This is a genomic window from Pedobacter glucosidilyticus (genome assembly GCF_002483235.1).
Lineage (GTDB): Bacteria > Bacteroidota > Bacteroidia > Sphingobacteriales > Sphingobacteriaceae > Pseudopedobacter > Pseudopedobacter glucosidilyticum_B.
The window spans coordinates 1-57,671 of the sequence record NZ_DLHN01000022.1; the positions used below are offsets into that span (position 1 = coordinate 1).

Below are 57,671 nucleotides of genomic sequence, written 5' to 3' on the forward strand. Positions count from 1 at the left end.
AAATAAATCTTTTGCAAAAACTTTCATTATGCACTGGCGAGAAACAATCCGACGGGTGTTGTAGTAGCTTTCAATATTCAAAACCCTTCACACCACTCAGGATTGTGGATAAAGATTTATTTAGACGAAATGACAAATATTCATCAGCCTTGATTTTTGTTTCTTTTCATCAAGGAAAAGAAAGAAGCCACTACCCGGCTAGGGTAAGAAAGTCTTTTGTAAAAGGCCAATACAAAGAAAAGAAAGAAGCAGATACCCAGCTAAGAAAGTTTTGTGAGTAAAGGCTTAATATATGACAGCTTTGAAAGATATTAAAAAAACAATGCCTTTACTTTTTTAACATCACATTTATCAAAGAAGAAACACTAGCCTTTACCAATAAACCAGCTTTACTTTTATGATCTACTGCAAAAGCTTCCTCTGTTTGCTGTTGTTTCAATCCTAATGAAAGTCCTAAAATTAAAATTACTGGAACTATTAACATGATAAATGGCGATATAGTGGTTGATATTTTTTTCATCTTATGTTGTTTTATCGTTTTGTTGAAACAAATATTCACCATCTTTTTAGCTTCCTAAAAACTATTATACTAAGCCCCTATATTTAAAGACGAATAGCCATTTTAGCAGATAAACCCATTTTTAAAGACCATTACCCGTTGGTAGATAAAATAAGGGCGTTGGTAGAAAAAAGCTCCTCTAAAAACAAAAAATGCTAATTTTAGCAAATAAGACAACATGAACTGGAGAAAGAAAATAATGCTACACGCTATGGTATGGGCTTTTTTAATTGCCCTATTTACCTTGGTAGCTTCTGGCGGATTTAACTCTAGCAAGGGTTTTTATATCCATTTCATCAATATGTCTATCCTTAACGTGATTATTTTTTACGTTAACCTCTATATCATTATCCCGGCAACGCTAAACAAAAGAAAGTTCTTTTTATGGTTTTTCTCTTGCTCTGCTGTGGTGATATTTTTCACCTTGATAAAATATGCCGAAAGCTTCTACATGTTTAAGCTAAGCAATTTAGACATCACCATAGAGGGTAAAAAAATAGCCGACAATGAGTTTTGGGCCAATATCATTTCTTTCTTTCTCACCAATGGCTTCTTTATATTCTTAAGTACGGTTTATAAATTTACAGTCGATTGGTTTTTTAACGAGAAAGAAAAGAGCGATTTAGAAAAGCAAAGTTTATCTGCCGAGCTGGCCTTTTTAAAATCGCAAATTAACCCACACTTTTTATTTAACTCGCTTAATAATATTTATTCTTTAGCCTATCAAAAATCTGATGCTACACCAAATGCCATACTTAAACTATCAGAAATTATGCGCTATATGCTTTACGAGAGTAATGATAGCAGGGTAAATTTAGCAAAAGAGATTAATTATCTGCAAAGTTATATAGAGCTTCAAAAATTAAGATTTAGGGAGGGTGCACACGTAATTTTAGAGGTAGAGGGCGAAGTTAAAGACCAAGTTATTGTACCCTTAATTTTAATATCTTTTGTAGAAAACGCTTTTAAACACGGTGTAGCTACTGATGAACGTAATCCTATATACATCAATATATCGCTTTTTGAGAATACCCTCCTTTTTACTTTGCGTAACCTAAAAAACAGGCAAAACAAAGATCAAACAGGGGGTATAGGCATGGTAAATGTGAAAAGAAGGTTAGACCTCACCTACCCACAACAATATAAACTTACCGTAGAAGATGGCGAAGAGCATTATTTCTGCGAATTATATTTAAATTTATAGCCATGATACGCTGCCTTGTTGTAGATGACGAGCCTTTGGCTATTGATATAATCTCTGATTATATCGAGAAAATACCTTTTCTTACCCTAGTTAAAAGCTATCAAAACCCTATTGAAGCTTTAATGGCCGTACAAAATGGCGAAGCCGATTTGGTTTTCCTTGATGTACAAATGCCAGAACTTACAGGCATTCAGTTTTTAAAAATCGCTAACGGAAAGTGTAAGGTTATTTTAACTACCGCTTACCAAGAGTATGCTTTAGAAGGATACGAGCTTAATGTGGTTGATTATCTATTGAAGCCAGTAGCTTTTGAACGTTTTTACCAAGCAGCACAAAAAGCACAACAATTATTGTGTAACGTAGCCGCTCCGCTTCCTGTAGAAACTACAAGTTCTGCACCAACACCCATCAACAATTTTATTTTTGTTAAAACAGAACATAAAATCCAAAAAATATACTTGAATGATATTTTGTTTATAGAAGGCTTGAAAGATTACATCTCCATCTATACCAAAACAGAACGTATCATTACCTTACAAAGCATGAAAAAAATGGAAGATGTTTTACCAGAGCATCAATTCATCAGGGTACATAAATCTTATATTCTTGCTTTAGATAAAATTGAAAGTATAGAGCGTAGCCGCATCAGTATTGGAGATAAAATTATCCCGATAGGAGATACCTACCGAGATGGATTTTTTAAAGCTATCGAGAGCAGAAATGTTTAATCCTCAAAAGTAATCACAATCTTACCAAACTGATCTGATTGATCCATTAAACGCATAGCTTGTTCTGCATCTTCGCAAGGAAAAACGCTTTCTACCACGGGTTTAATTTCATGTTTGGTCATAAATTGTAACATATCCTCAAATTCCTGAGCAGTGCCCATCGTTGTACCCATAATTTGTAGCTGTTTCCAGAAGATGATACGGGCATTAAGAGGTGGTAAATCTCCGGCAGTAGCACCAAAGAAAACCAAACGAGCACCAGGTTTTACATGGTTTAAGTGTTTAGCAAAACCTTCGCCAATAGCGCTATCTATAATCACATCAAAACCATCAGCTAAGGCTTGCAAATCTGCATCATAGCTTGGGCTTTTATAATTTACACCACCTTTTGCACCCAAACCGATTGCTTTGGCTATTTTATCATCAGAACCAGAGGTTACATAAACCTCAGCACCTGCATAAACAGCCCAAAGTAAAGCAAAAGTTGCTACACCACCACCTACACCTACAATCAACACTTTTTCGTCTTTTTTGAGCTGAGCTTTGGTAAATAAAGCCCGGTATGCGGTTAATCCAGCTAAGGGGAAAGCTGCCGCTTCTATATCATTTAGATATTTTGGCTTTTCATAAACTTGTGCTAAAGGAACCTTAACATAAGCTGCAAAAGTACCATCATCTGGCAAACCTAATATTTTAAAATCTTTCCCTTGATAATTTGGAGCATCGCCCCAGTTAAAAGAAGGGTTGATAACTACTTCTTTGCCTATCCAGTGTTGGTTGGCATCGTCATAAACTTCTGCCACAACACCACAGCCATCAGAACCTAAAGTAATAGGGAACTTTAAGCCTGCATATTTGCCTTGTTGTATCCAGTAATCTCTACGATTAAAAGCTGCTGCTTTAATCTTTACCAATACCTCGCCAGTATTGAGCGTAGGTTTGCTAACTTCTTCTAATTTAAGGGGTTCTTTTATGCCCTGAAGCACTAAAGCTTTCATCATCTTTTAAATTTGTTGTATATAAAAAATATGATTGCCAATACAATCACCACAACAAATATACCTACATAATAACCAGCTTTAAAAATAGTACCTATAGCCTCGCAACTACTTAAAAAAGTTACCAGTAAAAGCAAACCGGGAATGGATAATTTTTTCATAAACATAAAAAAAGCGGAGAGATGAATTTCCCTCCGCTTTTATAAGCATTAAAATAATGCCAAATTATTTTGCAGCTGCAAAACGCTCTGCAACAGCATCCCAGTTTACTACATTCCAAAATGCAGCAATATAATCAGGACGTTTGTTTTGATATTTTAGGTAGTAAGCATGCTCCCATACATCCATACCTAAGATTGGTGTACCTTTAACCTCAGCAATATCCATTAAAGGGTTGTCTTGGTTTGGAGTTGAAGTTACTGCTAATTTACCATCAGCCACAATTAACCACGCCCAACCAGAACCAAAACGGGTAGCACCTGCTTCAGCAAATTTAGTTTTGAAATCTTCAAAAGAACCAAAAGCGGCATTGATAGCATCAGCCAACTCGCCACTTGGTGTACCACCAGCATTTGGTCCCATTACAGACCAAAATAAAGAGTGATTATAATGACCACCACCATTGTTTCTTACAGCAGCAGGGTAAGCAGAAATATTTTGGCAAATTTCTTCAATAGAAGAACCGTCTTCTTTACCTTCTAAAGCTTTGTTTAAATTGGTAACATAAGCAGCATGGTGTTTACCATGGTGGATTTCCATTGTTGTAGCATCAATATGTGGTTCTAATGCGTTTGTTGCGTATGGTAACGCTGGTAATTCAAAAGCCATAATTTATTTATTTTAAGATTTAACAATAGTATTAATAGTTACAAAGATAAAGTACTACAGGTATTTTTTGTTTTATTAATGTTAAGATTTCTTTCTCTTTTCCTGAAAGAATCTACGCACTACATCTCCACACTGTTCTTGTAAAATACCTCCTACAAAAACAGTTTTCGGATGTAAGATTGTAGGGCTTACCCTACTAAAACCTCTTTGAGCATCGTAAGCACCAAAAACAATCCTACTTACTTGTGTCCAATAAGAAGCTCCTGCACACATCACACAAGGCTCTATCGTTACATATAAAGTACAATCTTTTAGATATTTGCCACCCATAGCATTACTTGCGGCTGTAAAAGCTTGCATTTCTGCATGGGCAGTAACATCATTTAAGCGCTCGGTAAGGTTATGCCCTCTACCAATAATTCTACCGTTAGCAGCTACAACAATTGCACCAATGGGTACCTCATCCGCATCCAGAGCTAACAAAGCTTCTTTGTAAGCTTCTTTCATGTAAAACTCATCAGGAGAAATTTCAGGCTCTTCGCCAAAAGTATAACGCATATTTAAATCAATTTTGCTCCATTAGGTACTTTACGTTCTGTAGTTGTGAGTACAATAGCACCATTTTCATCAGGGAAACCGGTAACTAAAAACTCAGACATAAACTTACCTATTTGTTTTTTAGGGAAATTTATAACACCTATAATTTGTTTACCTATTAAGTCTTCTTCTTGATAATGTATAGTAATTTGTGCGCTAGACCATTTAATACCCAGCTCGCCAAAATCTACTTTCACCTTCCAAGCGGGTTTCTTAGCTTCCGGAAAAGGCATCACTTCTACGATGGTGCCGGCCCTTAGCTCAACTTTTTCAAAATCTGCCCAGTTGATAACCTCCATAACCTTTTACTTTTTAGTAGCAGCGTAACCAAATACTTTTTGCAATAAAGGCGTAGACCTTGCCGATACCTGCTGTCTTATTTTTAACTCTTCTTGAGCTATTTCTACAAATAGGCCGGCTATAGCTTTATCGGTAACATAACCTGTTAAATCTGTTTGTATAGGTTTTACCAAAGGTATTTTATTGTATCGGGTAGTAACATCAGTCCAGTAACGGGTAGCACCTACTTTATTGATGCTACTTTCTATTACTGGTCTAAATTTTTGCGCTAATAAACTACTGGTTGTTCTTTTAAAATAATTGGTAGCAGCATCTTGCTGACCTAATAAAATATTGCTTACATCCTGAAAAGTCATTTGCTTGATAGCAGCCACAAAAATAGGTTTTGCTTCTTTTGCAGCATCCTCAGCAGCCCGGTTTAAGCTTAAAATAACATTATCACAAAGCTGGTTTAAACCTAAAGAACGCAAAGTGTTTTCTACTTTTTTGGCTTCATCAGGAAATAAAATTTTAACAGCCATATTGCCTAAGAAACCATCTTTGGCAGATAATCTATCGGCACTGTAATTAGTACCAAATTCTAAGGCTTGTTTTAAACCCATACTCATTTCTGTTTGTGTTGGCGTAACTACTTGGTTAAGCACACCTCCATAAGCACCTGCATACTGGTTTAAAGTTTCGCAACTGCTTAGTAAAAAAGTAGTTGTAATAGCTGCTACTAAAGCAATTTTTTTCATATTTTATTCTTTTGATGATTTTATTAAACGAGCATTCTCTATCAGTTGTATAAACTCAGCTCGGTATCCTTCCTTATCTTCTCCTTTACCTGCTTTTGCTAAAGTAAGTAAGTCGGTATAATTAAAATCCTGTAAATATTCAGAATTTCTTAAATACATTCCAAATGTAGCTATAGCAGCCGCAAATTTTAAATCTGTTGATGCTTTTTCCAGAGAAGTATCATCAGCTATGAAAGGATGACTCAATAAAATACTTTCCTCGTTTCCCGGATTTTTATAACGCACATTAACCGTCAATAACTCAGCCGAATTTTTGATGCTACCTGCTTGCTGGTATTTTAAATCGTCATCCTTTTTCACAAATTTGCTTTGCACACCTACCGGGATAACTTCATACAAGGCTGTAACCGAATGGCCAGCACCCATATCACCAGCATCTTTAGTATCATCAGCAAAATCTTCTTTATTTAATAACCTGTTTTCGTAACCTATTAAACGGTAAGCCTTAACTTTTGATGGATTAAACTCTACCTGTAATTTAACATCCTTGGCTATGGTAAACAGGGTAGAACCAAACTCGTTAACCAACACTTTCTTAGCCTCGTTCATGTTATCAATATAAGCGTAATTGCCGTTTCCTTTATCGGCCAAAGCCTCCATCTTGCTATCTTTTAAATTACCCATCCCAAAACCTAAAACGGTTAAAAACACACCATCATTTCTGTTTTCCTCAATCAAACGTTGCATCTCAGCATCGCTAGAAGCACCTACGTTAAAATCACCATCGGTAGCTAAAATAACTCGGTTATTGCCGCCTTTAATAAATTGAGAGCGGGCAATTTCATAAGCCTTTTTAATACCTGCACCTCCGGCAGTAGAGCCACCGGCTTCTAATCGCTCTAAAGCAGCTTTAATTTTAGTTTTATTGTCGCCAGAAGTAGCAGGCAATACTACCCCTGCCGCACCTGCATAAACCACTATAGAAACTTTATCTTGCTCACGAAGTTGGTCTGTTAATAATTTAAATGCCGTTTTTAACAAACCTAATCGGCTAGGACCTTGCATAGATCCAGAAACATCTATCAAAAAAACCAAATTGGCAGCAGGTAAGTTATCTGTTGCTATTGGTTTGGCTTTTAAGCCGATTTTAACCAGTTGGTGTTTTTTGTTCCAAGGTGCTGTGGTAATTTCTGTTTGGATATGTATAGGATGTTTTCCCTTTGGCACCTCGTAAGGATATTGGAAATAATTAATCAGCTCTTCTATGCGTACGGCATCTTTAGGAGGTAATTGTCCGTTTTGAATAAAGCGCCTCATATTGCTATAAGAAGCAGCATCAACATCTATAGAAAAAGTTGAAAGTGGATTGGAGAGGGAAGTTTTAAAGCCATTCTCTGAAATAGCCGAGTAAGACTCTGTGTTAAAATCTTGTGGAGCATGATGACTCATCCTATAATGCTGCGGAGCCATACCAGCAGCTTTTCCGGAAATAGCTACTGCGCCTGTAAGATCCCTTTTCATTTGTGTACCATAGCCTACCACCACAACCTCATCTAGCGTATGGGTATCTTCATCCAAATAAACCTTTATAGAAGTTTGCTTTCTGATGGTAACCTCACGCTTTTTAAATCCTAAAAAACTAAACTCTAATATTTTATCGTTAGAAGATAGCGTTATTTTAAAATATCCGCTTGCATTGGTTAGGGTTTTCTGGTTCGGATGATCTTTAACCTGAACCTGAACTCCCGGTAATGGCGTTTTATCAGAACTTTGATAAACATAACCGCTTATAGTTTTGATGTTGTTTTGGCCGCAAACCCATACCGGGAAAAAGACCATCAGAAATAATGTAAGTGTTTTCATATTTTTAGTTTTTTGGATGAGATGTTATAAAACCTAAAATTCCATAAGAGAAAATAATTTTTATTATAATTGATTAAAATCTAATACTCCTATTAAACTTGGATACAGCAACAGACCATAAACTGATGGTACAGTATAAGAAATCTGGCGACTTAAATGTCTTAGGAGAGCTGTATAAACCTTATATGCCGCTGGTTTATGGTGTAGCCTTAAAATATTTCAAGGATGAGGAGCGTAGTAAAGATGCCGTTATCCAAATATTTGAAGAACTGATACAAAAAGTAAAAACACATGAAATAAGCTATTTTAAAAGCTGGCTTTATATGGTTTGCCGAAACTTTTGTTTGATGGCTTTACGCAAAGAGCAAAAGCATATAACCATTTCTTTTGATGATGTGCTTATGGAAAATGAACCTTTTTTGCATCATGAAGATAGTCAAGAGAAAGAGCAAAAGTTAAAAGCAATGGAACGCTGTTTAGAAAGTCTTAACCATGAGCAAAAATTAAGTGTAGATTTATTCTATCTACAACAAAAGTGTTATGCAGAGGTTGCTGCTTTAACAGGTTATGAGTTACAGAAGGTAAAAAGCTATATCCAAAACGGTAAAAGAAATTTAAAAATTTGTATAGAAAAGAACGGTGAATAAGCAGCTAACAGATATAGAACTTATACAAAAATACCATCGTAATGAGTTGGATAGCCGCTCTATGCAACAATTAGAGCAAAGAGCACTGGACGACCCTTTTCTGGCGGATGCTTTGGATGCTTTTCAAGACCATCAACTTCAAGCAACAGAAATAACTGATTTAAATCAACGTTTAGCGCAAAGCATTCATAAAAATCAGCGTAAGCAAAAATTAGTTGGAGGCTATGCAAGCTGGGCTATTGCGGCTTCTGTGGTGGTACTTATTGGCTTAATAAGCATTTACCTGAACCAACCCGCAGAAAATACTTCTATCCGGATGAAAGATGTGCCCGAGATAACCAAAGTACCACAGGGCGAGAAAGAAGAAGAAAATATCCTTAACAGCGATGCTCAAACGCTAAAAGAGGATGAGAATTTTAAAATCATAGAAGAAAGTCCTACGGTGGTTACCACCATAAAAAAACCAAGAAGTAAATTTTCTGAGCAGGGTTTAGCAGATCCTATTCCGCTAGAAGCAACACAAAAGAAAGATACTTTAGATTTAGATGAAGTAATAGTTATAGGCTATGGCACACAAAAGAAGGCTGAAATTTCTGGTGCAGTAGCTACTTTATCTGGAAGGGTTGCCGGCGTAGCTGTACAAGAATCAGAAAACATTGCTTTAAGTAAAACAGCCTCTTTAGCTAAAATTTCGGGTAAGGTAGTTGATAAAAATGGCTTGCCTTTACCAGGCGTACAAATTACCAACCAGCAAACCAAAGAAGTAGCATTAAGCAATGCTGAGGGCGAGTTTTCTATTGCTGCCACACAAGGGCAAACGCTTAACAGTTCTTATTTAGGTTTTTTAAATGAGGAGGTAAAAATTGCCAACCAAAACAAGTTAAATGTTACGCTAAAAGAGGATGAAAAATCATTATCAGAAGTAGTTGTAGTGGGGTACGGAACTAAAATTAATAAAATTGCTGGTCCGGTTAAAGGCTGGGTTGATTTTAGAAAATATATCAAAGCCAATAATAAATTAGCAGGTTCCAGAGGTGCTGTTGCAGTACAGTTTACCATTATGCCTAATGGCGAACTTAAAGATTTTAACATCCTTAAAAGTTTAAATAAGCAAGCTGATGCCAAGGCTGTTGAATTGATTAAAAATTATTCATCGTGGCAAGGCTCATCCAACGGAAAGCCAGAAACTTTTAAAGTAAGCATCAGGTTTAACTGATTAAGACTGTAAGATTTTAAGATAGCTTTCTCTGTCAATCATTCTGGCTCCCATACTTTCTAGGTGTGCAGTATGAACCTGACAATCAATAAGTTTAAGTTCTAGATTTTGGCAAAGCCATATCAAGGCCATTTTAGAAGCATTACTTACACGAGCAAACATAGACTCGCCGCAGAAAACACCGTTGATGAGGACTCCATATAAGCCGCCTACTAGTTTCTCATCTTTCCAAACCTCGACGGCATGTGCATAACCTTTTTCATGAAGTTTGATATAAGCTGCTTGCATGTCTGTGGTAATCCAAGTGCCGTCTTGTCCATCACGGTTTATGGTTGCACAGGTGGTAATAACATCAGCGAAAGCTTTATTTAGAGATATTTGAAACTCTTGGCGTTTTAAAACTTGTTTCATGCTTTTGCTGATTTTAATTTCATCAGGAAATAATACAAAACGTTCATGAGGGGTATACCAAAGAATAGGCGTATCATCATTAAACCATGGGAATATACCGTGGCTATAAGCCAGCAATAAACGCTCAACAGATAAATCTCCGCCTACGGCAAGTAAACCATCTTCCTCAGCATGAGCCGGATTAGGAAATACTAAATCTTCACTGAGCTCAAATATCATCTTTGTTACAAAAATATTTTTATGGGTGTTAAACTTAAGCCTTGTTTAGGCTGTCCAAAAATTGGTTTTAATTATCATAAGCATCTTTTCATTAGATAATTTTTTGATTTATTTGGTTAATCTGTTCCTGTGGTTGGGGACAGATTTTTTTATTTATGATAATTTCTGTGTATCTGTACAGCATAATAAAGCCTCAACAACTCGCCAAAAACAATCAAAGGCATCAACATATTGGTAATGATTGGCCAGTTGACGATATAGGTGAGTAAAGAGATAAACCCGAAAGAGAAAATAAAAAAGATAAGCCTTAGCGGGAGCTGTGCGTAATACAACCAAAGTCCTGCTTTTTTAGGAATAGCCAATAAAATTGCCGAAAAAATTAAGGAAAACCAACCCAATAAAAATAGCGTTCTCGAAAAAAATTCTAAACTGGTTAAAACCTCATTAGATAATAATGATTGGTATTGGGTATAAGCCTGCTCTGCTAATAAAACTAAACAAATAACATCTAGCAAGGCAAAAAAACGTTGTGTCCAAAGCATAACACGAATATACACTTAAAGGTGGGGGATAAGAAAGAGGGGGGATGAAATTGCCTGAATTCAACTCCATAATTGGTTATATTTTGGAAAATAACATCCTTTCTTTTTCTATTATTTTGATTGCTATTTCAAACAAAAGCAAATAGAATGATTGAAATAACAATCATTTTAGTAAAATACTTGGAAAATACTGTGGGGGTTTTAAAACCTTGAGATGGCATCAATTATTCTAAAGCTTGCTATTTGGGTGTTGCCTAAGGCCGGGCTTTCCGCTGTATCTTTTTTTCCCTTTCATTATTGTAATACATCTATTTCTATTAAACTCATGAGGCACAAGTCCCTCACTAGCGCAAGTCTTAGCGGGCTAGACAAAGTAAAAGCCTGACTTGTGCTTTCTCTATTGTAATACATCTATTTCTATTAAACCTTTACCTTCTTGATAATCCTTTGCACTACTATAAACATAATCCCCTCTCTAGCGCAAGTCTTAGTGCCAAAGCCTATGTATCTGCCTGACTTGTGCTTTATTCTAATTCTTAATCATTATCATAGCCTAAAACTATGCTCAGTCACAAGTCTCCTTATGCTCTTTGCCAACCCTCGGAAGACTTGCGCCAGTGAAGGCGGGTTTATTCATTATCAAACTGTGTCAAAGAAACATCATTTGAATTGTTCCATTTAAGAACACTTATTATCATATTACATTTCTCCGATTTTAACTTAAAAAATAATTGACTATAATCACTATTTATATTATAGCCTAAAAAATCAAATTCGTATTGGTTCTTGAATTGAAAATATATTTTTTTATTTGCTAATTTTATATAAAGTATATCAGATTTATTATTCTTTTTTGAAATAAATACTACTTCATTTTTTAGTAAATATTTTTCCTCAACTAATGAGTGATTTAAATCATTAGCAAATACTTTCAGGTTTTTACTAAAGTTGATTTTCTGATCTTTCCGAATATCCTTTATTGCGAATAAATAGTCTACAGAAAATTTATAATTACTATAGGTTATTAAATCTTTTAAATCACAATTATTCAAAACCTTCATAGAACCAATAGGAATCTGACTAAAACAATTACAATATAAGAAGCATAAAAGCACAAATATCAAATTATATCTTATCATTTTTTATTTACAGTTTTAACTTTATTATAATCTCTCTTTTGAAGCTCAACCCCCCACTAGCGCAAGTCTTAGCGGGCTAGACAAAGCAAAAGCCTGACTTGTGCTTGTATCACTGTAATACATCTATTTCTATTAAACCTTTACCTTCTTGATAATCCTTTGCACTACTGTACACATAATCCGCTGCATGCTCTACTATGCCTGCCTCTACTGGATTGTTATGTAAGTAATCCAACCTTTGTTCAAACATATTACTATGAAAATCTAATTCTATTGGATGATTATCTTGCCCCCCACTAGCGCAAGTCTTAGCAGGCAGATTGTGCCAAAGCCTGACTTGTGCTTTTTCTATTGTAATACATCTATTTCTATTAAACCTTTACCTTCTTGATAATCTCTCTCTGGGTTGTTAAACTTATATTTTGTACTCATTACTAAATTTAGTGCTTTTAATCATAAGGCACAAGTCAGGCTCTCCCGCTTTACCTACTCGCTAAGACTTGCGCCAGTGAGGGGATGATTGAAACCATGCTCACCAAAAAGAAGTTCAAGGATTTCTTTAACAATAATATTGCTGCCCTGTAAAAGCAAAAGCCCCGTTAAGGGGCTTTTGAGTTATTGTTTAATCTTCTTTATCCTACTCCACAAGAACCATATCAGTCCAATATGAACGAGTATTAAAGCTGCGAACCCAAGGTCCGTTTTGATAGGGATATTATGTCCGCTGGCGTGACCAAGTAACCACGTAAAGCACCAAAACAGTAACGATAAAGAGAACAATATCAAAAGAATATATAATGCCACTTTCATTACTGTTCCTCCTCTCTCTTTTTAAGTGTATAAAACCCTTTATTCTTTCCAGCATTTAAATCATATCCTGCCTTATTAAACAATCCTGTTACGGTACCTAACTGCTTCTTAGACATTCCGGAAAAATCCATACGCATCCCATTTGATAAACCTTCTGTATTACCGCTAAATAAACCTACTACTGTAACAGCAGATTGTGAAATTAAATCAGCTTTGGAAGTGTTACCATACAAATCGTTCCAAAACATTCCTACCATTGATGTATTTAAGCCTAAATGCTCATTTGTACTTGCTCCTTCATGTGCATATGCATCTTGCAATGCATGCAAACCTTGTCCTAACTTGCCAATATCTTCTCCTCACTAGCGCAAGTCTTAGCGGGCTAGATAGAGCAAAAGCCTGACTTGTGCTTTCATTATTGTAATACATCTATTTCTATTAAACCTTTACCTTCTTGATAATCTCTCTCTGGGTTGTTAAACTTATATTTTGTACTCATTGCTAAATTTAGTGCTTTTAATCATAAGGCACAGGTCAGGCTCTCCCGCTTTACCTACTCTCGCTAAGACTTGCGCCAGTGAGGGATACTTGTGCCCGGCTTGCCAAATCATCATACCCATTTTTCACTTTCTTAGACTTCTTAACATCCATTACATGAAAATAAAGAATTTATTAGCTTATACATAATATAAAGTCTCTGTTTTTATTTGGCATAAGAAGCCTTTGGCCGTTTGGTTTTGTCATGATTCTCATATTAGCCATACATCTGATTAATAACACTAAACAGCACAAGGCGAAATAACTGTAAAGTGATGGCAGGAATTAAAAAATAGTGTAAAGCCAGAACAGTATTAACCAAATTAACTGTAAAGCTTTTTCAGGACAAGACACAGGACAAGACAAGGACAAGACAGGGGTCTCCTCCCAGACAGGTTCGAGACTTCTTCGGGAAAACACCCCTATTTCCCGAACAAGTCTCGAAGAGGTCTCGAACAAGTGTGCAAAAAGACTGGCAAAAGCCGGCAAATGGCGGCAACTGACGGCAAAAGCCGGCAAAATAGCCTCTTGCTATTGACATACATTTTGCAAAACACCACCTTTAGCGCAAACAAAAGACAGGTAGCACTACAAAAAAAAATTTGACACCATGGTTAAACCCTTAAAAATAAAGGATATATGATAAGAGCATATTTACAGCTCGTATTTGATAAATTTATCAGGAAATACAAAGCCTCCGTTTTTTTATTTGGCAAAGGAAGCTTTTGCGTGGGCTACAAGCCTTCTCATGGTTAGCTGATGCTACACATCAAGACTTATAAACTGAAAGATTAGACAATTTCAATTTGATACTGATGGAGCAAGCCGCTAAGATGGTGCATAGAAAATTTAGCCTTTTTTAGCAAATTAGCCTCCGGGTGGATGCTAAAGTTGTAAGCTGTACTAAAATCTGCTTTCTGCAAATTGGTATTACTAAATGTGGCTTTTAATAAATTACAATCGGTAAAATCTGCATTACTTAAATCGGTATCAGTAAAATCTACCTCTTGCAGGCTACAATTGATAAATTTTGTGCCTTTAATTTTTAAACTATAAAAGGACGAATGGTTGAGGTTACAAGCTGTAAAAGAGAAGGCTAAACCAAAAGTATGACAATCTTCAAACTTTAAACCCAAGAGTTTGCAGGCATCAAAATGGATATTTCTGAAAGCTGTTTTAGAAAGCTTTGCCATGCTAAGATTACAGTCTTTAAAAGTGCAATCTAAAAAACTATAATTAAACAGATGAAGGCTTTCAAAATTACAATTGAGAAATTTACAATTCTCATAAGATGCTTTTTCCAGCATGGATGTTGTAAAGTCAATCTGTTCAAAGGTTTTTTCTTCAATAAAAAATGTTGCCATCACTTTATGTATTATTCTTAAAAAAAGATGGACGATGTGCTATGCCATCGTCCATCTTTAATCATGAGGTTAACATAACTATTTCTTTTCAGGTAGTAAAATCATCCTTACAAAATTATTTTGGTTAAAGTACTTTGCAGCGCTAGCTTTGCTACTGCTTGTGGTTACCTGTTTTAAGGTATCTAAGTAACTAAGCACCTTTTTAGGGTCTTCTCCACTTGCATAAGCATTTTGTAAGTATCCCAACCAAAAACTATTATCTCTTAACTGAATTTCTAACTGTCTTCTTTCTTCTGCATTAAACTTTTGGATATCTTCTGCTGTGGCTCCGCTTTGTTTGAGTTTATTAACCTCATCAATGGCAGCAGCAATAAGTTTATCTACATTAGCAGTAGCGCAGCTAAAATTAATACTGATGGTGTATTTTTCTTTAGGCTCATCGTTATAGCTAATTCCAACCCTTGGGCTATACACGCCACTTTCTTTTTCTCTTAAACGCTCTGTTATTTTAATATCTAAAATAGCTTTTAATGCGTCTAATTGAAGGTTTTCTTCGTCAGAATAGTTATAATCTCCATGGTAAATTAAAGCTACAGTTGCTTTATCCTCTAAGCCTTTATAAACTTTTTTAGTGATATCACCTTTAAGGGGTTCTAAACCTAAATCTTTAAAATTCTCTTTGTTATTGTTAGCAGGTAAACTACCTAAGTATTGCGCTAGCAGGGGCTTAACCTCCTCAACGTTAAAGTTCCCTACAAAAGTAAAGGTAAAATCGCCGGCATTTGCAAAGCGCTCTTTGTAGAAATTTAAAGCTTTATCAGCAGTAATCTGGTCTAGCTCGTTAATTTTGATAGCTTGTGCTCTTTTCTTGTAAGAATTCATTACCGCACTTAAAGTATCCTGATAAACAGCACTAGGTTGCGATTCGCGGTTTGCTAAAACCGCTTTCATTTCTTCTAACTGTGTTTTTAAAACTTTTTCGTCTTTTCTTGGAGCCGTAAAGTATAAATGGGTTAACTGTAAAGCTGTTTCAAAATCTTTTGGTGATGATGAGCCGCTTAAGCCTTCTCTGTAAGTACTAATAGACGGACTAACGCCAACTACTTTTCCAGTTAATAATTTACCTAATTGACTTTCATCAAACTCGGCAATACCAGATGCGTTTACCAATTGGTCTGCCATTTCTGCCGAGCGGAAAATATCATCGCTGGCTAAAGATGTACCTCCTTTACTGGTTGCAGCAAAAATGATTTGGTCGTTCTTAAAATCTGTAGGTTTTAAAACAACTTTAACCCCGTTAGATAAGGTTAGCTCAGTTACATTTAGCTCAGCTATTTTCTTTTCAGAAGTAATGGTACCAGCCTTAGGTTTTTGAGCCATCAACGGTTTTGTAACCACTTGGTCTACATAAGGCTGTACATCTGCTCCGGCAGTTTTAATCCAATTAATATATTCGGTTTCAGATGGTAAATTGGCTTTTTCTTTTTCAGGAGCTTGTAAAATGGCAATTAAATTTTCTTCGGTAAAGAAAGTAGCCGCCAGTTTATTTACATCCTCTAGGGTAATTTTATCCAGATTTTTCTTGTAGAAATTATAAGTATAATCTACAGATGGTATAGCCTGCCCTTTTAAAAAGTTTTGAACGTAAAGCTGCACAAAGTTGGTAGATTTGGTTTTGTCTTTCTCTTTAAACTGTTTTTCTACCCCTGTCATGATATTGGTTTTCACCCTATCTAACTCTGTTTGGGTAAAACCAAATTTTTTCATTCTTACGTTTTCTGCTATTACGGCTTGTACCGCTGCTTTTAAGCCTGCTGCATCTTTAGAAACAGCAACGCTATTAAATGCGTCCAGATTTACCAAACCACCTTGGAAAGCACTATAACTACTTTGTGCAAAAATAAAAGGTGCATTTCCTTTCTGTACTATCTCTGTTAAACGATTACCAAGCATGCTATTAATCATACTGGTTTTAATTTTGGTGATGAGTTGATCTTCTGTTGTTTCTACCACCTCGGGGTGTTTTACCGTAATAGCTGCAACGTTATAAGGAAACTCAGGATCGGTAATGATTTTTACTAAAGGTTCTTTGTTATCAGGAATGCTAAACGCTTCTCTCTTTCTTTCATTCTCCGGATTTTTTAGCTCAGAGAAATTATCGATAATCAATTTTTCAACCTCGGCAACATCAAAATCTCCTACAGCGATGATAGCCTGTAAGTTTGGACGATACCAATCTTTATAAAAAGCTTTAAGGGTTTCATACTTGAAAGATTGTAATACATCAATTTTACCTATGGGCAGGCGCTCAGCATATTTAGAATTCGCTAAGAGAACAGGTAACAATTGCTTGCTCATTCTTTCCTGAGCATTTTTACCACGCTGGCGATCTTCCTCAATAATTACCCCACGTTCCTGGTCTATTTCTTTATCCTCAAAAGTTACATGCCCTGCCCAGTTGGCTAAAATATCAAAGCCTTTTTTAAATACTTCTACGCTATCTGTTGGTAGCGGCAATTGATACACCGTTTGGTTAAAGCCTGTATAAGCATTTAAGTCTGCTCCAAACCTAACACCAGCTTTCTGCAAATAACTGATTAACTCGTTTTTAGGAAAGTCTCTGGTGCCATTAAAGGCCATGTGTTCTGTAAAATGCGCTAAGCCCAGTTGATCGTCGTTTTCTAAGATAGAACCTACTTTATTAACCAAATAAAGCTCTGCCCTATTTTTAGGCTCCACATTTTTTCTGATGTAATAAGTTAAGCCATTTGGTAATGTTTTAATGATGACATTACTGTCTGCCGGAATTGTTGCAGCAGCTGCAGCAGTGTCCTGCTTATGGTTGTCTCCTGCAACTTTAGGGCTACAGGCATAAACGGCCATACCCAAAGTTAGCGCAATAGCATAGTGGTTAAATTTCATACTTGTTAGTGTTGTTTTAAAGCTTTTGACTGCTAAATATAAGTTTTGTTACGCTTAATTGATGTAAACTTTTTGATGATTATAAATAAGGTGTATATTTGCACCATCATTAGGGGTGCCTTGTATTGCTAAAATGATAAGCAAACACAAATACAGGCTGAGATTATACCCATTAGATTGGCAAAAAGGCATGCACCTTTAACCTTTCTAAGCACCTGATCCGGATAATGCCGGCGTAGGGAATAGGTAAAACAATAATTTTTTTTGAGTAGTGTAGCCCCTAGCTGCTTTTGTTTAATTTTTTAATTCTATAACATTGAGAAAATTTACATTAACAGTGCTTATGGCACTTGCTGCTCCGTTATGGTTGCTGGCACAAAACACCATTTTAAAAGGTAAAATAACTGATGCCGCTACAAAAGAAGCTATGGCCGGTGCTACCGTTACTTTGTTAGATTACAATTTACAAACGCAAACAGATGCCACAGGGCGTTTTTATTTCAACAAGTTAAGAAACGGTAATTACCAAATTCAAATCACTTTTTTAGGTTTCAAACCTTTGGTTAAAAACATCAGTATCAATGGAGAAACACAAGTTGATTTAGCTTTAGAAAAAGCTTTGTTTTTGGCTGATGAGGTTATTGTAAGTGCTACCAGAGCATCGGCAAACTCGGCAACTACGTACAAAAATTTAAGTAAAGCCGATATCGAGAAAAATAATTTAGGGCAAGATTTACCTTTCTTGCTAAACCAAACACCATCGGTAGTAGTTACTTCTGATGCAGGTGCCGGTATTGGTTACACAGGTATCCGTATTCGTGGTTCTGATGCTACACGTATCAATGTAACCATCAACGGTATTCCTTATAATGATACCGAAAGTCAGGGTACTTTTTGGGTTAACCTACCAGATTTTGCTTCATCGGTTGATAATATCCAAATACAAAGAGGTGTAGGAACATCTACCAACGGAGCAGGTGCTTTTGGAGCAAGCTTAAACATCCAAACTTCTACCCGTAATGATTCGGCTTTTGCTGAGGTTAACAACTCAATAGGTTCTTTTGGGACCATTAAAAATACATTAAAAATAGGAACAGGCCTTATCAATGGTAAGTTTAGTATTGATGGCAGATTATCCAGAATCAAATCTGATGGGTTTATAGACAGGGCATTTTCTAATTTAAAATCTTTCTATGTATCTGGTGCTTATTATGGTAAATCAAGCATTTTAAGAGCCAATGTGTTTTCTGGTGCCGAGCAAACTTATCAATCCTGGACGGGAGTACCCGAGGCTAAATTGAGGGGAAGCCAGGCAGACTTATTAACGCATTATTTTAATAATTTAGGTTCTGCTTATTTTACCCAACAAGATTCTTTAAACCTTTTCAATTCAAATCCACGCAAGTATAATAGCTATTTATACGACAATCAGACTGATAATTATCAGCAAGACCATTATCAATTGCTATATGCCAAAGAAATAAATAGCCAGTTATCTTTTAATGGCGCTTTACATTATACCCGTGGCAGAGGCTATTACGAAGAGTATAAAAATCAAGAAGATTTTGAAGATTATGGCTTCGCACCTTTCGTGATTGGCGCAGAAACTATCGATAAAACCGATTTAATAAGACGCCGTTGGCTGGATAATGATTTTTACGGATTAACCTATTCTTTAAATTATAAGCCAAGTAAAGCCTTAGATTTTACTTTGGGCGGTGCTTATAACGAATACAAAGGAGCGCATTTTGGTGAAGTTATCTGGGCCAGATTTGCCCAGTTAGACAATAACAAACAACGTTATTATGATAACGATGCTACAAAAACAGATTTTAACGTTTTTGGTAAAGCAACTTATACCTTAAACAACCTTAGTATTTATACCGATTTACAGTACAGAAGCGTAGATTACTCTTTCTTAGGTTTTAACAATGCTGGTGATAATGTTCAGCAAAGGGATATCCTAAACTTTTTCAATCCAAAGTTTGGTTTAACGTACCAGATTGATAAAATCAGTAATGTTTATGCTTCTTTTGCTAGGGCTAATAAAGAACCTAATAGAGATGATTATACAGAATCTTCACCAGGTAGCAGACCATTAGCAGAAAGATTGGATAACGTAGAAGTAGGCTATCGTTACCTTAGAAAAAATGTAACAGCAGGTTTTAACCTTTACGGGATGTTTTACAAAGACCAATTGATTTTAACGGGCGAGGTTAATGATGTTGGTGCTTATGTAAGAGATAATGTGGATAGAAGCTACCGTATAGGTGCCGAGTTTGATGCTAAGTGGCAAATTTTTAATCAGCTGAGTTGGGCGGCTACTGCTACTTTAAGCCAAAACAGAATAAAAAGGTTTAGCGAGTTTTTTGATATTTATGATGCTAATTTTGATTTTATAGGACAAGCAGAAAACCAATACACCAATACGGATATTGCCTTTTCGCCTTCTTTTATTGCCTCTAATGAGTTTGCTTATAAGCCTATTAAAGCTTTGGAAATAGCTTTATTAACCAAATATGTTAGCGACCAGTATTTAGATAATACCAGCAATAACGCTCGTAAATTAGATGCGTTTTTTGTTAACGATTTAAGACTGAGTCATAACCTTAAATTTAGAGGTGTTAAAAATGTGAACTTAAGCTTATTGGTGAATAATATCTTTAATGAAAAGTATGAAAGTAATGGATATACTTTTGGCTATATTTATGATAATAACCTCATCACAGAAAATTATTATTACCCACAAGCAGGAACTAATTTTCTGCTAAGCTTAAGTGCCAAGTTTTAAAATATTTTCTTGATTACGAAAAAGCTGCTTCAAGTATTTTTTTGAGGCAGCTTTTTTATTTATTTGCTTCTTTAAGAACTTATTTGATAAAGATACCTTGCATGTTTACCCCAATGCTGTAAGGATTTAGATAGGTATCCAAAATAATAGTCATTTCTTTTTTAGTAACGTAATTCTCGGGTTTAAAATCACTCGCTAGCTCATATTTCATTTTCCAGTTGCTACTTAACTCCCTATTCATATCATAAATTTCTCTTCCGGTGATAAAACTGATTAAAGAAACAGCATCTTTTAAGGTAAGTTCCTGAATAGGATTTTCTATAAACCAAATTCTAGAGCGGGGGTGTAGCTCGGATAAGATGGTCTTAATATCCTCTGGTTTTACATGTTCATCCGGATTAAATTTCCCTTTAACAAAATCATGCTTCATCATATCTGTAGCAATAATTTTTTGTACTGCTGCCCAAGCATACTCGGTAGGGTTTACATCTAAAACCGGATAAAGTAAACCCTTATAAACAAAAACCTCATTTTGTGTAGTTCTTACATTTGCCTTTGCCGTAGGCACATCAAAAAATGGCCCATACGCTGCTAAAGCACCCGCCAGTTGACCAATGTTTACCCAAGTAGCAATATTTTTAAAATCATCTGCCTGCCAACCTATCAAACCAGCTTGTGGCGAAACAAAAAGCAGGTTATCAAGCTCGGCACTGATAAATACACCCATAGGGAAATAATGTAACATGGTGCTATCTTTGCCATAACCTGTTGCTCCGCTACTTCTATAAAGTTTTAAAACTTGTTCATAAGGTTTTTCACGTTCTATTGGGGTATATTTACATATGGTTTTAATATGACCATCATTTAATTTTATAATACCGGCTTTTAACACTGGTGATTGTTGCGCATCAAAAAAAGCATCTACCAATACATCAGCTTTTATTTTTTCTATTTTACTTCCATTTTTTTGGATGCTCACCTCCCAGGATTTCCCTTTTTTAACAATATTTACCACTTGAGTTTCTTTAAAATAGCGCAAATTATTGACTTTGCTAACGATGCCTTCCAGCGCTATACGAGGGTCGGTTTGTAAAGAATCTAGTTTTTTGGTGTAAGCATCTTTCCACTCTTTCCAGATACCAAAATTAAAAGCCGGCACATCCATACTAGGCGCAATAGCACCAATACTAAAGTTATTAGGCTCTACCAGTATAACTTTTACACCACTTCTGGCTGCTTGTATAGCGGTAGCTGTACCAGAAGCACTGGCCCCTAGTACTAAAACATCGGTTTTATACTGTGCTAAAACCTGACTAGTTAAAAATGTTAATATAAAGAAGGTAAGTTTTTTTAGCATAAAATGATAACGAAGATTTAACTGTTAAAGTTTGTTTGTTAAAGCTATAAAAATTATTGTAAGCCTGCAGCTTTTAAGTTGCGTGGCTAAAGGTTTAATATAATTTGATATTTTTAACCTTTGATATATGGAAACCCAAAAATCTAAACTTTATTTTGCTTCTGATTTTCATTTAGGAGCACCTAACTATGCCTCTAGCCGAGAACGTGAAGCATGGATAGTAAGCTGGCTAGACCACATCAAACACGATGCTGCGGAATTATTTTTAATGGGTGATATTTTTGATTTTTGGTTTGAATATGCTACTGCCGTTCCTAAAGGATTTATCAGGTTACAAGGTAAGCTTGCCGAGTTAAGCGATGCCGGCACTAAAATATACTTTTTTAAAGGCAACCACGATATGTGGGTATTTGATTATTTTAAGAAAGAATTTGGCATGGAAATCATTAACGATGAGCTTTTGATAGAACGCCATGGTAAAAAGTTTTTATTACACCATGGAGATGGTCTAGGCCCTGGTGACGCATCCTACAAGTTTTTAAAGAAAATTTTTAGAAGTGAATTATGCCAATGGCTTTTTGCCCGTTTGCATCCTAACTTAGGCATTGGTATTGCCAATTACTGGAGTAGCAAAAGCAGGTTAGCCTCTTACAAAAAAGAAGGCGATATTACCCAGCAGTATGAAGAAACTTTTATCAAGAGTTTTTATAAACAACTTAAGCATGATTATGGTAATTTCGACCATTTAGTTATGGGGCACAGGCATTTTCCTACACAGTTTAAATTGGATGAGGAAACCCTGTATACCAATTTGGGCGAATGGGTAAATTATTCTTATTACGCTGTTTTTGACGGTATAGAACTTAAATTGCTTGATTGGAATAAGCATCATGAAAAATAAAAGTCTTTTAAAACTACTGTTACTTTGTTGCTGTATTTTGATACTGACATGGAAAAGTAATGCCCAAAGTTTTAAACTGATTAAGCAGATTGATACCCTTGCTAAAATAGCCCGGGTTGATAATTTGGGAAACTTATTCTTGGTTACGCCTGCTAATGAGCTTATGAAGTTTAACCCTGATGGTAAGTTTTTATGGAATTATACCAACAATAGCTTTGGCGATATAGACCAAATTGATATTACAGACCCTTTAAGGGTGATTTTATATTATCAGGCTTACCAACAAGTTGTGGTACTGAACAATAACTTAAGTGAGATTAGCAGTTATTCTTTTAATAATAACCCCAACCAGCAGATTGCACTGGTAGCATCAGCTAATAACAATGGTTTCTGGATTTACGACCAATTGAACCGCGAGCTTAAAAAACTGAGTAATAATTTTATAGATGAGCTTAAAAGTGGCAATATTTACCAGAGAAATGGTTTTGATATGAATGCTGTTTTTATGCTGAGTACAGACTTATATGTGTTTATTAACGATGCTGGCGAAGGTATCAGGATATTTGACAGGTTTGGTAATTACTACAAAACCGCTGTTATTAATCCTGTTAGAGCTTTTGAGGTAGAGGGCGATGAACTGATTTACCAGCAAGACCATAAGCTATGGCGTTACAACTTCATGACTTTTAAAAAGGAAGAAATAAAACTACCGCTTACAAAACCTGGTAGTACTTTTAGCTACCGCTTAAAGCGACTCTTCATATTAAATGAAAAAGGCTTAACTTTGTGGGCTTTAAATGCTAACTGAGTTTAATGCATTGTTTTGCGTTAACTAAACCGGATAGCAGCGGAAACCCCACAGTGTGTGTTGGGTTTAGCGCCTTGGAAAAACGAGGAGTTGCAGCGTATAGCCGGACTACCCAGACCCAAGTATTACAGGATTTGATTTTCAAAAAAAATGTTAGATAAATTAGAAGCTATAAAACTCCGCCGAGATGATGTGGAGCGGGAATTAACCAACCCAGAGGTTACGCAAGACATGAAACGTTTTGCACAGCTGAACCGTGAGTATAAGGAGTTGGGTTTGATTGTGGATGAGTATTATAAGTACAAAAATGTAATCAGTAATATTGATGCTAACCGCGATATTTTAGCGAACGAGAAAGACCAGGAGTTGCGTGAGATGGCCAAAGAAGAGCTAGATACTTTGGTGCCTTTAAAGGATGAAATGGAGGCTAAAATTAGGTTGATGCTAGTGCCTAAAGACCCAGGAGATGAAAAAGATGCCATTGTAGAGATTAGAGGTGGTACTGGTGGTGATGAGGCTGCAATTTTTGCTGGCGATTTATACCGTATGTATACCCGTTATTGCGAAGGCAGGGGCTGGCGTACCGAAACTTTAGAGGTTACAGAGGGCACCAATGGAGGTTACAAAGAGGTCATTTTTAAAGTTATTGGTGAGGATGTTTACGGAATTTTAAAATACGAATCTGGTGTGCACCGGGTGCAACGCGTTCCAGATACAGAAACCCAGGGAAGGGTACATACTTCTGCCGCATCAGTAGCGGTGTTGCCAGAAGCTGAAGAGGTTGATGTGGAAATTAACCCTGCGGATGTGGAATTACAAACATCAAGATCTGGTGGTGCTGGTGGACAAAATGTAAACAAGGTGGAAACAAAAGTACAGCTAACACACAAGCCATCGGGTATTGTGGTGGTTTGCCAGATAGAGCGTTCGCAATTGGGTAACCGTATTAGAGCTATGGAAATGCTGAGGAGTAAATTGTACGAGCGTGAGTTGGCTAAACATAATGAAGCTATTGCCAGCACACGTAAAACTATGGTATCAACCGGAGACCGATCTGCCAAAATACGTACTTATAACTACCCTCAAGGGCGTGTTACGGAGCATAGAATAGGTTTAACTTTATATAATTTACCAGCTATTATGGATGGTGATATACAGGAAATACTTGATGCTCTGCAATTTGCAGAAAATGCTGAAAAACTGAAAGAGGGCTCTATTGCATAAATTTAAAAAAAGATTTTGCACTTCAATAGAAATATCTATATTTGCACTCCCGAACGATAAGAACGGGAAAAACGGAGTGGTAGTTCAGCTGGTTAGAATGCCTGCCTGTCACGCAGGAGGTCGCGGGTTCGAGTCCCGTCCATTCCGCGAAACCTCTTAGAGAAATCTAAGAGGTTTTTTGTTTTTATAGCATTTCCTGAAATAAGGGATCAAGGAGGATCAGGATCAAGCGTAAAAGTTGGGGAGAGACGTTAAGCATATATTTTAGCTAGTCTAAAAAGGAAGAACTTCACATTTCTTACGCCTCTGAACTGCGAGCGGAAAGCATCTATTTGATTGGGTACTCACCAAAAACTTCATAAAAAACAAATACAAACAATAATAAAATAACTTACTTGCTAAATTTTTGTTCATTAAATTTGTTTGTTCATGAATCATGAACGCATTAAAAAAATGAACAAAGAGAATCGCCAAACTTTGCAATTTGCAACAGAAAGACTGATTGGAATAACCGGAGCTGAAATTGAAATGATTACTCTGGATTGAGCAAATATTAGCTAATCGACCCACCACTTGGTGGCAAAATATGTTAGAAGGTATGAGAGATAAAGTTTAATTTATCAAGTGCTAAATTTACTTCAATAGCAGACAAATAGTTGCAGAAAAAAGGTGAGCATCTTCTCTAAAAAATCGCAAAAAATTGGTTTAAAGGCAAATATGAGATAAGTCTGAGTTCATCCATTCCGCAAAAATAACATCAAAAAACCCATCCAGAAAACGGGCATTACCAAGACAAATCTCTCCTGAATATTCCTGAAGATGAATGTTCTCTTCGAGAAGATAAATGTATATTTAACTTTACAGTAATTTCAAAACTTTATTTTTGTTTAAACAAGCTTTAAAATACCGTAATGAAATATTTCTTAGCAGCAATTTTTGTTGTATCAATAGCAATCAGCGTTAAAGCTCAAACTCATAAAAGTCAAACATTTGCTTTTGGCTCTTGTAATCGTCAGAACTTGCCACAACCTTTATGGGATGTTATTTTAAAAGACCAACCCAATGTATGGATATGGCTAGGAGATAATATTTATGGCGATAGCCATGACATGTCGGTTTTAAAAGAGAAATATCAAATACAAAATGATAATCCTAATTATAAAAAGTTTACTGCTAAAGTACCTATCATTGGTACTTGGGATGACCATGATTATGGCAAAAATGATGCAGGTATAAATTATCCGCGTAAGCAAGAAAGCCAGCAATTAGCTCTTGATTTTTTAAACGTACCTAAAGAAAGTCCAGTTCGTAAACAAGCAGGTATTTATTCGTCTCATGATTATCAAGTAGGAAGCAAACAAATAAAAGTAATACTATTAGATTGCCGATATCATCGTGATACTTTAATGCAAGACAATGATAAAAGATACATCCCCAACTTTAAAGGAGATATTTTAGGAGAAGAGCAGTGGACTTGGTTAGAAAAACAGTTAAGCAGCAATGCTGATGCTTATGTGATTGGCTCTGGTATACAGGTATTATCTGCGGAGCATCCACATGAAAAATGGGCCAATTTCCCTACTGCTAAAAAAAGATTGATGGATTTGTTGGTAAAAACCAAGCCTAAAGGCGTGATTTTATTGAGTGGAGATAGGCATATTGGAGAGTTTTCAAAAATACAAATTATGGGTTTAAACTTCCCACTTTACGATATTACTTCCAGTGGACTTACAAATCCTGCATCACATATTAAAGCAGAGCATAACCCATACCGCGTAGGACCATTGGTTAACCAAAAGAATTATGGACTGTTAGAATTTAAAGATAAAGGCAAAAAGCTTGAGGTAACAATGTCTTTAAAAGGCCTTGAAACACCTGTTTATCATAAAGAGGTAGTGGAATTCTGATTCACACTTTAAATCTTTATGATGAGCGTATTCCTTGAATTTAAGTTGCAAAGGGTTAATAGAGATTATCTCAACAAGCTTTTCCTCAATGCTATGAAAACGATTTTACAAGGGTTAATGTAAAAACACTACCTACCCCAAATTCACTATCAACGCTGATATTACCTCCTTGGGCTTCAATAAAATCTTTACTGATGGCAAGTCCTAATCCGGTACCTTCTTTTTGGGTGCCTGGAACTCTAAAATAGCGTTCAAAAATTTTATCTAGGTATTGGGGGGCTATGCCTTGCCCCTGGTCCTCAATAATTATCTTTACTTCTTTTGTGGTTTCTAACATTTTAACGTTAATAACAGATTGCTCATGAGAGTACCTGATGGCATTGGCTATCAGATTGGTGATTACCCATGCTGTTTTTTCTTTATCCGCTAAAACTTTAGACACTATATCAGAATAATTGATTTCAAATTTTATTTGTTTTTGCTCTGCTTGTGTTTTAGTTGCTTGGATAGCATAATCTAAAATTTCTATAGGGCTAGCAGGTAATATATTTAACTGTATATGACCACTTTCTAATTGTGCCATGTTTAATAACTCGCTCGTAATTTTCAATAAACGATGTGTGTCATCTTGTATACTTTCAATCAAATCATTTTGCTCTGGATTTAGATCCCCCATTTGTTTATTTTTCAAAAGTTGTGTACTCATTTTGATAGAAGAAATGGGTGTTTTCAACTCATGAGAGATGGTTGCTATGAAATTGGTTTTAGCTTCATCCAGCTCGTGGAAAGCGGTAATATTCTTCAAAATATAAACAGAACCAATATTTGTAAAAGCGTAGTCGATATTTTTTTCGGGGTATAAATTACTTTGTGGAACCAAAATATTTAAAGCTTCCTTTTTAAAATAACTTTCTTTTGCATCGGCATAAATTTTCAGCTCATGGTTTACATGATTGTTGAGCAAGTTTTTTAATAAATCGTTCTTTAATGCAACATCTGGCGCAAATTTACCTACGAGGTCATTTTCGTTTAAACCAAAGAGTTTAAGAGCTACAGGGTTAACAAATAAAATATGCTGATGCTCGTCTAACCCAATTACACCATCATTCATGCTGTTAATGATGGCTTCTATCCTTTTCTTCTCAAAAAGAATTTTTGCCAAATTAGAGTTTTCAAAATCATGAAGCTTTTGAGCCATACTATTAAAAGCCTGAGCTAACTCGCCAAACTCGTCTTTAGAAGTAAAGCTTAAACGCTTGTTATAATTTTTTGCTTCAATTTCTTTTATTCCTTCTGTTAATAATTTAATGGGATTTGCAATATAACCTGGGAAATTAACGATAAAACTAAAAGTGATTAATAAACAGATACCTCCCCAAAAAATTAGAAATAAATTGGCACTATGCGCTGTTTTGTTTGCTAGTTCATTTTTAAAGATGATGGCTTTTAAGTTTAAGTCCATGATTTTGTTCAAGCTAGCTCTAATTTGTTGTTGATGTTTAGCTATGTTTAGGGTGTCCGTAGTCGCCTTTAACTGTTCTAAGTGATGTCTTACCTTTGCGGTTAAAACCTGTTCTCCAGGCTCTGTTAAGTTGCTTTCCTGTTTAATAAGTTGCCTTTCAAAGTTATTTAATGCGCTACCAAAATCAGACTTATCTAATTCGTACAACATCAATCTGGTATATTCTAGGGTCTCGTAATTATCTTTAAGAACCAGTTTTGCTTCAGCTGATAGCTTGTTTAAATAATAAGCTGATAGTGCTCCAAGTATCAGAATAATGATAAAAAGTAAGCTAAAGCCTAAACGAAGTTTGGTTTTTATTTTCATTTCATCAAGATAAAATAATCAGGTCAATATCTGTATTTGTTAAGCGTTTAGAAAGTTTTTCGAAAAGATTTGGTTTGAAAAGATTAAGCAGACTAGTACTTTTAGGTTTACCGATGCAAATGGTTGTAATTTGTTTTTCAAGAACCAATTCCATGATGGCTTCTACAATATCAACATTTTTTTTTCTGACAACTTCTGCACCCATTTCTGTAGCTAGCTTTAAATGATTTATTAAGTGTCTTTGATTGGCTAATTTTATTTTATCAGCCGCTTCTGATGGGATTTGAACATATAAAACCATCCATTTAGCATGATAATAAGAGGCTAACCTTGCTGTTTTTCTAATGATGTTTTTTGCACTATTTGGATGTGAACTGATACAAGCTAAAAAGTATTCTTGCCTTAATTGTATTTGCTTAGGAACTTCTGTTTGAATTTTTCTTTCTAGCTGATTAGAAACTTCCCTTAGAGCCAATTCTCTTAATTGTAATATTTTCTCGATTTGGAAAAAATTCCTCAGGGCTAAAGGTACTTTGTCCAAAGTATAAATCTTACCTGTTTTTAGTCTGTCAATCAATTCATCAGCTGTTAAATCAATATTAACTACCTCATCTGCCATTTGCAACACCTTATCTGGCACTCTTTCTTGCACCTCAATACCGGTGATAGCTTTGACATCCTCATTTAAACTTTCTAAATGCTGAATATTTACAGCTGATATCACATTGATACCAGCATTTAAAATATCCAGCACATCTTGCCAGCGTTTTTCGTTTTTGCTACCTTCTATATTCGTGTGTGCCAGTTCATCAATAATAACTACCTCTGGATGCAAATTAATAACTGCTTGTACATCCAGTTCTTCTAATTCTTTACCTTTATAAAATAATTTTCTGCGGGTTATAATGGGCAAACCATCTAAAAGCGCATGCGTCTCTTTTCTTAAATGCGTTTCAATAAAAGCTATTTTTACATCAATACCATTTGCTAAAAGCGCATGTGCTTCTTGCAACATTTTATAAGTTTTGCCTACACCGGCACTCATGCCAATATAAACTTTAAACTTACCTCTTCTATTTGATTTTACTAATTCGAGAAAATCAGAAACTTGTTGCATCTCTAGCTCAATTTTAAATTAAAAAGACAAGGCCAAACTTGCAGTTAAACTGGTATTGTAATTTACAGCGCTGTTATTTCTAATAAAGATTTGGTCTTTGCTATCATAAGTTTTGCCTTCTATTCTAAACGTTGCATTACTTACCGGAGCATAATCAATATTTATTGAATAACCGGTTGTGCTAAAACCATGTGGCGTACCTGTATTGATGATGATGCCATCGCTATCTTTATAAAACTCTACTCTTCCTGCTACAGCCCATTTGGGTTGAAACTTGTATTGAGCAATCAAAACTGGAGCAAAAATCTCACTCTTATCAGATTGACCGCTTAGCTTTTGCTGCGTTCCGTAATCAAACCCTGCTGTTAGCCCCAATACATCCGTTAGTTGTGCAATTGCATAAAAGTTATGATAAAATCTATGCACACTAACTTCATCCACACCTTCGGTACCATAATAATTACTGTAGTTAAAAGTTAAACTTGAATTTGGTTTATAGGTAAGCTGTAATCCACCGGCTGGCTTACTGTTACCATCTTGTCGCATGATTTTTTGCCATCCATTTAAATAAAGTAAGGTTGCAGCAAACTTATTATTGGCCGTAGCATAAGATAATTTTGCCCCAGCTTCATAATAAGGTGTGTTTTCAGAAACTATATTTCTGGTTAACACCCAGCAGTCTTTACTGATAGCGCTCTCAAAACCTATATGAGAGGGAAAAATTCCTGCATCAAACCAAATATTTTGAGTTTTACTTATTTTGACACCTACATTAGCCTCAAAAATGTTTTTTAAAACCCCCGGTTCTGCTGCTAAATTGGCATTGGTATAAGTTCCTGCCATTAAAGCCAGATTTCCTCTTAGCATTTCACCGCTGTAATTGGCTTTTAGAAATCCTAAATTTAGGTTTACTTCATTGTGTCTATTGTGCGAATAGATAAAATTTGGTCTGTTATTACTAGTTGGCTTGTTAAAATCATAAACGTAATAGGTCTCTAAATATCCACTAATATTTATTTTGATAGGTTCTTGCGCTTTTAGTTGAGTTACAACCATTAAGATCAAAGCCAATGATAAAATTTTTGTTTTCATGCTTGTATAATTATTAAAAAGGCTCATTTTGGATTTTCTAGTTTTAATCATGTTATAAAATGAGCTTGGGTGTTAATTTTTATTTGAGAAATCTCCTTGCTGCGCTACAAAATCCTAAACTAAAATAGTAGCACAACAAGGAAGAATTTCTATTTTTTTAATTCGTCTAAAGCTAAATTCAACTTTAAAACATTTACTGCCGAAGGTCCAAATAAGCCTAATAAAGGTTTTTCAGTATTTTCTTCAACCAGTTTTTCCAACTGTTTCTCGTCAAGTTTGCGATATTCTGCTACTCTTTTAATTTGAATTTTAGCTCCTTCTACAGAGATATTTGGGTCTAAACCACTACCAGATGCAGTAACTAAATCTGATGGGATTTGGGATTTTTTTAGATAAGGATGATATTTCAAAAGTGTATCTACCCTATCAGATACTTGTTGCAAATAATCAGGATTTGATGGGCCTTTGTTAGAACCTCCAGAACCTGCTGCGTTATAACCTACTGCTGATGGACGCCCCCAAAAATATTCTGGATTGGTAAAAGACTGACCGATTAAAGCATAACCAACGGTTTCTCCGTTTTTAGTTACTTTTTCTCCGCTGCCTTCTCCTTTACTAAATTTACCAGCAAACGCTAATGTTAAAGGGTATAAGATACATAGCAGCACCATTAAAACTAATGTTAGGCGTATAGATTGTAAAATATACTTTTTCATGATTTCTTAAATTTTAAACAAATAAACCAACCACTAAATCAATTAATTTGATGCCTATAAATGGCGCAACAACTCCTCCAATACCATATATCAAAAGGTTTTGACGTAATAAAGCAGTTGCCCCTATGGGTTTATAAGCAACTCCTTTTAATGCTAAAGGAATTAGAATTGGAATAATGATGGCATTAAAAATTACCGCCGATAGAATTGCACTCTCTGGACTATGTAAACCCATAATGTTTAAGCTTTGTAAAGCCGGAATAGAGGCTATGAAAAGTGCAGGAACGATAGCAAAGTATTTTGCCACATCATTAGCAATAGAAAAAGTGGTTAGTGTACCTCTGGTAATTAATAGCTGCTTTCCAATTTCAACAATTTCAATCAGTTTAGTAGGGTCGTTATCTAAATCAACCATGTTACCGGCTTCTTTAGCGGCTTGTGTTCCACTATTCATGGCAACACCAACATCGGCCTGAGCCAAAGCAGGCGCATCATTTGTTCCATCTCCCATCATAGCCACTAATTTTCCTTGTTGTTGCTCTGCTTTAATATAATTCATTTTATCTTCTGGCTTTGCTTCCGCGATAAAATCATCAACACCTGCTTTCTCAGCAATAAACTTAGCTGTAAGTGGATTATCCCCAGTAACCATTACCGTTTTAACGCCCATTTTACGTAATCGCTCAAAGCGCTCGCTGATACCTGGTTTAATGATGTCTTGCAATTCTATCACTCCCATTACTACTGCGTTTTCAGTCACAACTAATGGGGTTCCTCCGTTAGAAGATATTTTCCTTACTTCCTCAGCGGTATCTTCGGGGAAATTAAAGCCAGCTTTTTGTGTGATATTTCTCATCGCATCAGAAGCACCTTTAAGAATTTGATTTCCGTTGCTTAGTTTAACACCGCTAGACCTTGTTTCTGCAGTAAATTTGATAAAATCCATCCCTTCTTTTTCTGATGATGAAACAGCGCCAATGGGTAAAAGCTGATTGGCCAACTCTACGATTGATTTCCCTTCTGGTGTATCATCGGGGATTGAACTTAATAAACAAAGCTTTATAAAAACTTCTTTTGGTATTCCTTTAGAAGGATAAAATTGTGTTGCCTTTCTGTTACCTATGGTGATGGTGCCCGTTTTATCTAACAATAAAACATCAATATCACCAGCAGTCTCAACCGCTTTACCAGATTTAGTAATCACATTAGCTCTTAAAGCCCTGTCCATACCTGCTATACCAATTGCAGAAAGTAAACCACCAATGGTTGTAGGGATTAAACAAACAAAAAGAGAGATTAAAGCCGCGATGGTAATTGGCGTATTTGCATAATCGGCAAATGGTTTTAAAGTGATACAAACAATGATGAATACCAATGTAAAACTTGCTAATAATATGGTTAAAGCAATTTCATTAGGTGTTTTTTGACGAGAAGCACCTTCTACCAAAGCAATCATTTTATCTAAAAAGCTTTCGCCTGGCGAAGTACTTACCATGACTTTTATCTCATCAGAAAGTACTTTTGTACCTCCAGTTACTGATGATTTATCACCACCAGATTCTCTAATAACTGGTGCTGATTCTCCTGTTATGGCCGATTCATCTATGGTTGCAATACCTTCAATTATTTCTCCATCAGTTGGGATGGTATCACCAGTTTCACAAATAAAAACATCGCCTTTTTTAAGCTGACTTGAAGAAACTTGTTGAATGGTTCCATCTGCTAAAATTAATTTAGCGGGAGTTTCTTCCCTAGTTTTTCGTAAACTATCTGCTTGTGCTTTTCCTCTTGCTTCGGCGATAGCCTCGGCAAAATTTGCAAACAAAAGCGTAAGGAATAGCACTAAAAAGACGAAAAAGTTATAAGTTACAGAACCTTGACCATTATTACTGATAGAATAAAAAGTAACATAAGCCATTACCAAAGTACCAATCTCTACAGTAAACATGACCGGGTTTTTAATCATTACCCTTGGATCTAATTTTACAAAAGATTGTTTTAGTGCAGTTTGAACCAATGCTGGCTCGAATAATTTATTGGATTGAGATTTCATTTTTTATAGTATTACTGAGAATAGGAAATAGGTGCTTTATATGGAGAGATAGAGAATAGAGGCCATTTTCGCATTTACCCCCTTCTATTTTAAATTCCTTAAAGTCTATTCCTATTTTTATGTATATTAAGATTTTAAATTAATAAGCTAGTTTGTGAAACCACACCAAAATTTAGAAGTATGGAAGCAAAGTTTTTCTCTTGTTAAAAAATTATATGCCCTAACTTCTGCTTTTCCAACTGAAGAAAAATTTGGACTTACCTCACAAATTAGAAGGGCCTGCACTTCTGTTCCAGTTAATATAGCGGAAGGTTCTGCCAGAAGATCTGATAAAGAGCTGCTACAATTTTTATACATATCTCTTGGTTCTGCTAGCGAGTTAGATACATTGTTATTGTTATCCAAAGAGCTTGGATTTATAAGTAATGATGATTGCGAAATGGTATTAAAAGATTTAGACTCCATATATAAGTTACTTTTAGGTTTTATCAATACTGTTAAAAAAAGAATCATGGCTGTAAGCAAATAGGAGATTGAAAATAGAGAGCATGAAATAGTCTCATCTTTTAATTTTATCATGCTATAATCAATAATTCTCATTTTCTTCAATCTATTTCTATTCCCTCTATTCTATTCCCTACTCCCCTTATTCTATTCCCTCCATTCTATTCCCTATTCCCTTTATTCTATTCCCCCTTATTCTATTCCCTTAATCCAATCATAGTAAAGTATTCTGCCAAAGGACCCAATGCCAAAGCAGGAAAATAGGAAAGTGCGTTTAAAACTAGAATGACTGCAAATGTCATTAAAGCGAAAGTTTTGGTATCTGTTTTTAGCGTACCTGCCGATTCTGGAATATATTTCTTGGCACCTAATAAACCTGCAATGGCTATTGGACCAATGATAGGTAAGAAACGACCAAGGAATAAAACTATGCCTGTTGAGATATTCCAGAAAATATTATTATCTCCCAAACCTTCAAAACCAGAACCGTTATTGGCATTAGATGAAGTCATTTCATATAACATTTCTGAAAAGCCGTGGAAACTTGGATTATTCAACCAATTTGCTGGTTTCACTGCCCAATCGGCATCGCCATAGGCTCCAAATACAAAAGTTGCTATTGCTGTGCCTGCTAAAATCAATAACGGACTTAATAAGGTGATGATGGCTGCAATTTTTATTTCTCTGGCTTCTACCTTGTGTCCTAAAAACTCAGGCGTTCTGCCTACCATTAAGCCAGAAATAAACACTGCGATGATGAGATAAATAAAGTAATTCAAAATACCTACTCCGCAACCGCCATAAAACGAATTAATCATCATCCCTAAAAGTTGATATAATCCTGATAAAGGCATTCCACTATCATGCATAGAATTTACTGATCCTGTGGAAATAATCGTAGTAACAGTACTCCAATAGGCTGATGCTGCAGGTCCAAACCTTACTTCTTTGCCTTCCATGGCTCCAGTGCTTTGGCTAATTCCTAATTTTTCTATGGCAGGATTACCCCCCAATTCACTCATAATGGTTGGTATCAGGAGCATAAACATCCCAATGGTCATCACCCCAAAAATGGTCCAGGCAAATTTTCTCTTTCTGATAAAATATCCAAAAGCTAAAACCATAGCTATAGGAATAATCATTTGAGAAATCACCTCAACCATATTGGTTAAATAACTTGGATTTTCTAACGGATGCGCAGAATTTACACCAAACCACCCTCCTCCGTTTGTTCCTAAATGTTTTACAGCAATCATTCCAGCAGCAGGCCCTCTTGATACATTTACCGTATCTCCTTGCAAAGAAATGAATTGATCTTTTCCTTCGTAACTGGTTGGTGTACCATTAAAAGCTAATATTAAACCTACAATTAAAGAAAGTGGAAGTAATAATCTGGTTATTGATTTCACAAAAAATTCCCAAAAATTACCTAGGGTAGTAGTGGTTTTATCTCTAAATGCTTTAAAGAACACTACTGCTGCTGCAATACCTGTTGCTGCACTTGTAAAATGCAAAAACATGATTACAAATTGTTGGGTAAAATATGTTAAGCCAGATTCGCCCGAGTAATGCTGTAAATTACAGTTTACGACGAAACTGATGATGGTATTGAATGATAAATCAGGACTCATCCCTGCGTTTCCATCAGGGTTTAGTGGTAATTTATCTTGATACATCAAAACAAAAAAACCATAAACTAACCAAACAGAATTAATGGTTAACATGGCTTTTAAATGTTGCTTCCAGGTCATTTGCTCTTTAGGATTGATGCCGGATAGCTTATAAATGATGCTTTCAAAGGGTTTTAAAAAGTCTGTCCATGTTTTTTCTCCAGCAAATACTTTTGCCAGGTATTTTCCAAGTGGTACAGCAATTACCAAGGTGATGGCAAATGAAGCTATAATTCCAAGTAATTCAGTATTCATGATGAAGGGTTAAAATTTTTCGGGCTTTAGCAGTACATAAACCATGTAAATGAAAACTGCTATGGATATAATTAATAAATAAATCATTGTTTTGGGGATTAAATTTTCTCGAACCAGTTTATACATTTAAATGCAAGCCAGCAGAGTAGTAAAAGGGTTAGCAATAAGATGAGTATAAGCATGATTAAGATTTTAAAAAGATGTTTGAAAGAATAGAGATAACAGCTAAGCTTAGCATTAAACCCATAAATACTTGGTATGGTGTGGGTTTGTAATGATTTGATTTTTCCATATTTGTGATATTAATTTTGATAGCCCATACCAAAACAAATACCCTAGTGAAATTTAGGAAAAGAATAAAATCAATAAGCTGATTATCAGTGCATTTAATAAAAAGCACTCATCATAAGAATTATAAAAGCCTATCAAAATGGAAGGGTAGATTTTCAAATTGGTAGGCTTTGGGGAAAAGATGATAACCATACAGCTTATTGATAAATCAAAAGCTGATTAAAAATAATATCGTGTAAGCTTATTTTAAACCGTATTCTTCTAACTTGCGATAGAGGGTAGTTAAACCAATATTGAGTAGCCTAGCGGCCTCGGTTTTATTTTGACTGGTGTGATGTAAAACTTTAAGGATGTGCTGTTTTTCGATGGTTTGCAAATCAAAAGCATTAAGATTTGAATCTGATTTATTAAACTCCCAGGGAAGCAAAGAGCTGTCTAACTCATCAGCGGAAGCTAAAATAACCGCTCTTTCTATCATATTTTTTAATTCTCTGACATTCCCTTTCCATTGGTGAGCTTTCAACTCTTTTAAAAAATCTGGAGATATTTTTTTCACTCCTTGATTGATTTTAGCAGCAAATTCTTTGAGGTAAAAATCAGCCAATAATTCAATATCTTCTTTTCTTTGGTTTAAGGATGGAATGGCTATAGAAAAAACCGATAGTCGATAAAAAAGATCTAATCTAAACCTGTTTTCTTCCGCTTCTTTTTGTAAATTTCTATTGGTAGCAGCAATAATTCTTACATCTACTTTTATGGTTTCAGTAGCACCTACTTTTATAAAAGTACCTGTTTCTAAAACACGTAATAATTTGGCTTGTAAATCAATATCAAGTTCGCCAATCTCATCTAAAAACAAAGTACCTGAATGAGCTTCTTCAAACAAGCCTTTTTTATCTTTTAATGCCCCGGTAAATGCGCCTGCTTTATGCCCAAATAGTTCGCTTTCTAATAATTCTTTTGATAATGCACTACAATTGATAGCTACAAATTTTTTATTTGCTCTTTTGCTTTCGTAATGAATGGCATTGGCAAAAACCTCTTTTCCAGAACCAGTTTCTCCTAAAAGTAAAACAGTGGTATCAGTTTTAGCTACTTTTTCGGCCAAGTTTATCACTTCCTTTATGGCATCTGATTTACCAATGATAGACCTAAAACTAAACTTACCAGCTATTTTAGCTTCCAATTCTAGAACTCTCCGCTGTAATAAAGATTTTTCCATTGCTTTGGCTATCAAAGGGATAATTTTATCATTATCATCTCCTTTAGTGATATAGTCAAAAGCTCCATTCTTTATAGCTTGTACACCATCAGAAATATTTCCATAGGCAGTTAAAAGGATAACTTCAGGTATGGGATATTGCTCTTTTATTTTTTTTACAAATGTAACCCCATTACCATCTGGCAGTTTTACATCGCATAATATGATATCTACATCGTACTGCTCAAGTTTCTTTAATGCAGTTTTACAATCTGCAGCCTGTATAACTTCAAAACCCTCCAGTGTAATTATCCTGGCCATCAGAGTTCTTAGTTTATCTTCATCATCTATCAGTAATACTTTTCTCAAAATATGATGCTTATATTATGATGTAAAGGTATTGTTTATTTCTATTTTACAAGATAGTACGAATAATTGACTATACGTATTGCTTTGGGTTAAAGCATAGCCCTATGTAAGAAAGAAATTATAATTTATTTAGGCTAATGTAATCGTTTAAAATTTACCTGCTTATCATCAGGTTATTGTCTAATAAGGCTGTATCAAAATTTTTCATGTTAATTGCCAATATATTGGCTGTGGTAAAGCTGATATACTTAAAAAGTACCTTTAATTTATGCTTTACTGATAAGAACATGAGTTTGATACAGCCTTATACCACATTTAAAATGAATTTAAGTTGGATAACCTATTTTTTCTACTTGTAAATTTATACGTTAGCTCATTCTTAAAACTGATATCCCAGAACCAAATCAAACTGTCCGCCTGTTAAACCTTGTAAGCCTTGCGGCTCTGTACTATACATCATAGACAAGAGTAACTTCTTCTGATGCAAGAAACCAAAACCACCCGTAAATGTCTTATTACTATGATACATGGTATAAACTTTTAACTGCTCTATACTTAACTCTGTGGCTACATCCCATTGGTTTTCAAATCCTTTTACGCCTCTGTATGCAATTAATGGTTTTAGCATTAAACTACCATCATTCACTAAGTCTATTTTATAACTTAAAGCACTATAAAATGTTGCATAATTTACTGCTGAAAACTGATTCTGGCGTCTTTGGTTTAGATTAAGATAGCTAAACTGAGCCTCTATTTTTTTGCCTATATAAGCCACACCAAAATTTCCATCTAAATAACTCCTTTGGTTATTGTAAGCAGCAAACGCAGGGTCTAGGTTCCCATTAGAAGTTGCGTCACCTTGGTCAAATCGGTTTTGTGCCCAACTTAATGATACGCCAAATCTTAGGCTCTGTTCATCGTTCAAGTTAACTTTATAAGCATAACTACCCATCGCTTGGCTTCTTCTTAGTAATCCTGCTTTATCACTCATGTAATTGAAACCTACCGAGGCTTTTTCCGTTACTCGTCCTGCTAATGAAAACGACATTAATACAGGTGCGCCATCTATTTTATTCCATTGGTCACTATAATTAGCAAATACATTCAACTTTCCGTTATAGCCTGCCATTGCCGCATTTACTAAATAGGGGTTTTGGTAATACTGGCTCTTCATTGGGCTTATTTGTGCTGATACCCTTAATCCGGTTAATAATCCGATAATCAACAGGGTGGTTTTGATATATGTTCTCATGTTATTGTCCTCCTTATTTTATAATCGTGATGTATCCTTTTACTGGTCTGATGCTTGTATCATCAAACTTAAAGAAGTAATAGTAGGTACCATCATCTACAGGTTGGCCATCTATTTTTCCGTCCCAATCATTTTGATAACCTCGCGTTCTATACAATACTCTACCTCCTCTATCAACAATCATTAATTCATGGTTCGGGTAAGTCTCAATATTCTGAACTTTCCAGACATCATTTATACCATCTCCGTTTGGCGAGAAATTATTGTCTGCAACAATCACATAATCATCTTTTACCCTTACGGTGATGGATGACGTGGTGGCAAAACCTGAACTATTGGTGATGGTTACGGTATAGGTTGTTGTTGTACTAGGGCTAGCAACTGGATTGCTGATGTTATAATTGCTCAATCCTGCTCCACTCCAGCTGTAACTTTGTGCATCTACGGCTTCTAACTTTAATTTAGAACTCAAACCCTTTCCTATTTCTGGATTAGCGGTATAAGGAGTTTCTAAATTACTGCCTATATCAGTTCCTGTACCGGTAAGAATTGGTGCGGCATCTACTGTTAAGGTAAAGCTTCTGCTAGTTTGATCTGCGCCGCCATTAGCTGTGCCTCCATTATCACGTACTGTTACGGTTAATGTAGCCGTTCCGGTTTGTCCGTTATTGATGATATAGCTAATTTGGTTATTATTAGCGCTTAGGCTTTGGAATAAACTTGGATTATTGCTTGTTACCAGTGTTTGAACGCTTTGATTGGTTTCTGGTCCGGCAGTAACATTTTGTAAGTTAATTCTTTCTGTTACACCTTCACGGAAGTAAATTCTTTGGTTAGCGATAGCATTAATCGTTGGAGTTTCATTTACATCACTTAAGTTTACTGTAAAAGTTTGATCTAAACTGAAACCAAATTGGGTGGTACTTCTTACCCTTATTTGGTAGCTCTGCTTATTCTCAAAGTTTAAGCTACTTGCTGTTTGTAACTGATTGCCATTGATAACAAAACTAGCATTATCTGTTGAGCCTACTCCTGTAACTAAACTATAGGTAAAGATAGCATTAGGGTCATCAGAAGTACTGCTCAAAGTTCCTGCTAACGTTCCTGATGGTCTGTTTTCAAATAAAGTTACTGATGCTAGACTCACACTGGTTGGTGCACCTGGTATAACTTGTAATATTCCATTTACAAAACTGATGTTATAGTTTTGTGCTGTAGCTCCGGATACAGCTATTGGATAACTTCCTAATGGACTATTTAATACCGCCGTAGTACTAAAACTAGGCTGAGTTATCAATACTGTTGCATCTTCTCCGGCTACAAAACCATTATAATTTGCAGTAAATACAGGGTTTGCTGTACCCACAAACTTTTGTTTATCTGCTGCTGTAATGATTAATGCTTTAGCTGTGATGTTAGCTGTAGTGCTAGCGGTAGTATTTACTGTATAATTTCCTGCATCTGTACCGCTGATGCTAATACCTGATACTGATACTGCTTTGCCTGTGCTTACATTTCTATCGTTAAACGTGGCTGTAGTATAAGCTGCTGTTAATACATCACCCGATATTCTATCATCAGATAATGTAACGGTTGCTGATGTATTAGCATTATACTCTTTGTTAACACCTGTTGCTGTTACCAATAGAGGTTTTGCGGTGATATTTGCTGTAAAGCCTGTAGTTGGTTGTGTTAAGGTATAATTAGTTGCTGCTGTTCCACCTAAAGTATAATTACCTGTAACAGTAATGGCTTTTCCTGCTCCTACATTTTTATCATTAAAACTTGCTGTTGCTGTTCCGCCGATGGTAACATTATCACTACCTACTATTCCATTAAGGCTGGCCGTTCCGGTAATGGTTGCAGCGGTAGTTCTATCGTATACTTTTTGAGCAATACTTATTCCTGTTACAGTTAACGTTTTCGGATTTACCGTACTGCTTATGGTAGCTATCTTAACACTATCAGCATTTAGGCTGCTTAGTGCTATGTTACCGATGTAATTTCCTGCTGGCGTGTTAGCTGCTAGTCTGATATAAACAGGGGTACTATTTATGGTACCTGTAGTTCCTACTGTTAGGGTAGAAGTAAAGGTTGTATTATCTGCGGAAACCTCGAAACCTGTAGGCGGAGTTACTTTGATACCTGCTTGCATACTTGCACCTGAAACATTGAAACTAATAGCACTTGAAGGAGTTCCATAAGTAGTGCTCATGGCTGTTAAAGTCCCACTACTTGAAATAACTGGTGGGTCTATATTCTTTAATACTGAGAAACTATTAGCATTAATATTAGTCACCACTAAATCTGATTTGCCATCTCCATCTAAATCACCAATTGCTAAACTTCTCGGATTATTACCCGTTGTAAAATCTACTTTTGTTACAAATGAACCTGAAGTAATACTTCCGTTACTACTAGTATTTCGTAATACAGAGACACTGTTAGAACCAGAATTTGTAACTGCTAAATCTGGTTTACCATCTCCATCCAAATCACCAACTGCTAATGAATATGGGAAAGATGCTGTTGGAATACTTATTCTAGATGCAAACGAACTGGTGGTGATACTTCCACTGCTACTGGTATTTCTAAGTACTGAAACGCTGTTGGTAGTTAAACTTGTTGCTGCTAAATCTAATTTACCATCTCCATCTAAATCTGCTATGGCTAAGCCATATGGGATAGCTCCTGTAGGGAAATCTACCTTTGTTGCAAACGAACTAGATGTGATGCTGCCAATATTACTAGTGTTATGAAATACCGAAATATCATTAGAAGACACATTAGCCACAGCCAAATCTGGTTTACCATCTCCATCTAAGTCTGCTATCGCTAATGAATTTGGAGTAGAACCCACTACTAAATCTACTCTAGGGTCAAAAGAACTTGTGGTAATGCTTCCTATAGTACTTTTATTACGAATGACTGAAACAACGTTTGTGGTGTAACTGACAACTGCTAAATCTAACCTACCATCTAAATCTAAATCTGCTAGCGCTACTGGACGAGGATTATTTCTAGTTGCTAGATTTATACTTGGCGCAAACGAACTGGTGGTGATACTTCCACTAGTACTGGTATTACGATATATTGAAACATTTCTATCACCATCATTAGTCACTACCAAGTCAGGTTTACCGTCTCCGTCTAAATCTCCTATCACTACACTATATGGGTAATTTCCTGTTGCAAAATCTACCTTAGGTGCAAAACTACCTGATGATATACTTCCATTTGTGCTTGTATTACGATATATAGACAGCGTATTTGAGGATTCATTTACTACTGCCAAATCAGATTTTCCGTCTCCATCCAAATCACCTATAGCTATAGAAAATGGCGCAGAACCTGTTGTAAAATCTTGTCTTGGAGCAAAATCACCTGCTGTTAATTTAGTTTTCGCTGGACTATAAACGGGATTGAAATTAACTGCGCTTTGTGCTACTAAACCAGTGGTAGAATTTAAAGTAGTAATTGGGCCATATGTAGCTCCTACTGGTACAGTTACCGTTAAACTAGTAGTTGTTGCCGCATTTACTGTTGCTTGGGTAGCACCAAAGAAAACAATATTGTTTGCAGGAGTTGTATTAAAGTTTGTACCTGTAATGGTTACCACATCTCCCGGCTTTGCACTAGCTGGACTGAAACTCACAATGGTTGGTGGAGCTATAAAAATCACGATATTTTTATTTGCCCCTAATGAACCCGCCGCCCCTGGCGATGCCAAAGTTAAGTTGGCATCCACATTGGTGATTCCCTTAACGGTACCACCGTTTAAGCTTAAAGCTGATATTGAAGTATAATCTAAATCTGTACTTACGTCTCCGGCTTGTACGGTATAATTAAAAGTTAGGGTATCCGTACCGCTACCAGAGATATAATTGGCCCATTGGTCTATTGTACCTGTTTCTAAACGAAGTCTTGGATTACCAGTAACATTCACGATTCTATCAAAAGCAACTTTTACTGGAATGATTTCACCTAACTGATAAGTAGCATTAGCTGCTGATGAGCTGACTAGGTTTACTCTAGGAGCAATATCCGCATTACGTAAAACAGAGATAGAATTTGATAAGGTATTGCTATTGGCTACTACTAAATCAGGACGACCATCGCCATCAAAATCTGTTAAAGCTACAGAAACAGGATTAGTACCAGCTGTATGCATCGTCTTATCAAAACTAAAAAATGCACTAGTACTGCTGTTGTTAAAAATATTAATTGTACTGGCATTGATATTAGCTACAGCTAAATCTACTTGGCCATCACCATCTACATCACCCATGGTAAGTTCTCTTGGGCTATCCATAGCAAAATTAGGCTGGCCATCAGCAAAACTAATGATGGCACTAGTTCCAGTGTTTTTGTAAAAAGAAACGGTATTTGAGTTGGTATTAGAAACCGCTATATCGGCTTTACCATCTTGGTCTAAATCACCAATCACTATGGATAGAGGGAAAGACTGTGTATCATAACTATTATCTAAAACAAAACTTAGTGTATTAACCGAGCTTGTATTACGATACAAGGCTAACTTACTGGCTCCAAAATTGGTGATAGCTATATCTAATTTACCATCTCCGTTTACATCTCCTAAAGCCAATGCAGAAGGATTGCTACCTGCACCCGTACTCAATGTATTTGATGAAGCAAAAGTAATTACTCCAACATTACTGGTATTTCTAAATATAGAAAAGCTATTATTCCCGAACTCATTGATAACTAAATCAAGTTTACCATCGCCATCCAAATCTCCAATTTTTATTTGGCCTGGATTACTTTGTGTAATATAATCTTGTTTTGTTTCAAAACTGATGGTTCCGCTTGATCCATTATTTCTTAAAATAGAAATGCTATTTGATGATGAATTGACAATGGCTAAATCTAGTTTACCATCACCATCAAAATCTCCAGATTGAATAGAAACTGGCGTATTATCGGTTGCAAAATCTATCTTATTAGCAAAGCCAATAGCTGTTCCGTTCCCTGTATTCCTAAAAATAGAGATGTTATTGTCTGAACTGTTAACCACAGCTACATCAGGGTATCCATCACCATCAAAATCTCCTGTAGTTAAAGCGGATGGTCTATTACCAGTGGCAAAATCTACCTTAGGCTCAAAATCAGAATTAGCAAAAGTAAGTTTAGATGGACTGTAAATGGGGTTAAAACTTGATGGGCTTTGTGCAATTAAGCCTAAACCGGTATTTAATACGGTAATAGGTGCATAAGTAGCGCCTATTGGTACGGTAACCGTTAAACTGGTAGCTGTTGCCGCTGTAACAGTTGCTTTAGTAGCACCAAAAAATACTACATTATTAGTTGTTGTAGTGTTAAAGTTTGTTCCAGTAATGGTTACTGCATCACCTGGTTTGGCACTAAGTGGCGCAAAACTGCTAATAGTGGGTGGTAATTCTGCATTTATTAATACTGAAACTTTATCTATACTTCCAGAATTTGCAGTAACTAAATCAGGTTTTCCGTCGCCATTCAAATCACCTATTGCTACTGAAAGGGGTTGATCGCCAGTAGAAAAATCCACTTTATCAGCCAGACTAATCGAACCACTGCTTGAGGTATTTCGATATATCGAAACAAGACCAAAACTAAAATCCGTTAGTGCAATATCTGGTTTTCCATCACCATCAATATCACCTGTAGCTATACCAAAAGAACCACCAAAAAAATCATAGCTCTTAACAGCCCCAAAACTTATACTACCACTTGTAGAAGTGTTAGGGTAAATTATTAATTTAGGATCCCCTAAAGTGTTGGTAACCAACACATCAAATTTACCATCACCGTCTATATCAGCAAGAGAACAAAAGGAAGAAAATGTTTCTGTAGCAAAATCTGATTTAGGAGCAAAACTCAATACCCCATTGGTAGAAGTGTTTAATAATATTGAAATGCTATTTGGGCTTCTATTTAATGCTACAACATCCAGTTTACCATCACCATCCATATCTCCAATAGCTATACCAGAGGCATCGTTTCCTGTTAGAAAATTTTGACTGTTAACAAAACTTATAGAGCCACTTACAGAAACATTTCTCAAAATACTAATAGTACCGTCATTTGTACTTGATACAGCTATCTCTGGCTTACCATCGCCATCTAAATCGCCAATAGCTAAAAATGATGGGGTTGAACTTACTGCTAAATCTACTTTACTTGCAAAACTTATATTACCTATGGTAGATGTATTTCTTAAGACAGATACACTATTTGAGTTTTGGTTTACTACAGCAATATCCAACTTACCATCTCCGTCTAAATCTCTTATTGCAATGGCAACAGGCTTTAAACCAACCGAAAAATCAATTTTTGCGGCAAAGTTTGAGGTATTTCCAGCTGTGGTATTTCTAAATATTGATATGGTATTTGAATTTGAGTTAGCTGCAATTATTTCCGACTTTCCATCTCCATCCAAATCTCCTATTACAACACCATAAGGAATACTCCCTGCAATAATATCCGTTTTTGGATTCATAGAAATAATTCCTGTTTTTACAGGATCAAATAATGGATGAAAATTACGATTGCTAGAGGCAGATAAACTTGTACTTAAATTTGAAACTGAAATTGGTGCATAAGTTGCTCCTAGAGGAACCGTTACCGTTAAACTGGTTGCGGTTGCTGCTGTTACTGTTGCTTTTGTTGCTCCAAAAAACACCACATTATTAGCTGCTGTAGCATTAAAGTTAGTTCCTGTGATGGTGACTATATCCCCAGGTTTGGCAGATGATGGACTAAAAGACGTGATGGTTGGAGGCGGAATCAATATCACTAAATTTTTATTTGCTCTTAATGAACCCGTTGCCCCTGGTGTTGGTAAAGTAAGAATAGCGTTTAAAGTTGTTGGTACACTGGTTATAGCACCTCCGTTTAAAGCTAATGCAGTGGTAGAGGTATAGTCTAAATCAGCACTTACATCTCCGGCTTGTACAGTATAGTTGAAAGTTAAAGTATTGGTTCCGGTACCGGATGTATAATTGATAATACGGTCTGTAGCACCTGTTTCTAGCGTTAATTGCGGTGTTCCTGTAACATTTACAGCTTCATTAAAAATTATAGTAATAGGAATCTGCTCTCCAGGTAGGTAGCTTCCATTTGTTTTTGTAGAGGTTACATTGGTAATGGTTGGGGGTATTTCAGTATTTCGTAAAACGGATACTCCATTTGACTGCGAATTAGCAGTTGCAATATCTGGCTTACTATCTCCATCTAAGTCTGCAATCCTTATAGATAGTGGAGATGAACCTACATTAAAATTAACCCTTGTAGCTAAACTTGAAGTGCTTATACTACCTACGGAACTCGTATTTCTGAAAATTGATACTGTACCAGAATTCGCATTTGCAGTTGCAAAATCTGGCTTAGCATCTCCATCTATATCACCAATAGCTAGGGCGTATGGGCCATTACCCGCACCAGTTGCAAAATCAACTTTTGTGGCAAAAGAACTGGATGCTATATTTCCTGTCGAATGAATATTTTGAAATACTGATAAACTATTGTTATTTCTATTTGCAACTATTAATTCGGGTTTGCCATCTAAATCAACATCTGTAATTGAAACAGCCCAAGGTCCAAGTTCTGTATTAAAATCAACTTTAGTGGCAAATGAACTACTTGATATATCACCACCTACATGTGTATTTTGGAAAATAGAAACTGTGTTAATAGAAGCATTGGCAGTGGCAATATCAAGCTTCCCATCGCCATCTATATCTCCAACTGTAATTGATTGAGGGGAAGCGCCTGATGCAAGAGCAAAATCAACTTTTGCGGCAAATGAATTAGTTGTTATAGAACCGCTAGATGCTGTATTTTGTAATACAGAAAAAGTATTATGGCCAGGGTTAGCTGTTGCTATATCTGGCTTACCGTCTTTATTAAAATCTCCAACGGCAATTGATGTTGGCTGTAGGCCTGTAGCAAAGTCAACTTTTGCAGCAAATGAAGATGTTGTGATGCTTCCAGTAGTACTGGTATTACGAAATACCGAAACACTATGACCTCCATAATTTGCCACAACAATATCTAACTTACCATCACCATCAAAGTCAGTAATTGAAACTGCAATTGGAAAAGTCCCTGTTGTAAAATCAACTTTTGTAGCAAATGAACTAGAAGTGATACTTCCACTAGAACTTGTATTATGAAATACAGATAGGGTATTGGATCCGTAATTAACAGCTGCCATATCTAGCTTACCATCTCCGTCTAAATCTCCAGTAGCAACAGAATAAGTTGAGTTTCCGGCTGAAAAATCTTGCCTTGGTGAAAAATCTAATAGTGAAATCCCTGTTTTAGATGGACTAAAAGTTGGTGTAAAATTACTTAAGGTTTGCGCTGATAAACTGTTACCTGTGTTTAAAACAGAAATTGGTGCATAACTTGCCCCTGTTGGTACGGTTACCGTTAAACTTGTAGCACTTGCCGCGGTTACTGTTGCTTTAGCGGTTCCAAAAAATACCACATTGTTGTTTGCAGTAGCATTAAAGTCTGTTCCTGTTATGGTAATTACATCGCCTGGTTTTGCACTTAAAGGACTAAAACTGGTAATTGTTGGAGGAATTAAATCAGTGTTGCGCAATATAGCAATGCTATTTGAGCCAAAATTAGTCACCGCCATATCTGGCTTACCGTCGCCATCCAAATCGCCAATAGCTACTGAATATGGATTTGTGCCTGTTGTAATATCTACTTTGCTAGCAAAACTCACTATACCACTACTGCTTGTATTGCGTAATACTGAAACAGAGTTATCGTTAAAATTAGTTGCCGCTAAATCTGGCTTCCCATCTCCATCTATATCGCCAATGTTTACTGAAAAAGGAGATGTTACCGTGGCAAAATCAACTTTGCTAGCAAAACTGACTATACCAATACTACCCGTATTGCGTAATACACCAACAGTGCCAGCGCTACCATTAGCCACTGCCAAATCTAGCTTTCCATCCCCATCTATATCACTAATGCTTACAGAGGAAGGACGTGTGTTAGTAACAAAATCGACTTTGCTGTCAAAACTCACCACACCGATACTGCTAGTATTACGTATTACTGAAACCGTATTACTATGAGAATTAGCTGTCGTTAAATCTGGCTTGTTATCCCCATCCATATCTCCTATGGCTACTGAATTTGGGTTTGTACCTGTGGCAAAATCAATTTTACTAGCAAAACTCAATGTACTATTACTACTGGTATTGCGAATTACCGAAACTGTACTGCTACTAGAATTACAAACTGCTAAATCTGGCTTCCCATCTCCGTCTATATCACCTACGGCCACCGCAACTGGATTTATACCTGCGGTAAAATTGACAATACTGCTGAAACTCAATACGCCAATGCTGCCCGTATTGCGTAATACACCAACAGTGCCATTGTTAAAACTAGCTATCGCTAAATCTGGTTTGCCGTCTCCATCTATATCACCTATGGCTACTGAATATGGAGATGAACTTGTTGTAAAATCGACTTTGCTAGCAAAACTCACCGTACCACTACTACCAGTGTTTAGTAAAATAGAAACTGTATTACTACCAGAATTAACAATTGCTAAATCTGGCTTCCCATCCCCATCTATATCTCCATTTGCTACTGAAAGGGGACGTGAGGCTGTGGCAAAGTCAACTTTAGGATCCATGGTGATTACACCTGCTTTGTTAGGGCTAAAAGTAGGGTTAAAAAACACTGTGCTATAAGTTGCTAATGTAGTAGCAGTGTTTAATAAAGTTATAGGGGCATAAGTAGCACCAGTAGGTACTGTTACAGTTAAACTAGTAGCTGTTGCCGTATTAACGGTTGCCCTAGTTGCACCAAAAAATACCACATTGTTTGTAGTGGTGGTATTAAAGTTTGTTCCTGTTATCGTAACCGCATCACCCGGTTTGCCGTTTACAGGGCTAAAGGAAGTAATGGTGGGTATTTGTGCTAAGAGCGCTTTACTAAAAAATATTAACGTAAAAAAAAGTAGTGCTTTTTTCATATTTTAAAATATATATGGTGCTTGTTTATCGCTTTAATTTTTAAACATTCAAAAAAGCCTGTTAATAAAATAGTTTACTAACAGGCTTTTGAATTTTTGCTATTGTTTAATCATTTGCTTAGTTATGAGCTTACCTTCTCCAGATAATCTGATATTGTAAATACCGCTTCCAAGTTTGCTAATATCTAAACTGATGCTGTTTTCTTGCTTATCGATAGTTTGACTCATTAATATCTTACCTGTTAAGTCTATCACCTCTAATTTTTGGTAAACATCAGCCTCAAAACTTAAATTAATTAAACTGATTGCTGGGTTAGGGTAAACTGTTAACTCTTTTGAACCAAACGTTACATTTACAGCTCTTACACCTAAATCTGTTTGTTTACCATTATCATCATATTGTATTAATTGATAATAATTTGAACCACTAGCTGGTCTAGTGTCTGTATAATCATACTGTGTTTGTTGTGTTGAGTTGCCTGCACCGGTTACTTTAGCTATGGAACTAAAATTTTTACCATCTGTTGATTTTAAAATTTCAAAATAGCTGTTATTCGTTTCCTGTGCGGTTAGCCAATTTAACTGCACTGTTCCATTAGTTTGAAGTTTAGCTTGGTAACTTATTAATGATACTGGTAAAGGAACTATATCTGCATTCCTAATAACTGAAACATTATCAGAGTATTCGTTTGCAACTATTAAGTCGGGTTTGGTGTCTCCGTCTATATCACCTACAATGACGTTTCTAGTTACTAGACCAGCCGTAATTTGAACTACAGAAGTGAAGCTAACACTACCAATGTTAGAAGTATTTGGTAAAATATTCACATTGCTAATATTCGTAGTCACCAAATCTGGTTTTCCATCGCCATCCATATCACCTAAAGCAAAAGAATCATGAGAACCTAAGAAAAAATCAACCTTTGTGGCAAAACTGATATTTCCTGGTGTGGAGGTATTTAGAAAACATGAAATTCTTGCATCAAAACCGTAAGTTACTGCCACATCCAGTTTTGTATCTCCATCTAAATCGCCAATTACCATAGAAACATCATATTCTCTAGTACTTCTATAAACACCATTTGCAAAATTTATCCCCCCATTTATAGATGTATTACGAAATACGCCAAATCCCCCATCTACCCCTAATACCAAATCTAATAGGTTATCTCCGTCTATATCTGCTGCAGTAATATTATAGGTGTAAAGCGACCCAACAATAGTTGTTGGGCTACTAAAACTTATGCTTCCGCTTGAGGATGAGTTAGGATATATCAAAATCTCCAAATCTTTGGCAACTGCAATATCAGGTCTGCCATCGCTATTAAAATCCCCAATGGTAAACCAAGAATAAAAGCTAGCGTTAACAACCAAAAATTCTTTTGCAGCAAAGCTAATATTGCCACTGGTTGATGTATTTCTAAATATTGAAATATTGGGACTAGCTGATGAATTAGATACAATTAAATCGGGCTTCCCGTCTCCATCTATATCGCTAATAATTACATTATTAGGAAAATCAGTACTAAGATCAATTTTGGCAGCAAAACTGTTTGTTGAAATACTTCCATTAGTTGCAGTGTTTCTTAGAATTGATATTGTATTACCAATATAATTTGCAACCACCAAATCAGCTTTTCCGTCTCCATCTAAATCACCACTTGCCGTAAATAAAGGGCTATCCCCAGCTGCAAAATCTACTTTATCATCCGTAGTGAATACACCTGCTTTGCTAGGACTAAAAAGTGGATGGAATTTTTTTAAACTTTGGGCAGCTAAAGTTGTACCTGTATTTAAAACATTGAGATAATCGTAAGTTGCTCCCACTGGCACTGTAACCGTTAAACTAGTTGCTGTTGCCGCTGTAACAGTTGCTCTTGTGGCTCCAAAAAACACAACATTGTTTGTTGCAGTAGTGTTAAAACCTGTTCCGGTTATGGTTACCACATCGCCTGGTTTGGCATTTAATGGAGTAAAACTGGTAATTGTGGGAGGTAAATCAGTATTTCTCAATATAGAAATTATATTACTTTGATGATGAGATGTTACCAAATCAGGTTTAGCATCACCATCTAAATCTGCTATAACTACAGAATGAGGATTATTTCCAATACTTAAATTTACAGAAGCGTTAAAGCTTAACATGCCACTGCTACTGGTATTACGTAACAATGAAAATGTATTTGACCCCAAAACAGGCACTACAAAGTCAGGCTTACTGTCCCCGTCTAAATCACCTATGGAGAAATATTCATGAATATTACCAGTTGCAATATCAATTTTAGGATTAAGATTAAAGTTACCGTTACTACTGGCATTAAGAAAGACAGAAATATTACTCGAGTTACGATTAAGTATTGCTAAATCAGACTTTCCGTCTCCGTCAAGGTCATCAATAGCAACCGAAACTGGTCTAGTTCCGGCAGTAAAATCAACTTTTGGATTAAAGCTAACATTACCGATACTACTTGAGTTCATGAATACAGAAAAATTACTGGAGCCAAAATTAGTAACAGCTAAATCAAGCTTTCCATCAATATTTAAGTCTCCAATAGCAATAAATCTTGGGGAAGATCCGGCAACAACATCTACTTTAGATGCAAAACTAAGAATACCAGTAATACTGGTGTTACGTAGTATAGAGATATCGCCAGATGATTCGTTAACTACTGCCAAATCAGGCTTTCCATCTCCATCTAAATCACCAATAGATGATATACGAGGACTACTGCCCGTTGTAAAATCTATTTTGTTATCAAATGAACCTGCATCTAACAAACCAATTGTACTTATATTACGAAATACCGAAATACTAGATGAACCATAGTTGGTAACTACTAAATCAGGTTTACCATCTCCATCTAAATCTCTTATCGCTACTGCAAATGGTTCACTTTCAGTTACAAAATCTACCTTAGTTGCAAAACTGGCTGATGTGATATTTCCAATACTACTTATATTGCGGTATACAGAAACCGTGTTTGAATTCTTGTTAGCAACTGCCAAATCAGATTTTCCGTCTCCATCTAAATCGCCTACTGCTATAAGATGAGGGGCATCACCTGCCACTAAAACTTGCTCTGCCGCAAAATCTGTCGTTGTAATTCCTGTTTTTGTTGGGCTATAAACCGGATTAAAACTACCTAAGCTTTGAGCTGCTAAGCTAGTCCCTGTATTTAATAAGGTGATAGGCGCATAAGTTGCTCCAGTGGGTACCGTTACCGTTAAACTAGTTGTAGTAGCAGAGTTTACTGTTGCGCTAGTTGCCCCAAAAAATACTATATTATTAGCTGGTATGGTGTTAAAGTTAGTTCCCGTTATGGTAACTGCATCGCCTGGTTTGGCACTTGAAGGACTGAAAGAACTGACTGTAGGTGCCTGCGCCTTAACTTGAATTGAAGCAAATAATAAGCTTAATGATAAAAGTATAAGATTTTTTACTCTGAGTGGAGTATAAGATTTACAAGTAAAATTTGTAATCATAAAGTGTCTAAAAATTAAAAAAGAGATTTTATTAAGAGCTTTTAATGCTTCATACAAAACATATTAAACTTTTATGAGATAAAATTAGACTATCGTTTTGAATTTTTGTAGCCAAAAAAGACGGATATATAGCCAAAAAGGACATAATTATCAATAATTGTGGAAATCAAGGCCCAAAAACATCACGAGAATTACATTTTTGGGCAAAAAATGACACAATTTAGCTTTCAGATATTGATTTAAGTTAAGCTGAGCTCTTTTTAATCGAATAAAAAGCCTTTTTATGGGCTCTAATAAAAGAAAATCTTATAAAATAGGTTAATTACCCAAAAAAATTAGAGATTTTGATACATATAGCACATTCAATCTATCTACTATTTGTTTTATATAACTTTATACTATACGCTTGAAGGGTTAGTATGATGATAATTTTTAAAAGCTAAAGTAAATTTACTGGCATTGTTATAACCCATAGTAAAGGCTAAATCTTTAACTTTTATCTTATCTTCTTTCAATAATTTCATCGCTAAATCCATTTGTTTAGCCCTAAACCATTTTAAAGTACTTATTCTAAACCACTGCTTAAATAAGGTTTTAACCTTAGTAGGGGAGGTATTGGTATAATTTGCTAAAAAATTAATCCCCGGAAAATCTTTCAACAAATTGTTCTCTAAATAATCGATGATTTTAATCATGATTAATTTATCTTCTTTAGAAAAATTAATATCTGTTAAATCTTTGGTTATACCATCAAAAAATTCTCCTAATAGGCTTAATGATCTTGACTTAAATAAAAATTTAGCTGATTCTCCTTGACTGATGGACTTGATTCCTAAAAACAATTGTTCAATTTTATACTGGGCATCAACAACCGGATTTTTTATAAATGGGTTGTACTTTAATTCTGAACTAAATAAAACTTTAAGTGGATGGTTATCAGGGAGTTTAGATATAGAAAAATTTCTTTCTAACCAATGCTCATCAAAAGAAAAGCAAATGATAAGATTACTAGAATCTTTATAATGATAAGCATTAAGCTCTTCTCCTGGATGATAAAGCGTCCAAATTTTATCTATCATCGTATGACCATTTAAATTTCCCTTTTTATCATTTTTATCGCTGTAGCTGATGTATGATAAGTTATAGAAACCTTTGGTTACTACTTGATCTTTATTGATGAAAGCTAAATTTGTTTTATAATGGCAATCAGAAATAACAACCCACAATCCCTCTTCAAATTCAAAATAATATAAAGCCCCTTTTAAAAATAATGTATTGGTTTTTAATACTTGCTCATTGGGGTAATGATGCATAAAAGGTAGAGATTTTACCGACTCTACCATTAATTTAGGGTGAGTAAACTGGTATGGAAACTCGAAAAAGCCATTATTATATTTGAAGGCTTTGGCTAAAATTTTCTTTTTCCAATGATTTACAATTTCAAATATATTTTCCAAAATTTTATTGAAATGAAATTAATTTCCTAAGATTAAATAAACGAATAAATGATCAAATCACAAAATTTCAAACTTCAAGTTTTTAAACTTTTCTTATTATCTTTTTTTAGAATTAATTTTTTCTTTTAAATCAATTAATAATTTTATATCGTTCATTATAGCATCAGAATTTGGAATTATTTTATTTGTTGCAGCTATTTTTAAAAAGTATAATAAGTCGCAACATCAATTATTTGTTACATTTTTTAGGAAAATAAACTTATATTTATAATTTTGTAACACAATTTACCACAACTTTATGAGCCAAACATCAGTTTTAAGCAAAAATATTGTTGCCTTTAGAAAACACATGGGGCTAACTCAAGATGCCTTAGCACAATTTCTTGGTGTACAAAGAGAAATGATTAGTTATTTTGAAAGTGGTAGCAGAGAACCTTCTGCAGAGATATTGTTAAAATTAGCAGATCTTTTTGGTTGCGATTTAGAAGACCTTCTAGAAGACAATCCAGAAGCTATTAATACATGCTTAGCTTTCGCATTTAGAGCAGAAGATTTAGCTGTGGAAGATTTAGCTACAATTGCAGAATTTAAAAAAATTGTGAAAAATTATTTAACTCTAAGCAACTTAAAACTTGGCAGCCAGTCCTAATATCATTACAAAAAAAGCAGTTGAATTTAGACAAGAAAACGGTTTAAACAATACAGAACCCATCCTACTTAAAAGTATTTTATTAAGCAATAATGTTCTTACTGTTTACAAACCACTATCCGGAGTATTTTCTGGCATGGCCATTAAAGCAGCTGATAAAAAATTTATATTAATTAATTCTAATCATAGTTTAGGAAAGCAACACTTTACAATTGCTCACGAGCTTTATCACCTATTTAAGCAACCTGATTTTAAATTTCGTTCATGTATTACAGGTAAATTCGATAAATCTGATTTGGAAGAATACAATGCCGATTTATTTGCAGCAGAACTATTACTTCCAGAAGATGGTATTTACAAACAAATACCCGATAATGAATTAAAAAAAGATAAGATTCAGTTACCAACTATCCTTAAACTAGAACAATATTTCTACACTTCAAGGGCGGCTTTACTTTATAGATTAAAAACTCTTAATTTACTGTCAACATCAAAATTTGATGAGTATAGTATAAATATTAAGAGAAGTGCTGTTAACCATGGTTTCGATACTCGTTTATATGAAAAGGGAAATGAGGGTGTAGTTATTGGCCAATATGGGCAATTAGCTAAAGAGCTTTATGATGCAGATGTTATTTCCGAAAGTTTTTATATGTCTTTGATGATGGATATTGGAAAAGATATTTATGCCGACACCTTTGATGAGCCAGAGTCGTAAATACATTTTAGTTGATGCTGATGTACTCAGTCATTTCATGATATCCGGAAATATACTAATATTTCCTAAAATTTTTTCTAATCAAAAAGTGGTTTTAGAAATAGTTGCTGATGAGATTAGAAGGCATCCTAAGTTAAAAGTATACATCAATCAATTGATTCAGCTTAAGCAAATCACAGAAATTCCTTTACCACAAAAACCAGAAATTTTAAAAGAGTTTGCATTACTTAAAAAAACTAAAGGCCCCGGAGAGAGTGCTTGTATGGCTATGGCTCGTTTTTCTAAGGATATTATAGCCTCTAATAATTGGAAAGATATTAAAGCTTATTGTGAAATTCATCAAATTGAATATCTATCTACTATGGATTTCATTTATGAGGCATACCGAAGTAAAATTTTAAGTTTGGCAGAATGCGACTTTATGATATATAACCTTATCACTGCTAAACAACCAGCTAAGTTACCATGTAAAAATCTGGAAGAATACTGTAAAATGAATGGTTTAACGCTCTAGTTCCCTTAACACTAAAAATAAGCCCTCACCTGCAAGCCACCTGTATGAATAGTTCTTACCTCGTTAGACTTTCTTCCTTCATAGGTGAGGTTAAGCTGTATACCATTAGAAATGGTTCTTTGGAAACCGGCAGACCATGTAAGGTTATTGCCAGGCTGTAAACCGTCTAACAATTCGTAGGCAACTGGGGTATTGTTATTGCCTTCAAACTTGTTATTGATGAGATTGATTTGAGCTGTAAAAGTTCCCTTTTTGAGCAGGTTATAACGTACTTCCGAGCCTAAACGAAGGTTTAAAGTTTCTTCGCCACCAAAAGCACTACCATTACTTTGTTTCCTTAAGCCCGAATTTAAGGTGATTTTAAAATCGGTAGTGAATTGGTAGCCAAACTCCGGCTTCAACTCATAAAATGTGATGGCATAATTACGCTCTGCAAAAAGTTCTGAAGTAAAATCTTTAGCTCCGTTTTTAAACTCGATACTAAAATTACTCTTTCTAATAAAGTTCCAACGCAGTCTTAAACCTTGTTCTTGCTGGTTACGACTATCAAAACCGTTGGTAAGTAAAATTTTACTCGCGGTATTTTGGATATTAAAATCAATACCCCAAATAGCATTTAAACGGTTATAAAATAAAGTATTCCTGATGAAAGAATTTAAAGAAACAAGGTCTTGTGCATCAATATTGGTTTGGAAAGGGTTAAATAAAATATTACCATCACCAGCTAAAACTTTCTTATCTATCCTTAATGCAGATATAGAAGAAAACTTAGCCATTAGTTTAGAAAAACCTTCTTTTTTCTTGAAGATACTAGCCGGGTTAAGCCTTAAAGTTTGGTTGATACTGGTAAAATTAGATCGGATAAACTCGTTATTAGGTCTAAAAATACGGATATAGCGGGCTTGGTCCGGAAAACGAGAAATCTCAAACTCGTTTAGCTCTTTGATACCATTACTGTTATAATCATTCCAGGCGTAAATACCCTGCCCAGGCTGCACTTCTAAATAAATAAATTCTCTACGGGGTTCTTGCCCAGTACCTAGCTCATAAAAAGTATTCAAGTTTAAAAAACCTTTAAAAGCATTCAGGTTATAATCTACCCTACCTAAAAGGGTTTCTTCATCGCGGTTTGCGCTATCCAATTTTAGGTAGGTAATGGTACGGTAGCTGGTGTTAATGGTTAAGGTTGATTTCCCTTTTTTATTGAGTTCTAGCTTACCGGTAAAAGTATTGGCTTTGCTAAAAGGCGTAAGTTGGCTGCCCTCTGGTGTATCATCAAAACGGGTAATATAACCTAACTGGAAACCTGTTTTGCTATTGGCTAAAGAACGAACAAAAAAATCGTACTCTCTAAAGTTGAAAGATTGTAGCGTGAGGTTATTACTTAAAGTATTGAAAGTTTTATTAAGCTCTTCTTCGTATCTGGTACCTGTTTCAAAGGTTTTAAAAGCTTTGGTTAGGATGAGTTTTTGCTTGAAAAAATCGCCTTCATCTAGGCCTACATCAGACTGTAAAAGACTGGCATCATAACTAAACTGATATTTCTTAAAAGCAAATCTGGAGTTAATAGCTTGCTGTATAGCACTATAGTTTGCCCCTCTGGTAAAGCTAGATATTTGATATTTCAACTGCTTAGCATCGGTTTTAAACAAACCTAAAGAAAGGGTAGTCCAATGCTCATTCGCTTGTTCTAAGTTGATGCCTCTGAAATTAAAATCGCGGTCAAATTCTACTGGGCGATACCTCTCTAACGGTCTGAAACGCTGGTTTACATACTCATAACTTACCTGTGTGTTTAATTTTAATCCGGTAGAATCATTACCAGCCAATCGATTTTGTTGCTGTAATATAACTTTATAAGCCAAGCCTTTATTATCTGCATTTTGC

At 35.5% G+C, this 57,671-nt stretch carries 42 protein-coding genes and 1 tRNA gene (1 of these 43 running past the window's edge); 15 read left to right on the forward strand and 28 right to left on the reverse strand.

Translation table 11 applies throughout. From position 1 onward, the window contains the following. Positions 1-281: hypothetical protein (locus B2745_RS08065; RefSeq protein WP_304065155.1), on the forward strand; the 281-nt coding region annotated here is incomplete at its 5' end. 47 nt (positions 282-328) lie between these two features. Here B2745_RS08065 and B2745_RS08070 read toward each other — a convergent pair. Next, positions 329-520, reverse strand: coding sequence for a hypothetical protein (locus B2745_RS08070; RefSeq protein ID WP_304065158.1), 192 nt, complete (start codon positions 518-520; stop codon positions 329-331). A 217-nt stretch (positions 521-737) separates the two neighbouring features. Here B2745_RS08070 and B2745_RS08075 point away from each other — a divergent pair, with 217 nt between their 5' ends. Together B2745_RS08075 and B2745_RS08080 are read left to right on the forward strand one after the other, a co-directional pair. Then, positions 738-1,763, forward strand: coding sequence for a sensor histidine kinase (locus B2745_RS08075; RefSeq protein WP_304065160.1), 1,026 nt, complete (start codon positions 738-740; stop codon positions 1,761-1,763). Between the two features lie 2 nt (positions 1,764-1,765). Beyond that, on the forward strand, positions 1,766-2,491 hold the full coding sequence (locus B2745_RS08080; protein ID WP_304065163.1) for a LytR/AlgR family response regulator transcription factor: 726 nt from the start codon (positions 1,766-1,768) through the stop codon (positions 2,489-2,491). Here the strand turns inward: B2745_RS08080 and B2745_RS08085 are convergent. The 6 genes from B2745_RS08085 to B2745_RS08110 form a co-directional block, all read right to left on the reverse strand. Continuing rightward, positions 2,488-3,492, reverse strand: coding sequence for a zinc-binding dehydrogenase (locus B2745_RS08085; protein ID WP_304065166.1), 1,005 nt, complete (start codon positions 3,490-3,492; stop codon positions 2,488-2,490). The two genes, B2745_RS08080 and B2745_RS08085, sit on opposite strands and share 4 nt — an antisense overlap. A 222-nt stretch (positions 3,493-3,714) precedes the next feature. Next, positions 3,715-4,317, reverse strand: a complete 603-nt coding sequence (locus tag B2745_RS08090; RefSeq protein WP_304065169.1) for a superoxide dismutase — start codon at positions 4,315-4,317, stop codon at positions 3,715-3,717. A gap of 81 nt (positions 4,318-4,398) precedes the next feature. Continuing rightward, a complete protein-coding gene (locus B2745_RS08095; protein ID WP_304065172.1) occupies positions 4,399-4,875 on the reverse strand; it encodes a nucleoside deaminase in 477 nt (158 codons plus the stop codon). 2 nt (positions 4,876-4,877) lie between these two features. Then, the gene (locus B2745_RS08100; protein ID WP_304065176.1) at positions 4,878-5,213 is read right to left on the reverse strand and encodes a tRNA-binding protein; all 336 of its coding nucleotides are present in this window, start codon (positions 5,211-5,213) and stop codon (positions 4,878-4,880) included. 6 nt (positions 5,214-5,219) lie between these two features. Beyond that, a complete protein-coding gene (locus B2745_RS08105) occupies positions 5,220-5,951 on the reverse strand; it encodes a DUF4197 domain-containing protein (RefSeq protein ID WP_304065179.1) in 732 nt (243 codons plus the stop codon). 3 nt (positions 5,952-5,954) lie between these two features. Further along, positions 5,955-7,814 carry a vWA domain-containing protein gene (locus B2745_RS08110; RefSeq protein WP_304065182.1) on the reverse strand — a complete coding sequence of 620 codons (1,860 nt, stop codon included), beginning with the start codon at positions 7,812-7,814 and terminating at the stop codon, positions 5,955-5,957. 125 nt (positions 7,815-7,939) lie between these two features. On the opposite strand from B2745_RS08110, the gene B2745_RS08115 reads away from it, so the two are divergent. Together B2745_RS08115 and B2745_RS08120 are read left to right on the forward strand one after the other, a co-directional pair. Then, positions 7,940-8,461: an RNA polymerase sigma factor gene (locus tag B2745_RS08115; protein WP_304065501.1), complete on the forward strand. Its 522-nt coding sequence runs from the start codon at positions 7,940-7,942 to the stop codon at positions 8,459-8,461. Beyond that, positions 8,454-9,677 carry a TonB family protein gene (locus tag B2745_RS08120; protein WP_304065185.1) on the forward strand — a complete coding sequence of 408 codons (1,224 nt, stop codon included), beginning with the start codon at positions 8,454-8,456 and terminating at the stop codon, positions 9,675-9,677. The genes B2745_RS08115 and B2745_RS08120 overlap by 8 nt, the downstream gene beginning before the upstream one ends. Here B2745_RS08120 and aat read toward each other — a convergent pair whose 3' ends face one another. From aat to B2745_RS08155, 7 genes are all read right to left on the reverse strand, one after another. Further along, complete coding sequence (gene aat, locus B2745_RS08125) at positions 9,678-10,307, reverse strand: leucyl/phenylalanyl-tRNA--protein transferase (RefSeq protein WP_304065187.1); 630 nt, start codon at positions 10,305-10,307, stop codon at positions 9,678-9,680. A 149-nt stretch (positions 10,308-10,456) separates the two neighbouring features. Next, positions 10,457-10,849, reverse strand: a complete 393-nt coding sequence (locus B2745_RS08130; RefSeq protein ID WP_304065191.1) for a hypothetical protein — start codon at positions 10,847-10,849, stop codon at positions 10,457-10,459. A gap of 629 nt (positions 10,850-11,478) precedes the next feature. Next, on the reverse strand, positions 11,479-11,988 hold the full coding sequence (locus B2745_RS08135) for a hypothetical protein (protein WP_304065194.1): 510 nt from the start codon (positions 11,986-11,988) through the stop codon (positions 11,479-11,481). A gap of 109 nt (positions 11,989-12,097) precedes the next feature. Next, positions 12,098-12,238 (reverse strand): hypothetical protein, encoded by a 141-nt coding sequence (locus B2745_RS08140; RefSeq protein WP_304065196.1) that lies wholly within the window; start codon positions 12,236-12,238, stop codon positions 12,098-12,100. 559 nt (positions 12,239-12,797) lie between these two features. Then, positions 12,798-13,118, reverse strand: a complete 321-nt coding sequence (locus tag B2745_RS08145) for a hypothetical protein (protein WP_304065198.1) — start codon at positions 13,116-13,118, stop codon at positions 12,798-12,800. A 1,008-nt stretch (positions 13,119-14,126) separates the two neighbouring features. Further along, the gene (locus B2745_RS08150) at positions 14,127-14,699 is read right to left on the reverse strand and encodes a pentapeptide repeat-containing protein (protein ID WP_304065202.1); all 573 of its coding nucleotides are present in this window, start codon (positions 14,697-14,699) and stop codon (positions 14,127-14,129) included. Between the two features lie 78 nt (positions 14,700-14,777). Further along, positions 14,778-17,621: a M16 family metallopeptidase gene (locus B2745_RS08155; protein WP_304065205.1), complete on the reverse strand. Its 2,844-nt coding sequence runs from the start codon at positions 17,619-17,621 to the stop codon at positions 14,778-14,780. A 343-nt stretch (positions 17,622-17,964) separates the two neighbouring features. On the opposite strand from B2745_RS08155, the gene B2745_RS08160 reads away from it, so the two are divergent. Further along, the gene (locus tag B2745_RS08160; RefSeq protein ID WP_304065207.1) at positions 17,965-20,412 is read left to right on the forward strand and encodes a TonB-dependent receptor; all 2,448 of its coding nucleotides are present in this window, start codon (positions 17,965-17,967) and stop codon (positions 20,410-20,412) included. 79 nt (positions 20,413-20,491) lie between these two features. Here B2745_RS08160 and B2745_RS08165 read toward each other — a convergent pair whose 3' ends face one another. Then, positions 20,492-21,769 (reverse strand): FAD-dependent oxidoreductase, encoded by a 1,278-nt coding sequence (locus B2745_RS08165; protein ID WP_304065210.1) that lies wholly within the window; start codon positions 21,767-21,769, stop codon positions 20,492-20,494. Positions 21,770-21,896: 127 nt separating this feature from the next. On the opposite strand from B2745_RS08165, the gene B2745_RS08170 reads away from it, so the two are divergent. The 5 genes from B2745_RS08170 (at position 21,897) to B2745_RS08190 (ending at position 26,609) form a co-directional block, all read left to right on the forward strand. After that, the gene (locus B2745_RS08170) at positions 21,897-22,670 is read left to right on the forward strand and encodes a UDP-2,3-diacylglucosamine diphosphatase (RefSeq protein WP_304065213.1); all 774 of its coding nucleotides are present in this window, start codon (positions 21,897-21,899) and stop codon (positions 22,668-22,670) included. Further along, positions 22,660-23,478, forward strand: coding sequence for a hypothetical protein (locus B2745_RS08175; protein WP_304065215.1), 819 nt, complete (start codon positions 22,660-22,662; stop codon positions 23,476-23,478). Before B2745_RS08170 ends, B2745_RS08175 begins: the two co-directional genes overlap by 11 nt. Before the next feature lie 150 nt (positions 23,479-23,628). Further along, entirely contained in the window at positions 23,629-24,702 is a 1,074-nt protein-coding gene (prfA, locus tag B2745_RS08180) for a peptide chain release factor 1 (protein WP_026903880.1), read from the forward strand. 73 nt (positions 24,703-24,775) lie between these two features. Continuing rightward, positions 24,776-24,849, forward strand: a tRNA-Asp gene (locus tag B2745_RS08185). 764 nt (positions 24,850-25,613) lie between these two features. Beyond that, complete coding sequence (locus B2745_RS08190; RefSeq protein WP_304065218.1) at positions 25,614-26,609, forward strand: alkaline phosphatase D family protein; 996 nt, start codon at positions 25,614-25,616, stop codon at positions 26,607-26,609. A gap of 91 nt (positions 26,610-26,700) precedes the next feature. On the opposite strand, the gene B2745_RS08195 is transcribed toward B2745_RS08190, so the two are convergent. The 5 genes from B2745_RS08195 to kdpB form a co-directional block, all read right to left on the reverse strand. Beyond that, entirely contained in the window at positions 26,701-28,437 is a 1,737-nt protein-coding gene (locus tag B2745_RS08195) for a sensor histidine kinase (protein WP_304065224.1), read from the reverse strand. Between the two features lie 4 nt (positions 28,438-28,441). Then, positions 28,442-29,554: a sensor protein KdpD gene (locus B2745_RS08200; protein ID WP_304065227.1), complete on the reverse strand. Its 1,113-nt coding sequence runs from the start codon at positions 29,552-29,554 to the stop codon at positions 28,442-28,444. Positions 29,555-29,572: 18 nt separating this feature from the next. Continuing rightward, complete coding sequence (locus tag B2745_RS08205; protein ID WP_304065228.1) at positions 29,573-30,646, reverse strand: porin; 1,074 nt, start codon at positions 30,644-30,646, stop codon at positions 29,573-29,575. Between the two features lie 149 nt (positions 30,647-30,795). Continuing rightward, positions 30,796-31,362 (reverse strand): K(+)-transporting ATPase subunit C, encoded by a 567-nt coding sequence (locus tag B2745_RS08210; RefSeq protein ID WP_304065230.1) that lies wholly within the window; start codon positions 31,360-31,362, stop codon positions 30,796-30,798. Positions 31,363-31,375: 13 nt separating this feature from the next. Then, positions 31,376-33,415 (reverse strand): potassium-transporting ATPase subunit KdpB, encoded by a 2,040-nt coding sequence (gene kdpB, locus B2745_RS08215; RefSeq protein ID WP_304065233.1) that lies wholly within the window; start codon positions 33,413-33,415, stop codon positions 31,376-31,378. A gap of 154 nt (positions 33,416-33,569) precedes the next feature. Here kdpB and B2745_RS08220 point away from each other — a divergent pair, with 154 nt between their 5' ends. Beyond that, positions 33,570-33,944 carry a four helix bundle protein gene (locus tag B2745_RS08220; protein ID WP_304065236.1) on the forward strand — a complete coding sequence of 125 codons (375 nt, stop codon included), beginning with the start codon at positions 33,570-33,572 and terminating at the stop codon, positions 33,942-33,944. 172 nt (positions 33,945-34,116) lie between these two features. Here B2745_RS08220 and kdpA read toward each other — a convergent pair whose 3' ends face one another. From kdpA to B2745_RS08250, 7 genes are all read right to left on the reverse strand, one after another. Beyond that, positions 34,117-35,844, reverse strand: a complete 1,728-nt coding sequence (kdpA, locus tag B2745_RS08225) for a potassium-transporting ATPase subunit KdpA (RefSeq protein WP_304065238.1) — start codon at positions 35,842-35,844, stop codon at positions 34,117-34,119. A 9-nt stretch (positions 35,845-35,853) separates the two neighbouring features. Next, a complete protein-coding gene (gene kdpF, locus B2745_RS16995) occupies positions 35,854-35,970 on the reverse strand; it encodes a K(+)-transporting ATPase subunit F (RefSeq protein WP_195759276.1) in 117 nt (38 codons plus the stop codon). 406 nt (positions 35,971-36,376) lie between these two features. After that, on the reverse strand, positions 36,377-37,705 hold the full coding sequence (locus B2745_RS08230) for a sigma-54-dependent transcriptional regulator (protein ID WP_414691926.1): 1,329 nt from the start codon (positions 37,703-37,705) through the stop codon (positions 36,377-36,379). A 379-nt stretch (positions 37,706-38,084) separates the two neighbouring features. Then, complete coding sequence (locus B2745_RS08235) at positions 38,085-38,957, reverse strand: PorP/SprF family type IX secretion system membrane protein (RefSeq protein WP_304065240.1); 873 nt, start codon at positions 38,955-38,957, stop codon at positions 38,085-38,087. Positions 38,958-38,970: 13 nt separating this feature from the next. Further along, positions 38,971-48,963, reverse strand: coding sequence for an FG-GAP-like repeat-containing protein (locus B2745_RS08240; protein WP_304065242.1), 9,993 nt, complete (start codon positions 48,961-48,963; stop codon positions 38,971-38,973). A gap of 99 nt (positions 48,964-49,062) precedes the next feature. Then, positions 49,063-52,446: an FG-GAP-like repeat-containing protein gene (locus tag B2745_RS08245; protein ID WP_304065245.1), complete on the reverse strand. Its 3,384-nt coding sequence runs from the start codon at positions 52,444-52,446 to the stop codon at positions 49,063-49,065. A 398-nt stretch (positions 52,447-52,844) separates the two neighbouring features. Continuing rightward, positions 52,845-53,903 carry a helix-turn-helix domain-containing protein gene (locus tag B2745_RS08250; RefSeq protein ID WP_304065247.1) on the reverse strand — a complete coding sequence of 353 codons (1,059 nt, stop codon included), beginning with the start codon at positions 53,901-53,903 and terminating at the stop codon, positions 52,845-52,847. Positions 53,904-54,201: 298 nt separating this feature from the next. On the opposite strand from B2745_RS08250, the gene B2745_RS08255 reads away from it, so the two are divergent. Genes B2745_RS08255 through B2745_RS08265 form a run of 3 tightly spaced genes read left to right on the forward strand, consistent with a single transcriptional unit; the run spans position 54,202 to position 55,784 of the window. Next, the gene (locus B2745_RS08255) at positions 54,202-54,552 is read left to right on the forward strand and encodes a helix-turn-helix domain-containing protein (RefSeq protein ID WP_304065250.1); all 351 of its coding nucleotides are present in this window, start codon (positions 54,202-54,204) and stop codon (positions 54,550-54,552) included. Beyond that, entirely contained in the window at positions 54,536-55,270 is a 735-nt protein-coding gene (locus B2745_RS08260) for an ImmA/IrrE family metallo-endopeptidase (RefSeq protein WP_304065253.1), read from the forward strand. The genes B2745_RS08255 and B2745_RS08260 overlap by 17 nt, the downstream gene beginning before the upstream one ends. Further along, positions 55,254-55,784 (forward strand): hypothetical protein, encoded by a 531-nt coding sequence (locus B2745_RS08265; RefSeq protein ID WP_304065255.1) that lies wholly within the window; start codon positions 55,254-55,256, stop codon positions 55,782-55,784. The genes B2745_RS08260 and B2745_RS08265 overlap by 17 nt, the downstream gene beginning before the upstream one ends. An 11-nt stretch (positions 55,785-55,795) precedes the next feature. On the opposite strand, the gene B2745_RS08270 is transcribed toward B2745_RS08265, so the two are convergent. Then, positions 55,796-57,671 carry the 3' portion of a hypothetical protein gene (locus B2745_RS08270; RefSeq protein WP_304065256.1) on the reverse strand. Its footprint extends 1,571 nt past the window's final position, so the window shows 1,876 of its 3,447 coding nt (coding positions 1,572-3,447); its start codon lies off the right edge, out of view; its stop codon occupies positions 55,796-55,798.

Coding starts and splice junctions, on each gene's coding strand:
- B2745_RS08070 (WP_304065158.1), bottom strand. CDS start 520: ATGAAAAAAATATCAACCACTATATCGCCATTTATCATGTTAATAGTT.
- B2745_RS08075 (WP_304065160.1), top strand. CDS start 738: ATGAACTGGAGAAAGAAAATAATGCTACACGCTATGGTATGGGCTTTT.
- B2745_RS08080 (WP_304065163.1), top strand. CDS start 1,766: ATGATACGCTGCCTTGTTGTAGATGACGAGCCTTTGGCTATTGATATA.
- B2745_RS08085 (WP_304065166.1), bottom strand. CDS start 3,492: ATGATGAAAGCTTTAGTGCTTCAGGGCATAAAAGAACCCCTTAAATTA.
- B2745_RS08090 (WP_304065169.1), bottom strand. CDS start 4,317: ATGGCTTTTGAATTACCAGCGTTACCATACGCAACAAACGCATTAGAA.
- B2745_RS08095 (WP_304065172.1), bottom strand. CDS start 4,875: ATGCGTTATACTTTTGGCGAAGAGCCTGAAATTTCTCCTGATGAGTTT.
- B2745_RS08100 (WP_304065176.1), bottom strand. CDS start 5,213: ATGGAGGTTATCAACTGGGCAGATTTTGAAAAAGTTGAGCTAAGGGCC.
- B2745_RS08105 (WP_304065179.1), bottom strand. CDS start 5,951: ATGAAAAAAATTGCTTTAGTAGCAGCTATTACAACTACTTTTTTACTA.
- B2745_RS08110 (WP_304065182.1), bottom strand. CDS start 7,814: ATGAAAACACTTACATTATTTCTGATGGTCTTTTTCCCGGTATGGGTT.
- B2745_RS08115 (WP_304065501.1), top strand. CDS start 7,940: ATGGTACAGTATAAGAAATCTGGCGACTTAAATGTCTTAGGAGAGCTG.
- aat (WP_304065187.1), bottom strand. CDS start 10,307: ATGATATTTGAGCTCAGTGAAGATTTAGTATTTCCTAATCCGGCTCAT.
- B2745_RS08130 (WP_304065191.1), bottom strand. CDS start 10,849: ATGCTTTGGACACAACGTTTTTTTGCCTTGCTAGATGTTATTTGTTTA.
- B2745_RS08135 (WP_304065194.1), bottom strand. CDS start 11,988: ATGATAAGATATAATTTGATATTTGTGCTTTTATGCTTCTTATATTGT.
- B2745_RS08140 (WP_304065196.1), bottom strand. CDS start 12,238: ATGTTTGAACAAAGGTTGGATTACTTACATAACAATCCAGTAGAGGCA.
- B2745_RS08150 (WP_304065202.1), bottom strand. CDS start 14,699: ATGGCAACATTTTTTATTGAAGAAAAAACCTTTGAACAGATTGACTTT.
- B2745_RS08155 (WP_304065205.1), bottom strand. CDS start 17,621: ATGAAATTTAACCACTATGCTATTGCGCTAACTTTGGGTATGGCCGTT.
- B2745_RS08160 (WP_304065207.1), top strand. CDS start 17,965: ATGGCACTTGCTGCTCCGTTATGGTTGCTGGCACAAAACACCATTTTA.
- B2745_RS08165 (WP_304065210.1), bottom strand. CDS start 21,769: ATGCTAAAAAAACTTACCTTCTTTATATTAACATTTTTAACTAGTCAG.
- B2745_RS08170 (WP_304065213.1), top strand. CDS start 21,897: ATGGAAACCCAAAAATCTAAACTTTATTTTGCTTCTGATTTTCATTTA.
- B2745_RS08175 (WP_304065215.1), top strand. CDS start 22,660: ATGAAAAATAAAAGTCTTTTAAAACTACTGTTACTTTGTTGCTGTATT.
- prfA (WP_026903880.1), top strand. CDS start 23,629: ATGTTAGATAAATTAGAAGCTATAAAACTCCGCCGAGATGATGTGGAG.
- B2745_RS08190 (WP_304065218.1), top strand. CDS start 25,614: ATGAAATATTTCTTAGCAGCAATTTTTGTTGTATCAATAGCAATCAGC.
- B2745_RS08195 (WP_304065224.1), bottom strand. CDS start 28,437: ATGAAAATAAAAACCAAACTTCGTTTAGGCTTTAGCTTACTTTTTATC.
- B2745_RS08200 (WP_304065227.1), bottom strand. CDS start 29,554: ATGCAACAAGTTTCTGATTTTCTCGAATTAGTAAAATCAAATAGAAGA.
- B2745_RS08205 (WP_304065228.1), bottom strand. CDS start 30,646: ATGAAAACAAAAATTTTATCATTGGCTTTGATCTTAATGGTTGTAACT.
- B2745_RS08210 (WP_304065230.1), bottom strand. CDS start 31,362: ATGAAAAAGTATATTTTACAATCTATACGCCTAACATTAGTTTTAATG.
- kdpB (WP_304065233.1), bottom strand. CDS start 33,415: ATGAAATCTCAATCCAATAAATTATTCGAGCCAGCATTGGTTCAAACT.
- kdpA (WP_304065238.1), bottom strand. CDS start 35,844: ATGAATACTGAATTACTTGGAATTATAGCTTCATTTGCCATCACCTTG.
- kdpF (WP_195759276.1), bottom strand. CDS start 35,970: ATGTATAAACTGGTTCGAGAAAATTTAATCCCCAAAACAATGATTTAT.
- B2745_RS08235 (WP_304065240.1), bottom strand. CDS start 38,957: ATGAGAACATATATCAAAACCACCCTGTTGATTATCGGATTATTAACC.
- B2745_RS08240 (WP_304065242.1), bottom strand. CDS start 48,963: ATGAAAAAAGCACTACTTTTTTTTACGTTAATATTTTTTAGTAAAGCG.
- B2745_RS08245 (WP_304065245.1), bottom strand. CDS start 52,446: ATGATTACAAATTTTACTTGTAAATCTTATACTCCACTCAGAGTAAAA.
- B2745_RS08255 (WP_304065250.1), top strand. CDS start 54,202: ATGAGCCAAACATCAGTTTTAAGCAAAAATATTGTTGCCTTTAGAAAA.
- B2745_RS08265 (WP_304065255.1), top strand. CDS start 55,254: ATGAGCCAGAGTCGTAAATACATTTTAGTTGATGCTGATGTACTCAGT.